Origin of the sequence: Ancylobacter mangrovi (assembly GCF_024752335.1) — a bacterium.
In the GTDB taxonomy this organism is placed as follows: Bacteria; Pseudomonadota; Alphaproteobacteria; order Rhizobiales; family Xanthobacteraceae; genus Ancylobacter; species Ancylobacter mangrovi.
On the sequence record NZ_JANTHY010000005.1, the window covers coordinates 392,093 to 437,474 of the forward strand.

At 69.3% G+C, this 45,382-nt stretch carries 41 protein-coding genes (1 of these 41 only partly in view); 14 read left to right on the forward strand and 27 right to left on the reverse strand.

What is annotated here, in order from left to right:
- The 3 genes from NVS83_RS15225 to NVS83_RS15235 form a co-directional block, all read right to left on the reverse strand.
- On the reverse strand, positions 1-1,283 hold the 5' portion of the coding sequence (locus tag NVS83_RS15225; protein WP_258740072.1) for an ABC transporter ATP-binding protein. It extends 271 nt beyond the left edge of the window; the window shows 1,283 of its 1,554 coding nt (coding positions 1-1,283); the start codon lies at positions 1,281-1,283; the stop codon falls past the left edge of the window.
- 219 nt (positions 1,284-1,502) lie between these two features.
- The gene (locus NVS83_RS15230; RefSeq protein WP_258740073.1) at positions 1,503-2,480 is read right to left on the reverse strand and encodes a quinone oxidoreductase family protein; all 978 of its coding nucleotides are present in this window, start codon (positions 2,478-2,480) and stop codon (positions 1,503-1,505) included.
- A 31-nt stretch (positions 2,481-2,511) separates the two neighbouring features.
- Positions 2,512-3,249 (reverse strand): CDP-alcohol phosphatidyltransferase family protein, encoded by a 738-nt coding sequence (locus tag NVS83_RS15235; protein WP_258733749.1) that lies wholly within the window; start codon positions 3,247-3,249, stop codon positions 2,512-2,514.
- 163 nt (positions 3,250-3,412) lie between these two features.
- Between NVS83_RS15235 and NVS83_RS15240 the strand changes: the two genes are divergently transcribed.
- A complete protein-coding gene (locus NVS83_RS15240) occupies positions 3,413-4,624 on the forward strand; it encodes a UbiH/UbiF family hydroxylase (RefSeq protein WP_258740074.1) in 1,212 nt (403 codons plus the stop codon).
- A gap of 400 nt (positions 4,625-5,024) precedes the next feature.
- Positions 5,025-5,357 (forward strand): heat shock protein HspQ, encoded by a 333-nt coding sequence (hspQ, locus tag NVS83_RS15245; protein WP_258733874.1) that lies wholly within the window; start codon positions 5,025-5,027, stop codon positions 5,355-5,357.
- A 95-nt stretch (positions 5,358-5,452) separates the two neighbouring features.
- On the opposite strand, the gene NVS83_RS15250 is transcribed toward hspQ, so the two are convergent.
- Positions 5,453-6,184 carry an invasion associated locus B family protein gene (locus NVS83_RS15250; protein WP_258733751.1) on the reverse strand — a complete coding sequence of 244 codons (732 nt, stop codon included), beginning with the start codon at positions 6,182-6,184 and terminating at the stop codon, positions 5,453-5,455.
- A gap of 326 nt (positions 6,185-6,510) precedes the next feature.
- Here NVS83_RS15250 and NVS83_RS15255 point away from each other — a divergent pair, with 326 nt between their 5' ends.
- A complete protein-coding gene (locus NVS83_RS15255) occupies positions 6,511-8,211 on the forward strand; it encodes an extracellular solute-binding protein (protein WP_258740075.1) in 1,701 nt (566 codons plus the stop codon).
- A 219-nt stretch (positions 8,212-8,430) separates the two neighbouring features.
- A complete protein-coding gene (locus NVS83_RS15260; protein ID WP_258740076.1) occupies positions 8,431-8,751 on the forward strand; it encodes a hypothetical protein in 321 nt (106 codons plus the stop codon).
- Between the two features lie 100 nt (positions 8,752-8,851).
- On the opposite strand, the gene mfd is transcribed toward NVS83_RS15260, so the two are convergent.
- Positions 8,852-12,367, reverse strand: coding sequence for a transcription-repair coupling factor (gene mfd / locus NVS83_RS15265; RefSeq protein ID WP_258740077.1), 3,516 nt, complete (start codon positions 12,365-12,367; stop codon positions 8,852-8,854).
- Positions 12,364-12,660, reverse strand: coding sequence for an FAD assembly factor SdhE (locus tag NVS83_RS15270; protein WP_258740078.1), 297 nt, complete (start codon positions 12,658-12,660; stop codon positions 12,364-12,366). Before NVS83_RS15270 ends, mfd begins: the two co-directional genes overlap by 4 nt.
- Before the next feature lie 148 nt (positions 12,661-12,808).
- Between NVS83_RS15270 and recG the strand changes: the two genes are divergently transcribed.
- From recG to mobA, 3 genes are all read left to right on the forward strand, one after another.
- The gene (gene recG, locus NVS83_RS15275) at positions 12,809-14,890 is read left to right on the forward strand and encodes an ATP-dependent DNA helicase RecG (protein WP_258740079.1); all 2,082 of its coding nucleotides are present in this window, start codon (positions 12,809-12,811) and stop codon (positions 14,888-14,890) included.
- Between the two features lie 103 nt (positions 14,891-14,993).
- The gene (locus NVS83_RS15280; RefSeq protein ID WP_258740126.1) at positions 14,994-15,335 is read left to right on the forward strand and encodes a YbaN family protein; all 342 of its coding nucleotides are present in this window, start codon (positions 14,994-14,996) and stop codon (positions 15,333-15,335) included.
- Positions 15,332-15,943 (forward strand): molybdenum cofactor guanylyltransferase MobA, encoded by a 612-nt coding sequence (gene mobA / locus NVS83_RS15285; RefSeq protein ID WP_258740081.1) that lies wholly within the window; start codon positions 15,332-15,334, stop codon positions 15,941-15,943. The genes NVS83_RS15280 and mobA overlap by 4 nt, the downstream gene beginning before the upstream one ends.
- Here the strand turns inward: mobA and mobB are convergent.
- On the reverse strand, positions 15,928-16,467 hold the full coding sequence (mobB, locus tag NVS83_RS15290) for a molybdopterin-guanine dinucleotide biosynthesis protein B (RefSeq protein ID WP_258740127.1): 540 nt from the start codon (positions 16,465-16,467) through the stop codon (positions 15,928-15,930). The two genes, mobA and mobB, sit on opposite strands and share 16 nt — an antisense overlap.
- Positions 16,468-16,663: 196 nt before the next feature.
- Between mobB and NVS83_RS15295 the strand changes: the two genes are divergently transcribed.
- Positions 16,664-16,924, forward strand: a complete 261-nt coding sequence (locus NVS83_RS15295; RefSeq protein WP_258740082.1) for a sulfurtransferase TusA family protein — start codon at positions 16,664-16,666, stop codon at positions 16,922-16,924.
- Positions 16,925-16,928: 4 nt separating this feature from the next.
- Here NVS83_RS15295 and NVS83_RS15300 read toward each other — a convergent pair whose 3' ends face one another.
- Positions 16,929-17,225 (reverse strand): DUF2218 domain-containing protein, encoded by a 297-nt coding sequence (locus tag NVS83_RS15300; protein WP_258740083.1) that lies wholly within the window; start codon positions 17,223-17,225, stop codon positions 16,929-16,931.
- Between the two features lie 93 nt (positions 17,226-17,318).
- Between NVS83_RS15300 and NVS83_RS15305 the strand changes: the two genes are divergently transcribed.
- Positions 17,319-17,984, forward strand: a complete 666-nt coding sequence (locus NVS83_RS15305) for an alpha/beta hydrolase family protein (protein WP_258740084.1) — start codon at positions 17,319-17,321, stop codon at positions 17,982-17,984.
- Between the two features lie 45 nt (positions 17,985-18,029).
- Complete coding sequence (locus NVS83_RS15310; RefSeq protein ID WP_258740085.1) at positions 18,030-19,556, forward strand: MFS transporter; 1,527 nt, start codon at positions 18,030-18,032, stop codon at positions 19,554-19,556.
- On the opposite strand, the gene NVS83_RS15315 is transcribed toward NVS83_RS15310, so the two are convergent.
- Both NVS83_RS15315 and NVS83_RS15320 read right to left on the reverse strand, forming a co-directional pair.
- Complete coding sequence (locus tag NVS83_RS15315; protein ID WP_258740086.1) at positions 19,525-20,103, reverse strand: cytochrome b; 579 nt, start codon at positions 20,101-20,103, stop codon at positions 19,525-19,527. The genes NVS83_RS15310 and NVS83_RS15315 overlap by 32 nt on opposite strands.
- Entirely contained in the window at positions 20,100-21,215 is a 1,116-nt protein-coding gene (locus NVS83_RS15320) for a catalase family peroxidase (protein ID WP_258740087.1), read from the reverse strand. The genes NVS83_RS15315 and NVS83_RS15320 overlap by 4 nt, the downstream gene beginning before the upstream one ends.
- Positions 21,216-21,584: 369 nt before the next feature.
- Here NVS83_RS15320 and NVS83_RS15325 point away from each other — a divergent pair, with 369 nt between their 5' ends.
- Both NVS83_RS15325 and bhcC read left to right on the forward strand, forming a co-directional pair.
- Positions 21,585-21,737 (forward strand): hypothetical protein, encoded by a 153-nt coding sequence (locus NVS83_RS15325; protein WP_258740088.1) that lies wholly within the window; start codon positions 21,585-21,587, stop codon positions 21,735-21,737.
- A gap of 115 nt (positions 21,738-21,852) precedes the next feature.
- Complete coding sequence (gene bhcC / locus NVS83_RS15330; protein ID WP_258740089.1) at positions 21,853-23,016, forward strand: 3-hydroxy-D-aspartate aldolase BhcC; 1,164 nt, start codon at positions 21,853-21,855, stop codon at positions 23,014-23,016.
- Positions 23,017-23,047: 31 nt separating this feature from the next.
- Here the strand turns inward: bhcC and NVS83_RS15335 are convergent, their stop codons facing one another.
- The 17 genes from NVS83_RS15335 to NVS83_RS15415 all read right to left on the reverse strand — a co-directional run bounded on the left by NVS83_RS15335 (position 23,048) and on the right by NVS83_RS15415 (position 42,168).
- The gene (locus NVS83_RS15335) at positions 23,048-24,097 is read right to left on the reverse strand and encodes an FAD-binding oxidoreductase (protein ID WP_258740090.1); all 1,050 of its coding nucleotides are present in this window, start codon (positions 24,095-24,097) and stop codon (positions 23,048-23,050) included.
- The gene (locus tag NVS83_RS15340; protein WP_258740091.1) at positions 24,097-25,338 is read right to left on the reverse strand and encodes an aromatic ring-hydroxylating oxygenase subunit alpha; all 1,242 of its coding nucleotides are present in this window, start codon (positions 25,336-25,338) and stop codon (positions 24,097-24,099) included. Before NVS83_RS15340 ends, NVS83_RS15335 begins: the two co-directional genes overlap by 1 nt.
- Before the next feature lie 37 nt (positions 25,339-25,375).
- Positions 25,376-26,416, reverse strand: a complete 1,041-nt coding sequence (locus NVS83_RS15345) for a GlxA family transcriptional regulator (RefSeq protein WP_258740092.1) — start codon at positions 26,414-26,416, stop codon at positions 25,376-25,378.
- A gap of 93 nt (positions 26,417-26,509) precedes the next feature.
- Positions 26,510-27,688, reverse strand: coding sequence for an NAD(P)/FAD-dependent oxidoreductase (locus tag NVS83_RS15350; RefSeq protein ID WP_258740093.1), 1,179 nt, complete (start codon positions 27,686-27,688; stop codon positions 26,510-26,512).
- Positions 27,675-29,264: an FAD/NAD(P)-dependent oxidoreductase gene (locus NVS83_RS15355; protein WP_258740094.1), complete on the reverse strand. Its 1,590-nt coding sequence runs from the start codon at positions 29,262-29,264 to the stop codon at positions 27,675-27,677. Before NVS83_RS15355 ends, NVS83_RS15350 begins: the two co-directional genes overlap by 14 nt.
- Positions 29,261-30,598 (reverse strand): MmgE/PrpD family protein, encoded by a 1,338-nt coding sequence (locus NVS83_RS15360; RefSeq protein WP_258740095.1) that lies wholly within the window; start codon positions 30,596-30,598, stop codon positions 29,261-29,263. Before NVS83_RS15360 ends, NVS83_RS15355 begins: the two co-directional genes overlap by 4 nt.
- A 206-nt stretch (positions 30,599-30,804) precedes the next feature.
- Complete coding sequence (locus tag NVS83_RS15365; protein ID WP_258740096.1) at positions 30,805-31,359, reverse strand: DUF1993 domain-containing protein; 555 nt, start codon at positions 31,357-31,359, stop codon at positions 30,805-30,807.
- 99 nt (positions 31,360-31,458) lie between these two features.
- Complete coding sequence (locus tag NVS83_RS15370) at positions 31,459-32,250, reverse strand: nitrilase-related carbon-nitrogen hydrolase (protein WP_258740097.1); 792 nt, start codon at positions 32,248-32,250, stop codon at positions 31,459-31,461.
- Positions 32,251-32,334: 84 nt separating this feature from the next.
- A complete protein-coding gene (locus NVS83_RS15375; protein WP_258740098.1) occupies positions 32,335-33,246 on the reverse strand; it encodes an ABC transporter substrate-binding protein in 912 nt (303 codons plus the stop codon).
- Positions 33,243-35,303 (reverse strand): CocE/NonD family hydrolase, encoded by a 2,061-nt coding sequence (locus NVS83_RS15380; RefSeq protein ID WP_258740099.1) that lies wholly within the window; start codon positions 35,301-35,303, stop codon positions 33,243-33,245. Before NVS83_RS15380 ends, NVS83_RS15375 begins: the two co-directional genes overlap by 4 nt.
- Positions 35,304-35,314: 11 nt before the next feature.
- Complete coding sequence (locus tag NVS83_RS15385) at positions 35,315-36,244, reverse strand: ABC transporter ATP-binding protein (RefSeq protein ID WP_258740100.1); 930 nt, start codon at positions 36,242-36,244, stop codon at positions 35,315-35,317.
- A gap of 11 nt (positions 36,245-36,255) precedes the next feature.
- Positions 36,256-36,885 (reverse strand): ABC transporter permease, encoded by a 630-nt coding sequence (locus tag NVS83_RS15390; protein WP_258740101.1) that lies wholly within the window; start codon positions 36,883-36,885, stop codon positions 36,256-36,258.
- Positions 36,882-37,523, reverse strand: a complete 642-nt coding sequence (locus NVS83_RS15395; RefSeq protein WP_258740102.1) for an ABC transporter permease — start codon at positions 37,521-37,523, stop codon at positions 36,882-36,884. Before NVS83_RS15395 ends, NVS83_RS15390 begins: the two co-directional genes overlap by 4 nt.
- Positions 37,523-39,511 carry a CocE/NonD family hydrolase gene (locus NVS83_RS15400; protein WP_258740103.1) on the reverse strand — a complete coding sequence of 663 codons (1,989 nt, stop codon included), beginning with the start codon at positions 39,509-39,511 and terminating at the stop codon, positions 37,523-37,525. Before NVS83_RS15400 ends, NVS83_RS15395 begins: the two co-directional genes overlap by 1 nt.
- Before the next feature lie 347 nt (positions 39,512-39,858).
- The gene (locus NVS83_RS15405; RefSeq protein ID WP_258740104.1) at positions 39,859-40,779 is read right to left on the reverse strand and encodes an SRPBCC family protein; all 921 of its coding nucleotides are present in this window, start codon (positions 40,777-40,779) and stop codon (positions 39,859-39,861) included.
- Positions 40,776-41,117 (reverse strand): ArsR/SmtB family transcription factor, encoded by a 342-nt coding sequence (locus NVS83_RS15410; RefSeq protein ID WP_258740105.1) that lies wholly within the window; start codon positions 41,115-41,117, stop codon positions 40,776-40,778. Before NVS83_RS15410 ends, NVS83_RS15405 begins: the two co-directional genes overlap by 4 nt.
- A 124-nt stretch (positions 41,118-41,241) precedes the next feature.
- Positions 41,242-42,168, reverse strand: a complete 927-nt coding sequence (locus NVS83_RS15415; RefSeq protein ID WP_258740106.1) for an AraC family transcriptional regulator — start codon at positions 42,166-42,168, stop codon at positions 41,242-41,244.
- Between the two features lie 75 nt (positions 42,169-42,243).
- Between NVS83_RS15415 and NVS83_RS15420 the strand changes: the two genes are divergently transcribed.
- Both NVS83_RS15420 and NVS83_RS15425 read left to right on the forward strand, forming a co-directional pair.
- Positions 42,244-43,071, forward strand: coding sequence for an oxidoreductase (locus NVS83_RS15420; protein WP_258740107.1), 828 nt, complete (start codon positions 42,244-42,246; stop codon positions 43,069-43,071).
- A gap of 515 nt (positions 43,072-43,586) precedes the next feature.
- Positions 43,587-45,086: an ATP-dependent nuclease gene (locus NVS83_RS15425; RefSeq protein WP_258740108.1), complete on the forward strand. Its 1,500-nt coding sequence runs from the start codon at positions 43,587-43,589 to the stop codon at positions 45,084-45,086.
- Positions 45,087-45,382 lie beyond the last annotated feature (296 nt).

Below are 45,382 nucleotides of genomic sequence, written 5' to 3' on the forward strand. Positions count from 1 at the left end.
ACGGGATCGCGCAGCACCTCGCGGCCGATGACGAATTTCTGCAGATTGCCGCCCGACAGGCGCCGCGCCTTGGGGTCGCGTCCGCCGAAGCGCACGTCGAAGCGCTTCACGATCTCCTGGAAACGCGCGTTCAGCACCGAATGGCGCACCACGCCGAGCTTGACGATGGCGCCGTCGCTATGGGTGGTCAGCAGCACGTTATCGGAGAGCCGCATGTCGGGCGCGGCGGCGTGGCCGAGCCGCTCCTCCGGCACGAAGCCGGCGCGCAGCGCCCGCCGCTCGGTCGGGCCGAGCCCGCCGGCCGGCACGCGGTCGATGACGATGGATTCCTGGTCGTCCGCCAGCTTCTCGCCGGACAGCGCCTCGAACAGCGTGGTCTGGCCGTTGCCCGCCACGCCGGCGATGCCGACGATCTCGCCGGCGCGGATCTCCAGATTGACGTCGCGCAGCGCCGAGCCGCGCGAGCCGTCGCCGGGAATGTTGAGGTTGCGGATCAGCAGGCGCGGCTCGCCGAGCTCGTGCTCCAGCACGCGTGGCAGGCGGGGCACCTCGGCGCCGACCATGAGGCGGGCGAGGCTGCCCGCCGTCTCCGCCTTCGGGTCCACCTCGGCGATGAAGCGGCCGCCGCGCAGCACGGTGGCGCGGTGGCACAGGCGCCGCACCTCGTCGAGCTTGTGCGAGATGAACAGCACCGCCCGGCCCTCGTCGGTCAGCAGGTCGACGGTGCGGAACAGGTTTTCCGATTCGTCCGGCGTCAGCACCGAGGTCGGCTCGTCGAGGATGAGCACGCGCGGGTCGCCGAGCAGGCAGCGCACGATCTCCACGCGCTGGCGCTCGCCCACCGAGAGCTCGCCCACACGTCGCCAGGGCTCGACCGCGAGCCCATAGCGGTGCACGCAGTCGTCGATGCGCGCGGCGAGCGCGGCGAGCGGCTCGTGCCCCGGCAGGCCGAGCGCGACGTTCTCCACCACCGTGAGCGCATCGAACAGCGCGAAATGCTGGAACACCACGCCCACGCCCCTGGCGCGGGAGGAAGCCGGGTCGGGGAAGACGATCGGCTCGCCGTCATAGAGCAACTCGCCCGAGTCGGGCTGCAGCAGCCCGCACATCATCTTCACCAGGGTCGACTTGCCGGCGCCGTTCTCGCCGAGCAGTGCGTGCGTCTCGCCGGCCCGGATGGCGAGGCTGACATGGTCGTTGGCGACGAGCGCGCCGAAGCGCTTGGTCAGGGCAACGGCTTCGAGGAGCGAGGCGGGCAGCGCATTCGGCGGATTTTCCGTCATGCGCCGCCCTTCGCGACGGCGCGGCCCGGCACGTCAGCGGGCCGGCATGCGGCGGACGGCGCATGCTGGCGTAAGCGGGGCTCGGGCTGGGTCTCGCGTTTCATTCGCTCTTTGAATACCGGCGATCCTCTCCGCAGCATGGCATGCTCCCCCCCGTGGGCAAGCCTAAAGTCTGGTCCGTCCGGTCCGAAAACTGACGCGTTTCGCGCCAGTCCGCGGTCAGGGCAAAAGCACCGTGGAACCCGTGGTCTGGCGCGATTCGAGGTCGCGATGGGCCTCGGCGGCGTCCTTCAGCTTGTAGCGCTGATTGACCGGAATCTTGACGGCACCCGAGGCGACGACGGCCATCAGGTCCGCCGCATTGGCCTCCAGCGCCTCGCGCGTGGCGACATGGGTGAAGAGCGTCGGGCGCGTCGCATAGAGCGAGCCCTTCTGCGACAGGGAGAGCAGCGAGAAGTTCTGGATCGGCCCCGACGCGTTGCCGAAGCTGGCGAACAGCCCGCGCGGGCGGATGCAGTCGAGCGAGGCGGGATAGGTCGCCTGCCCCACCCCGTCATAGACCACGTCGCACAGCGCGCCCTCGGTGATCTCCTTCACCCGGGCGGCGAAGTCCTCCTCGCGGTAGTTGATCACATAGGCGGCGCCCGCCTCCCGGGCCATCTCGCACTTCTCCGGCGAGCCGGCGGTGCCGATCACGGTGGCGCCGAGATGGTGGCCCCACTGGCACAGCAGCAGCCCGACGCCGCCCGCCGCCGCGTGCACCAAGATCGTGTCGCCCGCCTTCACCGGATAGGTCTGGCGCAGCAGGTAGCGCGCGGTCATGCCCTTCAGCATCATCGCCGCCGCCGTCTCGTCGGAAATCGCGTCGGGCAGCTTCACCAGCAGGGCGGCCGGCATCACGCGCTCGGTGCAGTAGGCGCCGAGCGAGGAGCCATAGGCGACGCGGTCGCCGCGCCTCAGGCCCGTGACGCCCTCGCCCACCGCCTCGACCACGCCCGCCGCCTCGTTGCCGGGAATGAGCGGCAGGCCGTTGGGCGCGGGGTACAGCCCGCTGCGGAAATAGGTGTCGATGAAGTTCAGGCCGATCGCCGTGTGCCGCAGCTTCACCTCGCCCGGGCCGGGCTCGCCGACGGTGATGTCCTCGTAGGTCAGGACGTCCGGGCCGCCCAGTTCATGGATGCGTATTGCTGCTGGCATGATGCGCACTCTTTCGGTCGGCTTTGGGAAATCAGTCGTCGTGACCCATCCGCAGGCGGCGCCACGGGATGAGGCCGAAGAGGAGGAAATAGACCGCGCACACGCACAGGCCGGCGACGATCCAGCCCGGCGGGCGCAGCCCGTCGATCACGGCGGCGGCGGCCAGCACGGCCCACAGCGCCAGCAGCGCGATGGTGAGCAGGCGCAGGCGCACCACCCGGAACGGGTGCACGAACTTGATCGGCAGGAAGGTGGCGACCGACAGCAGCGCGACGGTTCCGCCCACCACCCAGCTGTTGAGCGGCAGCAGGAAGAAATAGAACACGACGAGGTTCCAGACCGCCGGGAACCCCTGGAAATACAGGTCGTCGGTCTTCATCGCGGTGTCGGCGAAATAGAGCGCGCTGGTGAGCAGGATCGCCGCGCTCGCCGGTACCGCCATCCAGAACGGCATCAGCCCGCCTGTCGCCACCGCGAAGGCCGGCACCAGCACATAGGTCAGGTAGTCGACCACGAGGTCGAGCGTCTCGCCGGACCAGCGCGGCAGCACCTCGCCGACCCGCGCGCGCCGCGCCATGGTGCCGTCGACGCCGTCGACGAACAGCGCCGCGCCGAGCCAAGCGAACATCAGCGCCCAATGCCCCTCGACCGCCGCCATCAGCGCCATCAGGCCGCAGACGGCGCCCGAGGCGGTGAACAGATGGACCGCGAACGCCAGCGCATGCCGACGGGTCGGACGCTCGCCGAGCGACTTGGTCGTAACCGCCACCGATTTTCCTCCCGCAGCCGCAGGAACGTCGCGGCCGCCGTCTTCTTCGACGTCACGCATATAGCATGTGTCCGTTCTGGTCCGCATTGCCAGAGCGCGCCGCTCCGCTTATCCCACACTCCGGCGCATGCTTACAGCCCCGCCGGCCCGCAGGGAGATCGGTATGACATCGCATGGGGATATAGGGCAGAAAATCGCCGTCGTCGGCGGTGGCGCCAGCGGCCTCATCGCGGCCCTCGCCTTCGCCTCGGCCGGGTTTCCCGTCCGGCTCGTCGCGCCCGACCGCGCGCCGGACCCGCGCGCCACCGCGCTGATGGACGGCTCGGTCCGGGCGCTGCGCGCGCTCGGCCTGTGGGACGCCCTCGCCCCCTCCGCCTCGCCGCTGCGCATCATGCGGGTGATCGACGGCACGAAGCGCCTGCTGCGCGCGCCGCAGGTCGATTTCCGCGCCGACGAGCTGGGGCTCGAGGCCTTCGCCTGGAACATCGAGAACGAGCCGCTGCTCGCCGCGCTGGAGACGGCGGTGACGGAGAATGCGGGAATCGAGCGGGTGGCGGGCCGGGTCAGCCGGCTTGAGAAGGAGCCCGGCGGCATCCGCATTCGGCTCGAGGATGGCGGGCAGGTCGACGCCGCGCTCGTCGCCGCGGCGGACGGGCGGCACTCGCCCTGCCGCACCGCGATGGGCATCGGCATGCGGGTCCACGACTACCCGCAGGTGGCGGTGACCGCGACCCTCGCCCATGACCGCCCGCATGGCGACGTCTCGACCGAGTTCCACACCGAGACCGGCCCGTTCACGCTGGTGCCGCTGCCCGGCCAGCGCTCGAGCGTGGTCTGCGTGGTCAGCGCCCGCGAGGCCGAGGCGCTGGTTGCCATGACGCCCGACGCCTTCGCCCGCGCGATCGAGCGGCGCGCCCATTCGGTGCTCGGAGCGATGCGGCTCGACTCCCCGCGCGGCAGCTTCCCGCTGAGCGTGCGCACCGCCGACAGCTTCGCGCGTGGCCGCGTCGCGCTGATCGGCGAGGCGGCGCACATCATCCCGCCCATCGGCGCGCAGGGGCTCAATCTGGGCATCCGCGACGGCGCCACCCTCGCAGAGCTCGTCGCCAATGCCGCCCGTGCCGGCGCCGATATCGGCGGGCCGGAGGTGATGGAAGCCTATGAGCGCCGGCGGCGGGTCGACGTCGATGGCCGCCGCGTCGCGGTCGACCTGCTGAACCGCTCGCTGCTGAGCGACCTGCTTCCCGTCGCCGGGCTGCGCGGCATGGGGCTGTGGCTGCTCGGCCGCTCGCCGATGGTCCGCCGCACCGTGATGCGCGAGGGCGTGGGCCCGAGCCGCGACGTGCCGCGCCTCATCGCCGGCGAGCCGGTTTGATAAAACGCTTTATATTTTTCCTATAATAGTCTGATTTTGCGAATTCTTGATCGCCTCGTCTGGCGCCCGTTCGACGACGTGTCGGGTGCGAGCGGCTCATCCGCCATCGGCATCATGCAAGCCGCCAGCGGGAGGGCCGGCACAAGCGGCGTGACGTAGGCAGTGATGATGCCGGGCCCCGCCGCGTCCGCTCTCCGGCGTAGGCGCTCATCGCCCGCCCTACGCCGACGGACGGCGCAACGGCGGGCCACCCGCGCTTTGCTCACGCGCCTATCATGCGGGCCGCGCATGGAGAGCGGCCCCGGCGGGCATGCCGGTTGCATTGCCGCTTCGGGATGAACCCGATAGAGAGGGGCCGTTGCGGCCCCCGACGGGACCGCAGATCGAGGTCGTGGCAATGATGACGAAGGCGAGGAACGCCAAATACCGCATCGGGCAGGTCGTGCGTCACCGCCACTATTCCTTCCGGGGCGTGGTGTTCGACGTCGACCCGGAATTCGCCAATACCGACGAGTGGTGGGAAGCCATTCCCGAGCATATCCGCCCGACCAAGGACCAGCCCTTCTACCATCTGCTGGCGGAGAATTCGGAGACGGAATACGTCGCCTATGTCTCCGAGCAGAATCTCGAGCCGGACAATTCCGGCGAGCCGGTGCGCCACCCCCAGGTCGAGGAGATGCTGGCGGCCGATGGCGACGGCGGCTGGCGGGTGCGTTCGGAGCGGCTGCAATAGCCGTCCCGCCTTCCGCGTCTTTCCCGCAAGCCCTTAAACGACAACGCCCGGCACGAGGCCGGGCGTTCGATTCACGGTGCGTCTGATCGCGCGGATCACTGCGCGGGCTGGGTGCCCTTCAGCTTCTCGGCGCCGAGCTTCTCCAGACCCTGCTTGGTCTGCTCGTCGCGCTTGGCGGCTTCGCTCTGAAGCTCCTCCTGGCGGGCCTTCACCTTGTCCTGGATCTTCTTCAGCTCGGCGTCGAACACCTTCGGGTCGGTCGGCGGGCCGTCATAGACCTTGGCGAAGTCGCCGAGGCCGATCGGATAGGAAATGACGCGGCCGACCGCGTTGGCGACCTGCAGCGTCAGGCCCGGCGCCTTCTTCATGCGGTCGATGAAGCCCTGGTCGATCTGCACGTCGCCGCGGCAGACCTGGTTGTCGCACATGATGAAGGTGCCGAGGATCGGCTGCTCGTTGGCGAGCGCGACGCGGAAGCCGTTACGCAGCAGCAGGCCGGTCGGGAAGGAGACGATGAACGCCTTCTTCGGATCGTCCTTCACCTCGAAGATGCCGAAGCGCACCAGGAACTGCCCGGTATCGGTGATGATGGTCTGCTCGAGGTTGCAGACCTCCTTGTTGATCGTCGGCTCCTGCTGGCAGTGCTTCACCCACGGAATGGGGAGCGCAGGGATCGGCTGGTTGGTCGGCTGCTGCTGCTGGCCGTTCGCCGGCGGCTTGGGCGCCGGCTTGGCCTGCTGGGCGTTGGCGGTCGCGGCACCGCCGACCAGCGACAGAGCCAATACGGCGCCGGCGAGGTTGCGCGCGAGAAGGGAGCGTTTGGTCATATCAGGTTCCTGTCGTGCGAACCGCGATGGAAACAGAGGACAGCGGACGCCCTTGGCGCCTACTCGGAGGGGGCTGTCTCCCGTCCAAATGAGGCGACAGAGTGACCCTCGGCAATTCCGGTGGCAGTTCATGTTAGACATGAGTGCGGGGATCGCGACTCGAAATGGTGACCGGGAGACAAAGCGTGATCGGTATCACCCGCCGAGCCTTGATGCGCAACGCTCTTCTGGCCGGAAGCGGCACGGTTTGCGCACGTTTCCTGCCTTTCCCGGCTCATGCGGCGGATGAACCCACCCCCGGCGCGGCACCCGCCCACGGCATCGCGATGCACGGGCGCCCGCTCTATCCGCCCGGCTTCTCCCATTACCGCAGCGTCAACCCGGACGCCCCCAAGGGCGGGCAGCTCGTGCAGGGCGCGGTGGGCGCGTTCGACAGCCTGAACCCCTTCGTCGTGCGCGGCACGGCGCCGCCCTTCGTGCGCTGGAACATCGTCGAAAGCCTGATGGCGCGCAGCCCCGACGAGGCGTTCACCTGCTACGGGCTGCTGGCCCACGGCGTGCGCACCGACGCCGCGCGCTCCTTCGTCGCCTTCGAGATCGACCCCGCCGCCCGCTTCTCGGACGGCTCGCAGGTGACGGCCGACGACGTGCTGTTTTCCTTCGAGCTGCTGCGCGCAAGGGGGCGACCGAACCACCGCACCTATTACGGCAAGGTGGCCAATGCCGTGGTCACGGGGCCGCTGGCGATCCGCTTCGAGTTCGGCGTCGTCGACCGCGAGCTGCCGCTGATCCTCGCCCTCATGCCGGTGCTGGCGCGGCACGCGGTCGACGAGGCGCGCTTCGAGGAGACGAGCTTCACCGCCCCGCTCGGCAGCGGCCCCTACGAGGTCGCCGACGTGAAGCCGGGCGACACGGTGGTGATGAAGCGGCGGCCGGACTATTGGGGCCGCGACCTGCCGGTGAACCGCGGCAACTACAATTTCGACGTGCTGCGCTACGACTTCTACCGCGACGTGAACAGCCAGTTCGAGGCGTTCAAGCGCGAGCTCTACGACATCCGCTTCGAGACCGACCCCGGGCGCTGGAAGACCGGCTACGACATTCCCGCCGTGCGGCAGGGCCGCATCATCCGCGAGGAGGTCGAGGACGGCAAGCCGAAGCCCTATTCGGCGCTGGTCTTCAACATGCGCCGCGAGGTGTTCGCCGACGTGCGGGTGCGCCAGGCGATGACGGAGCTGTTCGACTTTCCCTGGGCCAACGAGAATCTCTATTACGGCCTCTACCGGCGCAACGGCAGTTTCTATGACGGCTCCGAGCTCTCCGCCCGCGGCCGCCCGGCCGAGGCGCAAGAGCGCGAGCTGCTGGCGCCCTTCCCCGACGCGGTGCTGCCCGAGGTGATGGACGGCACCTGGGAGCCGCCGACCTCCGACGGCTCGGGCCGCGACCGCCAACGACTGCGTCGCGCGCTCGACCTGTTCCGTGAGGCGGGTTGGGAATTGCAGGGCGGCACCCTCGCCGCGAGCAAGACCGGCAAGCCGTTCGCGCCCGAGCTGATCGTCGGCACCAAGGACCAGGAGCGCCTCGCCCTCGCCTATCAGGCGATGCTCAAGCGCGCCGGCGTGACGCTCTCCATCCGCCTCGTCGACAGCGTCCAGTTCGAGGCCCGCAAGCAGAACTACGAGTACGACATGGTTCCCTACATCTGGGACCAGTCGCTCTCGCCCGGCAACGAGCAGGCGTTCTATTTCGGCTCGGCCGCCGCCGACATGCCCGGCACGCGCAACTTCATGGGGCTGAAGAGCCCGGCGGCGGACGCGATGATCGAAGCGCTGCTCGCCGCCCGCGAGCGGCAGGATTTCGTCTTCGCGGTGCGCGCGCTCGACCGCGTGCTGATCTCGGCGCGGTTCTCGCTGCCGCTGTTCTACACGCCGACGCAGTGGATCGCGCGCTGGCGCCAGATCCAGCGGCCGAAGGAGGTGGCGCTGGCCGGGACGCTGGCGGAAAGCTGGTGGCAGAGCGAGCTGTAACCTGCCCATACGGCAGGCGGGGCGCCGTGCCCGGCGCCCTGACGGTAGGATGTGCCGGCGAGTTTGCTGGGGACCTTGCCGCCACACTCCGAGGAATCATTGACCTTGATGGCACGAAGCGCTGGACAGGCCGGCCGGAAAGCGTTCCTTAAGGGCGGCCGCCCGTGGCGCCTGCAGCGGTGAACGCTGAGCCACACCGACCGTTTCGGAGTTCGATTCATGCGCTACGCCGCGTTTCCCGTGCTTGCCCTGCTGATGACGGCGCCCGTCGCGGCACTCGCGCAATCGTCGATCACGGTGCATCCCGGCCCCACCGGCCAGCCGCAGCCGGGCGGCGGCGTCGAGATCAACATCCCGACCGTCAACAACCCGAACTATCTCGACTACGGCCCGCTGCCGGACCCGCGCGGCTCCGACAAGTCGATGGACTACATGAACCAGGCCGGCGGCAACGACCCGATCTTCTCCGGCCCCGGCTCGGACAATGATTCCGACATCCTGCCCGACAATGACGGGGCCTACGACGCCCCGATCGAGTGAGCGCGGCTGACGCCACGCCTATTTCGCGCCCCGACCGGCGCCGCCGCCGCCGGCCCCGGCCCGGCCGCTTCGTCGGCCAAAGCGCCCCCTGCACGACGCCCTAGGCTGCTTTGGCGCCCTGCTCGGCGATCTTCGCCAGCTCCTTGAGGATGACGCCGGTGCCGCGCAGCCGCGCGGTCGGGTTCGGCCAGTCCTCGGAGAACACCACCTTGCCGTCGGGGCGCATCTTCGCCACCACATGCGGCTTGCCGACATACTGGATGAAGCCCGCCGGGTTCGGGAACTTGCCTTCGCGGAAGGTGAGCACCATGCCGCGCGGGCCGGCGTCGACCTTCTCCACATTGGCGCGCCGGCACAGCGCCTTGATGGCCACCAGCTTGAGCAGCAGCTCCACCTCCTCCGGCAGCGGGCCGAAGCGGTCGACCAGCTCGGCGCCGATGGCCTCGATCTCCTGATCGGTCTCGAGGTCCGCCAGCCGGCGATAGAGGCCGAGCCGCACGTGCAGGTCCGCGACGTACTCCTCGGGGATCAGCACCGGCATGCCGATGGAGATCTGCGGCGACCACTTGTCCGCCACCGGCGCGGTGATGCCGGCCTTCAGGTGGGCGATCGCCTCCTCCAGCATCTCCTGGTAGAGCTCGTAGCCGACCTCCTTGATGTGGCCGGACTGCTCGTCGCCGAGCAGATTGCCGGCGCCGCGTATGTCGAGGTCGTGGCTGGCGAGCTGGAAGCCGGCGCCGAGCGTGTCGAGCGACTGCAGCACCTTCAGCCGGCGCTCCGCCTGCGCGGTGAGCACCTTGTTGACCGGCAGCGTGAAGATCGCATAGGCGCGGGTCTTGGAGCGGCCCACCCGCCCGCGCAGCTGGTAGAGCTGGGCGAGGCCGAACATGTCGGCGCGGTGGATGATCAGCGTGTTCGCGGTCGGGATATCGAGGCCGGATTCGACGATCGTGGTCGACAGCAGCACGTCGAACTGCCCGTCATAGAAGGCGGACATGATCTCCTCGAGCTGCGTCGCCGCCATCTGCCCGTGGGCGACGGCGACCTTCACCTCCGGCACCTCCTTGTCGAGGAAGTCCTTCACCTCGGCGAGGTCCTCGATGCGCGGGCACACATAGAAGCTCTGCCCGCCGCGATAGCGCTCGCGCAGCAGCGCCTCGCGCACGATCAGCGGATCGAACGGCGTGACGAAGCTGCGCACGGCGAGGCGGTCGACCGGCGGCGAGGCGATGATGGAAAGCTCGCGCACGCCGGTCATGGCGAGCTGCAACGTGCGCGGGATCGGCGTCGCGGTCAGGGTCAGCACGTGCACCTCGGCGCGCATCTGCTTCAGCCGCTCCTTGTGGCCGACGCCGAAATGCTGCTCCTCGTCGACGATGACGAGGCCGAGATCCTTGAAATTAATGGTCTTGCCGAGCAGCGCATGGGTGCCGACGACGATGTCCACCGTGCCGTCGGCGAGCCCCTTCTTGGTCTCGGCGAGCTCCTTGGAGGAGACCAGCCGCGAGGCCTGGCGCACCACCACCGGCAGCCCCTTGAAGCGCTCGGAGAAGGTCTTGAAATGCTGGCGCGCGAGCAGCGTGGTGGGCACCACCACTGCCACCTGCTTGCCGTTCAGCGCCACCGCGAAGGCGGCGCGCAGCGCGACCTCGGTCTTGCCGAAGCCAACATCGCCGCACACCAGCCGGTCCATCGGATGGCCGGAGCCGAGATCGTCGAACACCGATTCGATCGCGGCTTCCTGATCCTCGGTCTCCTCATAGGGGAAGCGGGCGCGGAACTCGTCATAGAGCCCGCTCGCCGGCACCAGGCGCGGCGCGTCGTTGAGCTGGCGCTGCGCGGCGATCTTGATGAGCTCAGCCGCCATCTCGCGGATTCGCGAGCGCATCCGCGCCTTGCGGGCCTGCCATCCGCCCCCGCCGAGCCGGTCGAGCTGGGCCTCGGTGTCTTCCGAGCCGTAGCGCGAGAGGAGTTCGATGTTCTCCACCGGCAGGAACAGCTTGGAGCCTTCCGCATAGTGGATCTCGAGGCAGTCGTGCGGCGCACCCATCGCCTCGATGGTCGTCAGCCCGACGAAGCGGCCGATGCCGTGGTCGACATGCACCACGAGGTCGCCGGCGGTAAGCGAGGTCAGCTCGGCGATCACGTCCTGCGGACGGCGCGCCTTGCGCTTGGGCCGCACCAGCCGGTCGCCGAGGATGTCCTGCTCGCCGATGACGACAAGCCCGTCGGTCTCGAAGCCGGCCTCGATGCCGAGCACCGCGAGCGCGATGATGCCCTTCGGCAGCGCCTCGGCCGCGTCGCGCGTGCCCACCGTCTGCGTGCCCTTGAGGCCGTGATCGGCGAGCACGGTGGAGAGCCGGTCGCGCGAGCCGTCCGACCAGGCGGCGAGGATGGTGCGCTTCTGCTTGGCAAGGTCGCGCAGATAGTCCGCCGCGCTCTGGAAGACGTTGCCCTCCGGGTCCGCACGCTCGGGCGCGAAGGAGCGCGCGGGGCGGCCGGCGAGGTCGACGATGTCCTTCGATTCGGGAAGCGCGAAGGCGGACAGGGCGATGCTCGGCGCCGCCTCGCGCCCGCGCTTCCACTCCTCGGCGGTCAGGTAGAGCGCGTCGGGCGGCAGCGGCTTGTAGGGCGCGCCGGCGCCGCCATGCTCCATGCCCTCGCGGCGGGCGTCGTAATAGTCGGCGATCTGCTCGAGCCGGGAGGCCGCCGCGTCGTCGTCCTGAGCCTCCATCACGATCGGCGCATCGGGCGCGTAGTCGAACAGCGTGTCGAGCCCGTCATGCAGCAGCGGCAGCCAGTGCTCCATGCCCGGATAGCGGCGCCCCTCGCTGATCGCCTCGTACAGCAGGTCGCCGCGCTGGGCGGCGCCGAACTGGGCGACATAGGCCATGCGGAAGCGGCGCATGGTCTCGGTAGTGAGCTGGAACTCGCTCATCGGCACCAGGTCCAGCGCGCGCATCTGCATCGCCGTGCGCTGGGTCTCGGGATCGAAGGAGCGGATCGATTCCAGCGTGTCGCCGAAGAAGTCGAGCCGAACCGGCTGCGGCAGGCCCGGCGGGAACAGGTCGATCAGGCCGCCGCGCACGGCATATTCGCCGGTGTCGCGCACGGTCGAGGTGCGCTGGAAGCCGTTCATCTCGGCCCAGGCGATGACCTCGTCGATCGACAGAGCGTTGCCCGGCGCGGCGGAGAAGGACTGCGTGGCGACCAGCGCGCGTTTCGGCACGCGCTGCAGCGCGGCGTTCACCGTGGTGAGGACAATGCTGCCGCCCTCGCGCCCCTTCACCCGCGACAGGCGGGCGAGCGTGGTCATGCGCCGCGCGACCACCGCGCCGTTGGGCGAGGAGCGGTCATAGGGCAGGCAGTCCCAGGCCGGGAAGGTCAGCACCTCGACGCCGGGGGCGAAGAAGACGAGCGCGCGCTCCATCTCCGCCATGCGCTCGGCGTCGCGGCAGATGACGATCAGGGTCGGCCAGGGGCCGTCGACCTTGGCGGCGAGCGCGCGCGCAAGGTCGGCCACCACCAGCCCTTCCATCCCGGACGGCACGTTGGAAAGCGTCAGCGTGCGCCCCGGCGCGAGACGGGACGCGATGTTCGGCAGCGCAGTCTTCATAGCTCGGGAACGCCCTCGCCCGACAGGTGGAAGTGGCGGAAGCGGTGGAACACCGGCGTGTCGAAGCCTTCCGGCGGCGCGCCGCTCGCCAGCCAGCCGAACAGGTCCGGGTCCTCGACCTCGATGAGGCGCTCGAAGTCGAGCACGTCCGTGTCCGACATCTCGCCGATCAGCGCGTCGGTGAAGCGGCCCATCAGCAGGTCCATCTCGCGCGTGCCGCGATGCCAGGCACGGAAGAGGATGCGGCGGCGGCGGGCGTCGAGCCCGGCACTGGAACGCGTGGTTCCGGACATTTCTGAATCCCTGTCTGCGCAGGTGCAGCGCGAAAGGCGCTGTGTTTAGCGCGCCGCGCGCGACCTGTCAGGACTACATATGGAGCGCGGTGCGTATCTCTGCCCGGCGCGTTGCGCAGGGCGCGCGCTTCGTCCACCTTCCCGCCTCATGCGGCCGGATATCCTCAATCCCTATTTCGCGGCGATCACCGACCTGCCCGGCATCGGGCCGAAGCTCGCCCGCCCGTTCGAGCGGCTGCTCGGCCGCGAGGGCGGCGCGCGGGTGCTCGACCTGCTGCTGCACCTGCCAGCCTCCACCATCGACCGCCGCTCGCGCCCGACCCTGTCGCAGGTGGTGCCGGACACGGTGGTGACGCTCGAAGTGCGGGTCGACCGCCACGCGCCGACCCCGCGCGGCTCGCGCGCGCCCTACCGCATTTACGCCCATGACGAGACCGGCGACATCGTCATCACCTATTTCAAGGGCGACCGGAACTGGCTGGAGCGGCTGCTGCCGGTGGGCGAGACGCGGTGGATCTCGGGCACCGTCACGCTCTATGACGGCATCCCGCAAATGTCACATCCGGACCGGGTGGTGGACGAGGCCGGGCTGGCGAAGCTGCCGCCGATCGAGCCGGTCTACCCGCTGGTCGAAGGGCTCGGCCAGGGCCATCTGCGCCGCGCCATCGAGGCCGCGCTCGCGCGCACCGGCGAGCTGCCGGAATGGCAGGAGGCCGCGCCGGCAACGGGCTTCCATGCGGCGCTGGTCCAGGTGCACCAGCCGCGCGAGACGGCGGATGCGAGCCCGCTCGGCCCGGCCTGGAAGCGCCTCGCCTATGACGAGCTGTTCGCCGGCCAGCTCGCGCTCGCCCTGGTGCGCGGGCGCACGGTGAAGGATGCGGGGCGCCCCAGCACGGGCGACGGGCACGTCGCCCGCCGCATCGAGGCCGCCCTGCCCTTTACGCTCACCCGCTCGCAGGTCACGGCGCTGGAGGCGATCCGAGCCGACCTCGCCTCGCACGACCGGATGCTGCGCCTGCTGCAGGGCGATGTCGGCTCGGGCAAGACGGTGGTGGCGCTGCTCGCCGCCGCGACGGTTGTCGAGGCGGGACGGCAGGTGGCACTGATGGCGCCGACCGAGATCCTCGCCCGCCAGCACCTCAAGACCATCGCCCCGCTCGCGCAGGCCGCCGGGCTGCGCGTCGCCCTGCTGACGGGGCGGGAGAAGGGGCGCGCGCGGGCCGACCTGCTCGCGGCGCTGGAAGCGGGCGAGATCGACCTCGTGGTCGGCACCCATGCCCTGTTTCAGGAGGGCGTCGCCTTCCGAGACCTCGCCCTCGCGATCGTCGACGAGCAACACCGCTTCGGCGTGCACCAGCGCCTCGCCCTCGCCGCCAAGGGCGCGGCGGTCGACGTGCTGGTGATGACGGCGACGCCGATCCCGCGCACGCTGGTGCTCACCTATTTCGGCGACATGGATTCGAGCGAGCTGCGCGAGAAGCCGGCCGGGCGCAAGCCGATCGACACCCGCGCCCTGCCGACCGAGCGCATCGACGAGGTGGTGGCGAGCCTCGGCCGGGCGATGGCCGAGGGCCGGCGCGCCTACTGGATCTGCCCGACGGTGGAGGAATCCGAGAACTCCGACCTCGCCGCAGCCGAGGCCCGCTACGAGGATCTGCGCCAGTATTTCGGCGATCGCGTCGGGCTTGTGCACGGCCGCATGAAGGGCGCGCAGAAGGACGCCGCCATGGCCGCCTTCGCCGCCGGCGAGACCCAGCTTCTGGTGGCGACGACGGTGGTCGAGGTCGGCGTCGACGTTCCGGAGGCGAGCATCATCGTCATCGAGCACGCCGAGCGCTTCGGCCTCGCCCAGCTCCACCAGCTTCGCGGACGCGTTGGGCGCGGCGATGTCGCCTCCACCTGCCTGCTGCTCTATCGCCGCCCGCTCGGCGAGATAGCCCGCCAGCGCATCGAGGCGCTGCGGGCCTCCGAGGACGGCTTCTTCCTCGCCGAGGAGGACCTGCGCCTGCGCGGGGAAGGCGACGTGCTCGGCACCCGCCAGAGCGGGTTTCCCGGCTTCCGGCTCGCCCAGTTGGACATCCATGGCGACCTGCTCGTCGCCGCCCGTGCCGAGGCGCTGGAGATGGTGCGCACCGACCCCGACCTCGCCGGCCCGCGCGGGGCGGCGCTGCGGCTGCTGCTGCATATTTTCGAGCGCGACGTCGCCGTGAAGTTGCTGGGCGCGGGCTGATGACTACATGACCCTGCGGGACCAATCTGGCGCGGTGGCGATGCAACCGGCGGACGACAGGCAGGCGCAGCCCTATTCGACGGCCTCACCCCTGCGCTGGGTGATGTTCGCCGCCGGCTGGCTGTGCGTGGGGATCGGCATCGCCGGCATCATCCTGCCGGGCCTGCCGGGAACGGTGTTCCTGATCCTCGCCGCCTGGCTGTTCTCGCGCTCCTCGCCGCGCTTCGAGGCGTGGCTGCTCGGCCATCCGCGTCTCGGCCCTTCGGTGGTGGCGTGGCGCGAGAAGGGCGCGGTGCCGCGCTGGGCGCAGTTCGTCGCCACCGGCAGCATGGCGGCGAGCTTCGGCGTGCTGGTGCTGCTCGGCTTCTCGCTGCCGATGCTCGGCCTGCTGGGCGCGATCTTCGTCGCCGTCTCGGCCTATCTCCTCACCCGGCCGACCGCATGACGGCACCGGCGGGCCTCATCCTTGCCGGCGGGCTGTCGCGCCGCATGGGCGGCGGCGACAAGGGGCTGCGCGAGATCGCCGGCCGGAACCTGCTGGCGCGCGTCGTCGACCGGATCGGCCCGCAGGTTGCCCCGCTGCTGCTGAACGCCAACGGGCCGGCGGCGCAGCTCGGCCTCGACCTGCCGCTCGTGCCCGACGATCTGCCCGGCCGGCCGGGGCCGCTGGCGGGAATCCTCGCCGGGCTCGACCACGCCGCCCGGCACCTGCCGCAGGCGCGCTGGCTGCTGACCGTGCCGGCCGACTGCCCGTTCCTGCCGCGCGACCTCGCCGCACGGCTTGTCGCCGCCGCCGCTGAGACCGGCGCCGCCTGTGCGGCCTCGGGCGGGCGAGTTCATGGCGTGGTCGGCGTGTGGAGCCCGGCGTCTCGCGAGGCGCTGCGCCGGCTCGTCGTCGAGGAGGAGGTGCGCCGCGTCGACGGCTGGGTCGCGCGCGCCAATGCGGCTACGGTCGAGTGGCCGGTGGCGCCCTACGACCCGTTCTTCAACGTCAACACGCCCGACGACCTCGCCGAGGCGGAGCGCATCCTCGCCGCCTATCCGGCCGCCTGAGGGTCCGGCAGGCGCCAGGGCACGCGCTCGACCGGCACCGCATGGCGCTCGACCGCGTCGGCGATCGCCTCGACATCGTCGAGCCCGATCACCGGCAGGGCCACGTCCGGCAGCGCGCTGTCCGAGGCGATGGCGACGATGTGGGGGTCCTCGGGGTGGAGGAACGGCTTGCCGACCTCGGCGCGGTGGATCTCGATCTTGGGATGGTGGTCGCGCTTGTAGCCCTCGACCAGAACGAGGTCGACCGGCGCCAGATGGGCGAGCAGTTCCAGCAGCTCCGGCTCGGGCGCGCCGCGCAGCTCATGCATCAGCGCCCAGCGATTGGCCGAAGCAACCAGCACCTCGGTGGCGCCGGCCATGCGGTGGGTGTGGGAATCCTTGCCCGGCTTGTCGACGTCGAAATTGTGGTGGGCGTGCTTGAGCGTCGAGACGCTGTGCCCGCGCGCGACCAGCACCGGGATCAGCCGCGCCAGCAGCGTGGTCTTGCCCGCGCCGCTCCAGCCCGCAAAGCCGATGACACGCATCGCCGCCTCCCGCGTCGCCTCAGCCATCCTCGCCTCCCTCGTGACGTTCCGCCAGATCGGCCTCGCGCAGCGCCAAGTCAAGGCGGCGCCGGCCATGGCGTCATCGCCCGTTCCAATCGCCTGCCGGCCCCGCCGGCGCGCGAATTCGCTTGCCGGCGGAACGGGCGCGGTCTAGTGCCGCGCGCGGAGAGGCATGATGGACGACGACGCGAATGGCGGGCCGGTGCGGCTCGATCTGAAGGGGCTGAAATGCCCCCTGCCCGCCCTGCACACGCGCCGCGCGCTGGAGCGGGCGGTGCCGGGCGCCCGGATCATCGTCGAATGCACCGACCCGATGGCGGCGATCGACATCCCCCACCTCGTGAACCAGACCGGCAACGAACTCGAAGACGCGCAGACGGCGGCACTGCCGCTGGTGTTCCGCATCCGCAAGCGGGCGGAGCCGGTGTCCGGCTAGGCGATCAGGCGGCGGCGTCCTGCCAGTCGAAGGGAAGCGGCGCCTCGCGGAAGGCGAAGCGGTCGAGATGGCGCGCGACGACGCCCTTCATGCGTTCGAGAAGCTCCGCGTCGGACGCGTCGATGCGCACGTCCAGCGCCTCGGCGCTGGCCTTCATCTCGGCGAGTGCGCCGTCGGGCAGCTTCACCCGCCCCTCTTCCGGCGTGAACTCGACCTCCAGCTTGTGCGCCCAGTGCTTGCAGAGCTGCTGGAGGTAGCGGCTGCCATGGGCGGTCGGCACGTGTGCGTGGGTGGATACCATCAAACTCTCCTCACCCAGGGTCAAACGAATGGACAAGCCTGTCCCGTGCCGGCCTTATATAGGCGGTGCGCCGATGGCGCGTGGGGGTGTTTCATGAAATTCCGTCGTCTCAACCTCGCCGTGGCGATGCTCGCGGCCTGCGTCCTTGCCGTGACCCTTCTGGCCGGCGCATCCGGCGCCGCCGCGCAGACCTCCCCGCGCCCGCCCTGGGCCTCGCCGCCGGTGACCGCCTCGAAGGGTCAGACCCTGCCCACGCGGGCGCAGACCCATGTCTATCTGCTGCGCGGCCTGTTCGGCGTGTTTTCGACCGGCATGGACAGCCTCGCCAAGGAACTGGTCTCGCGCGGCTATGTCTGCGAGGTCTATGGCTGGGACGAGGCGGAGAAGGTGATCGCCCAGATCGACGCCCGCCACGATGCCGGCCATACCGGGCCGGTGGTGGTGATCGGCCATTCGCTCGGCGCCAATGCGGTGATCCAGGTGGCGACGGCGGTGGACGCGCAGGCGATCCCGGTCGCGCTCGGCGTGACCTTCGACGCCACCGAGCCGGCGCCGGTGCCGGACAATGTCGAGGTCTTCGTCAACTTCTGGGCCAAGGACGGCTTCGGCCGGCCGGTGGTCGCGGTGCCGGGCTATCCCGGGCAGCTCGAGAATTACGACCTGTCGGGCGTTCCGGGCATCGACCACACCAGCATCGACTCCATGGACCAGTTCCACCAGTACATCATCGCCTCGCTCGAGAGCATGACGGGCAACTAGCCGCGTGCGCGTCCCCATTCCTCCCCGCCAAAGGCGGCGCCCGTCATGGAAGTGACAGGCGGAACTGGGGCGGCGGAAGGCCCGCGCGCGAGCCTGCGCGACTGGACGGCGCTCGCCGTCATCGCCGTGCCGTGCCTCGTCTACGCGATGGACCTCACGGTGCTGAACCTCGCCGTGCCGCACCTCGCGCTCGACCTCGCGCCCTCGCCGGCGCAGTTGCTGTGGATCGTCGACATCTACGGCTTCATGGTCGCGGGCACGCTGATGCTCATGGGCACGCTCGGCGACCGCATCGGCCGGCGCCGGCTGCTGATGGCGGGCGCAGCGGCGTTCGGCGCCGCCTCGCTGCTCGCCGCCTTCGCCCGCAGCGCCGAGGAGCTGATCGCGGCGCGGGCGCTGCTCGGCATCGCCGGGGCGACGCTGGCGCCTTCGACCCTCTCCATGGTGCGCAACATCTTCCTCGACGAGCGCGAGCGCAGCTTCGCCATCGGCGTGTGGATCGCCTGCTTCTCCTCCGGCGCCGCCCTCGGCCCGCTCGTGGGCGGGGTGATCCTCACCTATTTTTGGTGGGGCGCGGTGTTCCTCGCCGCCGTGCCGGTGATGATCGCGCTGCTGCTGGTCGCGCCGCTGCTGCTGCCGGAATTCCGCAACCCGAACGCGGGGCGGCTCGACATTCTCAGCGCCGTCCAGTCCATCCTCGCCTCGCTGGCGGTGATCTACGGCATGAAGCGGACGGCCGAGAGCGGGCCTGATCTCGTCGCCGCGCTGGCGATCGTGCTGGGGCTCGCGGTCGGCGCGCTGTTCATCGCCCGCCAGAAGCGGCTCGAGGATCCGATGATCGACCTCGGCCTGTTCCGCCATCCGGGCATCGGCGCCGCGCTCATGCTCAACGTCACGGCGATGCTGGGGGCGATGGGGATCTTCATCTTCATCTCGCAATATCTCCAGCTCGTGCTCGGCATGAGCGCGAAGGAGGCCGGGCTCTGGACGGCGCCGTCCGGCGTGTGCTTCGCCCTCGGCTCGCTCGCCACGCCCTGGCTGGTCCGCCGCTACCGCATCGTCGACGTGCTGAGCCTGACCCTGCTGCCGGCGGCGCTCGGCTTCCTGCTGCTGATGTGGGTCACGCCGCAATCCTCGATGGCGGTGATGACGTCCGCCATCGTCCTGATCAGCCTCGGTCTCGCGCCGGTCGGCATGCTCTCGACGGATCTCGTGATGCGGGTCGCGCCGCTTGAGCGCGCCGGGGCCGCCTCCGGCATCTCGGAGGCGAGCTTCGAGTTCGGCGGCGCGCTCGGCATCGCCGTGCTCGGCAGCCTCGTCACCGCGACCTACCGGGTGGCGATGAATGGGGCGGACCTCTCCGGCCTGCCGCCCGCGGCGGCGGAGCATGGGCGCCGCTCGCTCGACGGGGCGGTGAGCGCGGCCGCCGCCCTGCCGCCGGAAGCCGCGGCGCGGCTGATGGAGGCGGCCGAGGCCGCCTTCTCGCTCGCCTTCGGCCGCGCCGCGCTCGCCTGCGTCGGTGCGACGCTGGTCGGGCTCGCTATCGTCCGCTGGCGCCTGAACCGGCTCTGACCGGGCGCAGCCTCCAGTTCGCCATGGACTGGAACACGCCGTCGCGGAAGGCGATGGCGTGCATCAGCGCCGCGCCGATATGGGCGAGGATCAGCGCGAACAGCGCCAGCGCCAGCACGGTATGCGTGGTCCTGAGGAGGGCGAACACCATGTCGTTCTGCGGCAGGATCGGCGGCAGAACGAGGCTGCCATAGAGGACGACCGGGTAGCGCGCCGCCGACAGCATCGCCCAGCCGACAAGCGGCACGGCGAACATCAGCGCGTAGAGCGCGACATGCGAGGCATGGGCGGCGAAGGCCAGCACGCCGGGCATGCCGGCCGGCAGGGCCGGCGGCGGGCTGACCCGCCGGTTGAGCAGCCGCACCGCCGCCAGCACGAGGATGGCGATGCCGAGCGGACGGTGGACCGACAGCAGCCAGTGATAGTCGGCCAGCGAGGCCTGCATGCCGATGCCGATGAACAGCATGGCGATGATCATCAGCGCCATCAGCCAGTGCAGCAGGCGCGAGAGTGCGGGAAAGGCGGGGCTCATTGGGGCGGGGCTCATTGCGGCGCGCCTCCTTGGGCGGGGAACTGCACCTCGCTCGGCGATTTGGGCTCGCCGGCCCGGCGGGTGAAGGAAACCGAATAGGCGGCGGAGCGGGCGCTGAGCAGCGGATCGTCCGAGGGCTCGATGCCCGCCGGCAGCACCAGCGGATCGAAATTCACATCGCGGCAATTGCCGGCGGCCTCGGCCTCGATGTGGTCGATGGTGAGGGTGCCGAGGTCCACCTTCTGCCGGTCGTCCGGCCAGGGCAGCGTCGCATCGGCGGTCGGGTCGCCCGGCTGGCCGATGGTGGCGACCAGATGCCACTCGACCGGCCCGCGCGCGAGCCGCGCCGCGAGATCGTCGAACAGGTAATCGGGGTCGGGCGTGCCGGGCTGGTCGGCCGGTTCGGCGACATAGGGATCGACCGCCACCATGGCCCAGCGCACCGGCGTCACCGTGCCGTCGGCGGCGACGAAATGGAACGCGTCAAGGCTGTTGTAGCTCGCATTGGCGAAGCCGCTGGCGAAGGGCCGCGCGCTGATCCGCTTGAGCGCCGCCGCCACCTCGGGATGCGCGCCGAAGAAGGCGGAGACCCGTGCCGGGTCCGGCTTACCGGTCGCCGGGTCGGGTGCGGTAGCCGTCATCAGCCCTGTGAAATCCTGCGCCGTGGGCACCGGGAACACCGGGATGTCGTTCATGCCGGTGCGCCATTCCTCGCCGCCGGGAAGCTCGAAGCGCAGCGCGAGGCTGCGCACCTGTGTCTTGTTGTCGGGCACGAAGGGCTTGCCGACCGCGACCGCGAAGCGGCCCGTCACCGGCAGCGTGCCGGGCGCGAAGACGACGGCCTTCGACAGGTGCTGGCCGGCGCCGTTGCTCTCGAAATGGCCGGCGATGCAGGCGCCCTTGGTGTGGTTGCGCCGGAAGCCGGGGTGCACGCCGTTGATCTGCTGGAATGTGTCGACGATCGCGCGCTGCGTCAGCCGGCCCGGCGTAAACAGCCCGCCCGCATAGGCGAGCCCGCCGGCGAGGGCGAGCGCGACAACGGCGGACGCGCCCAGCGCCGCCAGCAGGCGCGGGCCGGGCGGCCAGAGCCGGTAGGTGTCTTTGGAAGGATCGGGTTCGCTCTGCATCGACTGCCCTCTGCCCGTGGACGCTGGCGCGGATGCGTTTATTCCGAGCCTTTTACCACGATGCGGCATCGGACGGACATGGTCGTGTCAATTGCGACGCGATCTGCGCAAACGCACGCCCGCGTCTGCGGGTCGTCTCGCGGGAATCGGAGGCCGCCTCGGCAACACCCTTTGGATTGATGCATCCGCTTGACTCGGCGGCCGGATGCGTGCTCCGGTACCTCACCTAGAGGCAGCCTCGCCATTCGGCTGGATCGCTGCCGGCATCGGTCCCGCAGGCATCCGCAAGGGTGCGGCCGGGAGGTCCCGAAGTGTTTTCGCCGTCCGGCCGTCGTGGGACGCGACCTGTCGAGGAATCGACCTGATCCCTTGCAGTTCGTTCGTCCGCGTCGCCGCGTTTGCGAAATCCTTTTCCGCTTTCCCGAGGCCCGATCTCCCATGCATCCGATCTTCAGCGTCGTCCTGCGCGTAGCGCTCGTCCTGTTCACCATCTGGCTGCTGGTGCGGCTGTTCGCGCACTGAGCCGGCGGCCTTGCCGGCCCGTGGCCGCAGTCCACGCGCGGCTTAGCTCTGGACACGGCGTGCCGGGCGAACGAAAACCCCTGCGGAACTTGGACATCGCAGGGAACCGCCGCGCATGAATGCTGATCCGCGAACCGGCCGCCTCGAGCTCGGCTTCGACGTGCCGGCCCTTCCGGGCATGGACGAGGCCGAGATCCAGACACCCTGCCTGGTGCTCGACCTCGATGCGCTGGAGCGGAACATCCGCAAGCTGGGCGCCTATGCGAAGGCCCACGGCATGCGCCACCGCGCCCATGCCAAGATGCACAAGTCGGTCGACATACTGAAGCTCCAGCAGGAGCTGGGCGGCGCGGCCGGCGCCTGCTGCCAGAAGGTGAGCGAGGCCGAGGTGTTCGCGCGCGGCGGCATCGCCGACATCCTGATCTCGAACCAGATCCGTGATCCGCTGAAGATCGACCGGCTGGCGCGCCTGCCCCTGCTCGGCGCGCGCATCAGCGTCTGCGTCGACGACATCGCCAATGTCGCCGAGCTGTCGGCGGCGGCGCAGCGGCATGGCACGCAGCTCGACTGCCTGGTCGAGGTCGATTGCGGAGCCGGACGCTGCGGTGTCGGTTCGCCCGAGGCCGCCGTCGCCATCGCCCGCGCGATCGACGCCGCGCCGGGGCTGAGCTTCGCCGGCCTGCAGGCCTATCACGGCCCCGGCCAGCATGTTGAGGACTTCGCCGAGCGGCAGGCCCGGATGGACGGCGCAGTCGCCATCGCCCGGGCGACGGTCGACGCGCTGACGGCGGCCGGCCTTGCGCCCGCGATCGTCTCCGGCGGAGGGACCGGCAGCTACACCATCGAATCCTCATCGAGCGTCTTCAACGAGCTGCAATGCGGCTCCTACGCCTTCATGGACGCCTCCTATGGCCGCGTGCGCGCCGCCGACGGAAGCCGCCTCGACAAGGGCGAATGGGAGAACGCCCTGTTCGTGCTGACCTCGATCATGTCGCATGCGCGATCCGGCCGGGCGGTGTGTGACGCCGGGCTGAAGGCGCAATCGCTCGATTCCGGCCTGCCGGCCGTGTTCGAGCGCGACGACGTGACCTTCACCGCCTGCAATGACGAGCACGGCATCATCGCCGACCCCGGCGACGTGCTCGCCATCAACGAGAAGCTCCGCCTCGTGCCGGGCCATTGCGACCCGACCTGCAATCTCCACGACTGGTATGTCGGGGTCCGCAACGGCAAGGTCGAGACGCTCTGGCCGGTCTCGGCGCGCGGGAAGATCTACTGACGCCGGCGACGCGCCGGTGGGCGAGCGCCGGTCAGCGCTTCGTCGTCACCTCGACGTCGCCCTTCAGCTGTGAGCAGCAGGCGAGGATGTAGCCCTGGCGCTCCTCGCGGGCGGTGATGCCGCCCTTGTGGGTCATCTCCACCTCGCCCCCGAGCTTCCTCACCCGGCAGGTGCCGCACATGCCCTCCTGGCAGCCGGTCGGGATCACGATTCCGCCCGACCGCGCGGCGGCGAGGACCGTCATGCCGGCGCTCGCCGCGACGGCGCGGCCGTCGATGGTCAGGGTCGGGCCGGCAGCGCCGGATGGCGCCTCCGCAGTCATGACCGCAGCAACGGTCACACTTTCCGTCGCCCTGCCGGCGCCGAAGCTCTCGGTGTGGAAATGCGCCGTCTCGCCGCCCTCGGCGTCGAAGATGCGGCCGATCGCAGCCATGAAGCCGGCCGGCCCGCAGCAGAACACCTCGCGGCGGGCGAGGTCCGGTACCATCAGCGCCATCATGCGCCGGTCGATCATGCCGCGATAGCCGGCCCAGCTCTGGCCGGACGGCACGTCGGCGACCACGGTCACGATCCGCAGATTGGCCATCTGCCGGTCGAGCGCCGCCAGTTCGTCGGCGAACAGCACGTCCTCGGGCGTGCGCGCCGCGTGCAGGAACACCACGTCGACGCACTCGCCGCGGTCGGCGAGCCAGCGCAACATGGACATCATCGGCGTGATGCCGCTACCGCCGGAAATCAGCGCGAAGGCCGGGGCGTAGTGATGGGCGATCGAAAACTGCCCGACCGGCCCGCGCGCCTCGATCTCGAGGCCGGGCTGCAGCGCCTCGTGCATCCAGCGCGTCGCGTGGCCGTCCGGCGCCGCCTTGATGGTCAGCTCCACCTCGCCCGGCCGGGTTGGCGCGGAGGCGATGGTGAAGGTGCGCCACGCCGCGCCCTCTGGCAGGGGCAGCGCGAGCGTCAGCGCCTGGCCCGGCAGGTGCCTGACGGGGCGGCCTTCGACCTCGCGAAAGGCGAAGGTCACGACGTCGGCGGTCTCCCGGCGGCGCCCGACGCAGGCGAGGCGCAGATCCTGGGGCGACATTACTCGGCCGCCACCCGCAGGCCGGACGCGCCCGGCGGCAGATGCGCGGCCATCGTCGTCGTGTACCAGCGATTGAAGTCGAGGATCATGAACTCGCCAGTCGGCGAATAGGGGCCGGGCTCATAGGCGTCCGACTGCACGCCGAGGAAGTTCTGCTCGGCCAGCACCTGGTCCTGCTGGTTGGTGACCTGCCACACCTCGGCGAGGCGGTTCACGTCGTAGTCCCAGCCCTCGATCGCGTCCTCATGCACCAGCCAGGTCGTGCGCACCTCGGTCTCCATCGGGCCGCGCGGCAGCACGCGGAAATGGATGATGTGGTCGGAGAGGAAATGGTTCCAGTTGTTGGGCACGTGGAACATGCGCACCGAGCCGAGGTCGCGCTCGGTCAGGTCGCCCACCAGCTTCTTGCAGGCGGGCCTGCCGTCCATGGTCATCGAGGTCACGCCCTCGTTGAACGGCAGGCGGATGCAGCGGAACTCGATGCCGCCATTCACCGGCTGGTGCGGCAGGCCGAGCGCGTCCCATTCCTCGCCCTTGCGCTTCATCAGATCGCCGAACCAGTGGGTGCGGGTGTCGTTCGGCAGCGCCGCCTCGACCAGCGAGACTAGCAGCTCGGGATGATTGCCGGCGCAGTGGTAGCACTCGCGGTTGTTCTCGATGACCAGCTTCCAGTTGGCCTTCTCGATCAGCACCGACTCGAACGCGACCTTGGTGCGCGAGGGCTGGTGCGGCGCGATGTAGGGCGTGACGGTGCGCTTGAAATGGTCGAGGTCCGGCGGCACCTCGGCGAGGCAGATGTAGACGAGCCCGGCGACGTTCGCGACATGGACCGGCTTCAGCGAATAGCGCTTCGGGTCGAAGTCGTCGGGCATCTGCGTGGCGGCCAGAAGCTTGCCGTCCAGGTCGTAGGTCCACTGGTGATAGGGGCAGACCAGCCGCCCCACCGTGCCCTTATGCTCCTGGCAGATGCGCGATCCGCGATGCCGGCAGGTGTTGTGCCAGGCCTGCACCTCGCCATTATCGTCGCGCACGATGATGATCGAGTTGCGGCCGATCTCGAGCGTGAGGTAGTCGCCCGGCTCCTTCACCTCGCATTCGTTGCAGGCGAACAGCCACTGGGTGCCGAAGACCGCCTTCATCTCCATCTCGTAGACGTCGGCATCGTAGTAGAGCGGCCCCGGCAGGCTGAGGCCCGCCCGGTACTGCGCCATAAGCTCGGACACTTTCTCAATCGCGCTCATCGTCGGCTCCCGGCATTCGACGCCGGCTATTATCCGACTATCCGCGGCCGGGGTCCGTCCCGAATGCGACAGCGGGCGAAAGGGAGGCGACGTCGCCCTGCCCCGCCTGCCGCCGGCCCGCGCGTTCGCGCAGTTCGCTCGGGCGCATGCCGTAGATGCGCTTGAACCACTGGCCGAGATGCGAGGTCGAGGCGAAGCCGACCGCGACCGCGATCTCGAGGATCGGCTGGCTGGTGTAGATCAGCAGTTCGCGGGCCCGGTCGACCCGCAGCGAGAGGTAGTAGCGCGCCGGCGTCATACCGAGATGCTGGTTGAACAGCCGCTCGAGTTGGCGCGGGCTGAGGCCGGCCGCCTGCGCCAGCTCGCCGACGCTGACCGGCATCTCGAGGTTGCGCTGCATGGTCTGCACCGTGCGCTGGAGCGGCGCCGGCAGGCTGCCCACGCGCCGCAGCCGGCCGCCACGCTGCTCGTCATTGGCGTCGCGGATGCGCTCATGGTGGAACTGGTTGGCCACGCGTTGGGCGAGGTCGGGATCGTAGCGATCGGCGATGACGTGCAGCATCATGTCCATCGCCGCCGTGCCGCCCGAGCAGGTCATCCGGTCGCGGTCGATCTCGTAGATCTTGCCGGTCGCGATCACCTTCGGGAAATCCTCCTCGAAGGCGGCGCCGTTCTCCCAGTGGATGGTGCAGCGATAGCCGTCGAGCAGCCCGGCCCAGGCGAGAAGGTAGCTGCCGGTCGAGAGCGAGCCGACCGCGATGCCGCGCCGTGCCGCGCCGCGCAGCACGGCGAGGTAGCGCTTCACATCCTTCGGCGCGATCCGCATGCCGCCGCACACGAAGATGGCATGCGAGCCCTCCAGAGCCTGGTCTACCGGCACGGCGTCGAGCCGGATGCCGTTGGAGGCCACCACCGGCTCGCCGTCGATGCTGCACAGGCGCCAGCGAAACGCCTCGCGCCCGATCAGCCGGTTGGCCGAGCGCAATGGCTCGATGGCCGAGGACAGGCTCATCATCGAGAGGTTTTCGATCAGCAGGAAGCTGAAGGTCAGCGGCTCGGCGACCGCGTCGTAGAACATGCCGGCACCGGAGATGGAGGCGGTGCGTTTAGAATGGCTCGAAAACGTCACCAAAGCAACGAAACCGACATGATCGCGACGGGTATCTGATCTTCAGGAGGCCATCGACATCGACTGCCAGCCCTGAAGCGCCGCCCAGTCGGGCTCCAGATTGGCGAAGCGGCCGAGGCGGAGCGTCGACAGGTCGGCGAAGGAGCAGGCGCCGTCGGTCACGAACTGCTGGATCGCGTGGCCGCTGGCCGGCGACAGGCCGAAGCCGACGCCCGAGAGCGTGGCCACCGTCAGGTTGTTCCAGCCCTCGGGCCGGTCGATCACGGGCCTGCCGTCGGGCGTGTTCTCGATCAGCCCGGCCCAGCTGCGGATGATCTTCACATGGCCGGCGAGCGGCAGCAGCTCGGCGACGCGCTTGCCGATGTTCTGCATCAGCGGGGTGGTGGGGCGCCGGCGCCCGGGCAGTTCCTCGGCCTCGACCCATTCGTGCGGGCCGCCGCCATAGGCGAGGTTGCCGCGCAGCGTCTGCCGGCCATAGAGGCCGTTGCCGTCGACGCCGCCGATCGGCATCAGCGGCAGCGCATCGGTGACGATCATCTCCGCGCGCGCGACCTTCATCGGGATGTCGACGCCCAGCATGGCGGCAAGCCGGCCGGTCTGCGGGCCGGCGGCGATCACGAGGTGGTCGCAGCCGAAGCGGCCCCGGTCGGTCTCGACCGCGGTCACCCGTCCGCCTTCGGTGACAAAGCCGGTGACGGCGGTGTGCTGCATCACCTTGCCGCCGAGGTCCTGCAGCGCCCAGGCGAAGGCCTGCACGGTGCGGTGCGGGTTGGCGTGGCCGCCGAAATGGTAGTAGTGCCCGGCGAACACGTTGTCGCCGGCCAGCGGCACCAGTTCGCGCACCTGCTTCGCGTCGATCTCGTCGATGCGGAAGCCCTGATGGCGGGCGTTCGCCACCGCGCGGCTGTAGAGCGTGAGCTGCTTCTCGTTGAGCGCGATGCGCACGCGGTTCGGCTGGAACTCGGTCGGGTAGCCGAGCAGCTCGTCCATCAACGGCCACAGCCGCTGTTCTTCGGCGAAGAGCGGGGAATGGTGGTGCGAGCAGCCGCCGCCATTACGGCCCGAGGCCTCCCAGCCGACGATGCCCTTCTCGATCACCAGCACATCCACGCCGCTGCGCGCCAGCCACCAGGCGGCGCTGAGGCCTGTCACCCCGCCGCCGACCACGATCACGGACGCGCCAGTGCCGCCCTCGGCCTCGCTGATCTCATTCGCTGGCATGGGGCTTTTCCACAGCTAGGCTGGCCACGGTGTATTCCTCGTCGACGTCCCAGAACGGCACCCACTGCCGGGGCATGCCGAACCAGGAATCCCACTGCTCGCCGAAGGCCGGGTCTTCCGCATGCGGCGATGCGGCGGCGAGAGGCAGCGGGCGGACCGGCGCGCGGTAGCCGGCCAATGGCACCGCGCCGAGCGGCACGGCGGCCTGCAGGGCGAGCAGGGCCTGCACCTGCTCGCGGCAGCGCCGTCCCTGGCACGGGCCCATGCCGGCGCGGGTCAGGCGCTTGACCTGGTCGGGATTGGGCGGACTCTCGCCGAGGATCGCGGCGAGCGTACGCTCTCGGTTGTCGGCCGCCTGCCAGTCGAGATAGCGCGGCGGGCGGACCTCGAGGATCTCCCGCGCGGTGACCTCCTCGCACTGGCAGACATAGGGCTCGCCCTCGGCCTCAATGATGCTCGCGCGCACCCAGTCCTTGCGGTAGGCGCCGATGTCGTAGGCTGGCGCGCCGGGCTCCGGCGCGAGCGTGGCCTCCTCGCCCGGCCGACCGAGGGAGGCCGCCGCCGCGGCCACCGCGTGGCGCGCCTCGGCCTCGGCGATGGCGGCGTCGCGGCTCTTGGCGGGCCAGATGCCCGCGACGTCGCCCACCGCCTGGATGATGTCGACGCTGGTGCGCGCCTCCGCGTCGAGCACCGGCGTGAAGCCGCCGCGTTCGGGCTGGAAGGCCAGACGGCAGCCGGCGGCGTCGAGCAGGTCGACCATCGGCACCGCGCCGATGCCGAGCACGATGAGATCGCAGGCGAGCGTACCCGCGCGGGTGCGCGCGCCGCGCACGCCATCGAGCCCGGTCTCGACCGCGCGCACCACCTCGCCGCAGCGCAGCTCGATCCCCGCCTCGCGCAGCTTCGCGACCAGATCGGCCGGGCCGACCGGCGCGGACGCCTGCTCGATCACGGCGGCGATCTCCACGCCCCGCTCGTGCAGGCACAGCGCCGCCAGCAGCGCCTCGGCGGTGGTGCCGAGCACGACGGCGCGGCGACCCTCGAGGGCGCCGTAGCGCGTCGCGAGCTGGACCGCCGCGGTCGCGCCCATGACGCCGGGCTGCTCCCATCCGGGAAAGGCGAGACCCATGTCGCGCCGCCCGGTGGCGACGATGGCGCGCTCGAAGCTGACGAGATGCGTGCCGTTCTCCTCGTCGGCGAGGCCGGCGAGCGGCGCCGGCATCCAGCCGAGATTGGCACCGTTGACATAGAGCCCCCAGCAGGCAGTGCCGAGCCGCACGTCGATGTCGAGCTCGAAGGCATCGGCGATGGCGGGCGCGCTCTCCAGCATCGCCTCCATCATGGCGTTGCGGTTGCGCGCGACGCCGCCGACCCGGCCGCCGAAATGCAGCGGCACGCTCTCGCCCATGGTCTCGAACGGCACCGGGTTCTCGTCGACCAGCATCACCGACAGGCCGCGCCGCGCCCCCTCGATCGCCGCGGCGAGGCCAGCCGGACCGGCCCCCACGACCAGAAGCTGGGCGTGGCCCTCGACGGTGAGCGTCTTGCCGGCGACGGAGCGAGGGTCGAGCGTCATGCCGCCTCTCCGATCGGCTCCAGCACCAGCTCGGCGAGGTCCGCGGCCGGCGCGCCGGTGCCCATGCCGGCGACCAGCGTCTCGATCGCCTGCCGCCGGTTGTCGCCGAGCCGGCCAGCGAGCGCCCGGTACTTGGTGGCGATTTCCGCATCCGAGAGCGGATCGGCCGGCCCGCCATGCGCCTCGGTCCATTCCGAGGTGAAGCGGCGCCCGTCGCGCGTCCCGAGCGAGACGACGGCGAAGCGCTCGGCCGGGAAGCGGGCGCAGATCTCCGGCTCCTCGACCAGCCGGATGGAGGCGGAGAGGTTCAGCACCTCCTCGTCCCGCAGCCCGGCGCCGGTAATCTCGTCGGCGCCGATGCGCCCACGCAGGATCATGGCGGCGAGCGGGAACGGCAGGCTGTACTGCGCCTCCTCCGTCGTCGCCGGGCGGGCGGAAGCGAGGCGCACCGCCTCGGCGAAGGTCCTCACCTCGACATCGGCGATGTCGGCGCCGGTGAGGCCGTGCTCGGCCATCAGGCGCCGGGCGGCCTCCACCGCCGGCTGCGCCCAGCGGCACACCGGATAGGGCTTGAAGTACTGCTCGAGGATCATCCAGCGCGAGCCGAGGTCGCCCCATAGCGACTGTTGCCCGGGCGCCTCCATGGTCAGCGCCGGCGCGCCGGTGAAACCGTCGGCGGCGAGATAGGCGGCGGAGACGCCGACCAGCGCACCCCAGCCCGAGCCGTCCTTCAGCATGGTGGGGTAGTCGATGCAGCGCATCATCTGGCTGCGGGGCCCGTGATACTCGGCGGTGCCGAGCGCCTCGCGCGTCTGCGCCGATGAGAGCTTCATCAGCCGGGCGCCGAGCGCGGCGCAGGCGAGCGAGTTCCAGGCGCCGGAGGTGTGATAGTCGCAGGCGCTGGCATGGAGCGCGATGCCGGCGCGCGTCGCAATCTCGTAGCCGATGACGATCGAGGTCAGCACCTCGCGGTCGTCAAGGGCGAGGTTCTCGCCCTCCCAGAAGGCGAGCAGGGCGGGCAGGATGGCGACGCCGGCATGGCCCTTGGTCAGGGCGTGGCCGTCATGGGCGTCGAAGGAATCGATGAGCGAGGCGCCGGCATAGGCGGCCCCCACCGGCGAGACCCGCCGGCCGTCGAAGATCATGCGCGCGCCGCGCCCCTCGCCGGCACCGAAATGGCGCGCCGCGTTGTTGGTGACGATGCGCGCCAGCTCGGTGCGGCGTCCGCTCGCGGCGACGCCGACGAGGTCGAGCAGGCAGCGCCGCGCGAGCGCCGCGACGGGAGCCGGCAGGTCGGAATAGCTCAGCTCATGGATGAAGTTCTGGACGTTCATGATGTCGCCTTTGGACGACCGGCCATCGGCGCATCCGCCCTGGCCCGGCACATCCTCATCCTTGCAACGGACGCGCGCTGCGCCACCCTCGATTTTGCGACGAGCGCAATCAGGAACGCGACATCCGCTCCCGCTCCGTGGCTACGCGCTGTGCTGAATCGCCCCTACCCTTTCGTGAGGCAGGCCATGCCGGACCGAACATCGGCTCAGAACGAAATGGTGCGCAGCCGACCCTCGTAGTCACGCTTGCCGAGCGGCACGCCTCGCATGCGCAGGATGTTGTAGGCGGTGACGGCGTGGAAATGGACGTTCGGCAGGGAGAAGGAAAGGATGAAGGTCTCCGGCGTGAAGGCGAGCCGCCGTGGACCGATCTGGAGGTCCAGATACCTGCCCGCGCAACCGTCGATCTCTTCGGGCACGAACGCCTCCAGCGCCGTTTCCGCCTTGCCGATCATCGCCTGAAGGTCAGCGAAGGGAACGGGTCCGACCAGGGCAGGAGGGGCGAAGGCGCCGGTCCTGAGGGCCTCGACGCCCCACACCGAATGATGCCACGCCGCTTCGATCTGGAAATGGAACGGTGCCATGTCGTCGAAGAGGCGGGTGTTCACGACATCGTCGGGATCGACTCCGGCATCCGCAAAGTGCGTTGCCGCGCGGCCGAGAAAGCCTCCGACGGCTCTTACGGTCTGCAGGAAGGTCGGCACGCTGAGGTCGTAGAGTGATGTCCGCATCGCCTGCCTATCGCGCGCAATGTGGATCATTGTGAGCGGCCAGCGTGACGGCCGCAACTGCATGCGCCGAGAACATCCGGCCGGCGGGCTGTGCGTCTTCGCTGCGCCTGGGCCAGGATGGCGGGATCGTCACCCCAGCCGGTAAAGGTCCGAACGGCGGTCGGCGAGATAGTCGTGGCCGGACCGCCAGGCATCGACGGTGGCGCGCTTCACGGCGGCCTCGACGATGGCCGGCTCCGCGCCGGACGCGGCGGCGAGCACCGAGCCGTCCGGCGCGGTGATCCGGCTCATGCCGATGAAATCGAACGTCGCGTCGGGACCGGCGGCATTGGCGTAGACGACATGGCAGCCGTTCTCGTAGCCGCGTGCGGGCACCAGCGCCTCGGGCACTACGGTGTAGGGATGGCTGGTCGCGCTGATGACGACCAGCGTGTCGGCGCCGCGCAGCGCGAGGTCGCGCGCGGCTTCGGCGAATTCGAGGTCGTAGCAGATCAGCAGGCCGAGCTTCAGCGCGCCCCATTCCATCACGGGTGACGGCCGGCCGGGCGCGAACAGGCCGCGCTCATGCGGCCCCCAGAGATTGACCTTGCGATAATTGCCGCGGATCGCCCCATCGGGCCCGATAGCGAGCGCCGAATTATAGCGCGCCTCCCCGGCCTGCTCGGCATAGCCGGCGATGAAACCCTTCCCCGCCCGGCGGGCGAGGTCGCGGACTTGTCCGATGAAGGGAGAATCCTGCGCGACGGCGAGCCGGCGCACCCGCTCGGCGTCGCCATAGCCGCAGAGGGCGAGCTCGGGCAGCACGATCAGCCCGGCCTCGGGCGCACCGGCGACGGCGCGCTCCAGCATGGCGATGGCCTCGTCATGGCTTTCCGGCGGCGTGCCCATCTGCGCCACCGCGACGCGCAGCTCGTCCGTCATGTTCCGTCCCTCAACGCAAGGGGCCGGGGCCCGTGAGGCCCCGGCCCGATGGATGGCATCACCCGATGCGGCGGGCGCCTTGCCTCACTTCGGAATGAAGCCCTTTTCCTTCAGATAGTCCTCGGCCACCTTCTCGACGTCCACACCGTCTATATCGGCGCGGCCGTTGAGCTTGATCTGGGTGGCGGTGTCGAGCGAGTTGGTGACCGCCTCGATCGCCGGACCGATTTCCGGGTGCTTGGCGAGCACGTCGTCGCGCACCGTGATGGCGGCGTTGTAGGCCGGGAAGAACAGCTTGTCGTCGTCGAGCACGGCGAGGCCGACCTTGCCGATGCGCGCATCGGTGGCGAAGGCGACGATGACGTCGACTGAGCCGCTGTCGATCGCCGTGTACATCAGCCCGATCTCCATCGGCTTGATGGAGCCGAACTTGAAGCCGTAATGCTTGCTCATGCCCGGATAGCCGTCGAGCGGGCGCGCGGCGAACTCGACCGACGAGCCGAGCGTCCACTTGGGCGCGTAGGGCGCAAGATCGGAGATGGTCTTGATCTTGAGCTCCTTGGCCTTGTCCTCCTTCAGCGCCAGCGCATAGGTGTTGTTGAAGCTGGTCGGGGACAGCCAGGTGATCTTGTACGTGTCCTTGTAGGCGTCGCGGACGGTCTCGTACGCCTTCTTCGGATCGGTGATCGGGTCCTTCTTGAGGACGTTGGCGAGCGCGTCGCCGGTGTAGTCCGGCAGCACGTCGATGGCGCCGGAGATGATCGCCTGCTGCGCGATGCCGGTGCCGCCGAGATTGGGGAAGCGTTCGACCGGCAGGCCGAGCTTCTTCTCGATCACCAGCGCCGCCATGATGCCGAGCATGGCCTGCTCGGTGATGTTCGGCCAGCCGATCTTGATGGGTTCCTCCGCCTTCGCCTTGGAGGCGGAGATGGTGGTGAGCGCCAGCGTCGCCGCGGCAGCGGCGCAGACGGCGCGGCGGGTTAAGAGCCGTGTCATGCGTTCTTTTCCTCTGGATGTGAGACGCTGTTGCCCGCGTCGTGATTGAGCCTGCCTTCGCGTGGAATCGTGACCTCCCATGTTCTTGTCTTGGCGAGGCTTTCTCCCTCGAACAGGTCGAGCCTCGCGGTGAGGTGGAAGCTGTCGGCATCGCCGCTCATGCGCGCGAGGCTCTCGGTGCGGACCGACCAGTCGCCGCGCGCCATCGTCATGGTCCAGCCGGTCTCGATGCGCGCGGAAAGCGGATCGCCGGCCTCGACGTCGTAGGTCTCGTCGTTGATGCGGCCGATCACCATGCCGCTGGGCTCGATCCGCTCGTCCCCATAGTCGAGCCGCACATGCATGCGGCGGGTGCCGGAGACGAGCTCGGAGGACAGCTCGCGGCGGAAGCTTCCCGCGCGCGTCGTGGTGCGCGGCTCGGGCGGCGGCGCCTGCGGCGGGTCCATGTCGGGCAGGAACCGCGAGCCGGCGCCGGGCTGCCAGACCGGCAGGCGCAGCGCGCTGGCGCCGGTGAAGAGGCTCAGCGTCGCCGGCTCGGGCGCGGGCCAGGCGGTCGGCCAGTAGGAGGTCGACACGGCGAGGCGGATGCGGTGGCCGACCTTGAAGCGATGGGCGATGTCGTTCAGCCCGATCTCGACCCGGTAGCGCCACCCCGGCTCCAGCGCGACGAAGCGCTCGTGCCCCTCGATGTGGTTGAGGTTGAGAAGCCCGTAACTGACCCGCGACGAGACGCCGTCGGGCGCGACATCGTTCAGCCGCACGGCAACCATGGCGCACGGGCGGTCGACCGAGAGGTCGAGGGCGAGCACCGGCCGGCCGATGACCGCCAGCTCCGCGTCGAGCGGTACGGTGTCGAAGCACAGCGAGCGCCCGTCATCCTCGCGCTGGTCGGTCGGCTGGTCGGCGGCGACGCCATAGGCGCACCACTCCCCCGCGCCGAAGCCGTTGTCGAGCGGGCTCAGATGGCGGAGCTCAGTGGCCGGCGGCGGCATGTCCGCGAGGCCGACCCTGCCGAGGAACAGGCGCCGCTCGGTCGTGTCCGGCGAGGGCCAGGCGTCGAAGCCGACCCAGCGGCCGCGCCGCGACAGATGGGCGGGGTCGGCCGGCAGTTCGTCCTGCAGCCAGACGCGCAGCGCCGGCTCGCCTTCCACCCCGGTATCGACGCCCTTCAGCCAGCGGTCCCACCAGCGCAGCGCCTCGCCGAGGAAGTCGACCTGCGGGCCGGGAACGGCGAGATGGGGATAGTCGTGCCCCCACGGGCCGATCAGCCCCTTGCAGCGGCCGGGAAGGCCGGAAACCAGCCGGAGGACGGCGTTGGTGTAGGAATCCGACCAGCCGCCGACCGCGAGCACCGGCACGTCGATGCGCGCGAAATCCTCGCACACGGAGCCGTGGCGCCAATAGGCGTCGCGCAGCGGGTGGCGGGTCCATTCGGCGATGAAAAGCTGCGCGTTGTCGACCCGCTCCAGCCACATCTGCCGCCAGCGCTCGCCGACCACCTCGGGATCGGGCGGCCGCGAGAGATCGGCGAAGAAGGTCTGCGACCAGGTGAGGTTGGCGCTCAGCGGACAGCCGCCCATGTAGTGCACGTCGTCGGCGTAGCGGTCGTCGGTCGAGCCGACGGTGATGATGGCCTTCAGCGCCGGCGGGCGCAGCGCGGCGACCTGCAGCGCGTTGAAGCCGCCCCACGAGATGCCCATCATGCCGATGCGCCCGTCGCACCAGGGCTGGGCGGCGATCCATTCCAGCGCCGCCAGCGCGTCCGCCTGCTCCTGCGCGGTGTATTCGTCCGTCAGCAGCCCCTCGGAATCGCCCGAGCCCCTTATGTCGATGCGCAGCGCCGCATAGCCGTGCCCGGCGAAGAAGGGATGCACGCGCTGGTCGCGCCCCGACATGGCGTCGGACTTGCGGTAGGGGATGTACTCGACGATCGCCGGCACCGGCCCCTCGTGCCCGGCCGGCAACCAGAGCCGCGCGGCGAGGCGCACGCCGTCCGGCATCGGGATCCAGACATGGCGTCGGCAGTCGACATCGTGGGGAGCCGCGGCCTGTTGCATCCTCGCGGTCCTCAGCCGGTGCTCGCGCGAAGCAGGTCGCGTATGTGCAGGCTGCCGCCGCCCTCGACCGCGAGCGCGTCGTGGCCGGTGTCGAGCATGCGCAGGAAGGCGGCCTCCAGCGTCGCGCCGCCCTCGATGGCCGGTGCTCCCGCGCTGGCGGGCGCGTCGGTCATGGCGGAGGAGACCGGCAGCGTGCTCAGCAGCTTCACCAGCCGGTCATGGCCGATGAGCTCGGCGACGAAGCCGTCCTTCGGGTGGCGCAGGATGTCGACCGGCGTCTCGTGCTGGACCAGCCGGCCCGCGCGCAGCACCGCCACCTTGTCGCCGAGACGGACCGCCTCGTCCATGTCGTGGGTGACGATGACGATGGTCTTGCGCACCTTGCTCTGGATCGCCAGCAGCTCGTCCTGGATGCGCACCCGGGTGATCGGATCGAGCGCACCGAACGGCTCGTCCATCAGCAGCACCGGCGGATCGGCGGCGAGCGCGCGGGCGACGCCGACCCGCTGCTGCTGGCCGCCGGAAAGGCTGCGCGGAAACCGCGCGCGGTGCTCCGCCGGCAGGCCGACCAGCGCCAGCAACTCGTCGATGCGCGCGTCGATGCGGGCCTTGTTCCAGCCGAGCAGCCTCGGCACGATGGCGATGTTCTCGGCCACGCTCATATGCGGGAACAGCCCGACATACTGGATGACGTAGCCGATCATCCGCCGCAGCTCCTTGAGCGGCATGTGAGAGATCGGCCGGTCGCCGAGGAATATCTCGCCGCTCGACGGCTCGATGAGACGGTTGATCATCTTCATCGTCGTCGTCTTGCCGCAGCCGGACGGCCCGACGAGCGCGAGGATGCTGCCCGCCTCGATGGTCAGCGACAGGCGGTCCACCGCCGGCGGGTTGCCGGGGAACTCCTTCGTGACCTCGCGGAATTCGACCTGAAGCGCCATCTGCGCGCCTCCTATGATACGCGCCGGCTGGCGAAACGCTCCAGCCCGAACAGCAGGTAGTTGACGGTGACGGCGAGCAGCGCGGTGAGCCCGGAGCCGATGAGGAGCGGCGTCGTGTCCATGCGGGAAATGCCCTGCAGGATCAACGTGCCGAGGCTGTCGACGCCGATATAGGCGGTGAGCGTCAGCACCGAGACCAGCATCACCGCCGAGACCCGCACGCCGGCGATGACCACCGGCAGCACCGCCGGCGCCTCTACCCGCAGCAGGATCTGCGACGAGGACATGCCCATGCCGCGCGCCGCCTCGATCATGCGCGGATCGATGGAGGCGAGGCCGCTCGCCGTGTTGCGCAGGATCGGCAGCACGCCCTTCACGAACAGCGGGATCAGCGCGCCGGAAATGCCGATGCCGAGGAACGGGATCGACAGCGCCAGCAGCACGATCTCCGGGCACGCCTGCAGGACGTTCACCACCGGCACGATCAGCGCGCCGAGCCAGCGTATGCGGTGGATCAGCGTGCCAAGCGTCACGCCGAGCGCGATCGCCGCCGTCAGCGCGATGGCGAACAGCATCACGTGCTGTTCCAGGAGGTACAGGATGTTGTCGCCGAAGATGTCGATATAGTCCGCGAAGCTCATGGCGCGGTCACCTCCCGCGAGCGGGAGAGGCGCTGCTCGGCGAGCTTCAGCAGCCAGTCGGCGCCGAGCGCCATGGCCAGCACCGGGACGCTGCCGGCGATCACCAGGTTCCACGACATGATGGAGATGCCGCGGAAGATGAAGTCGCCGAGCCCGCCGGCCGCGATCAGCGAGGCGAGCGTGACCATGCCGATCGCGTTGACCACCGCCACCCGCAGTCCCGCGAAGATCACCGGCAGGGCGAGCGGCAGTTCGACCCGCACCAGCCGGGTCAGCCGTCCCATGCCCATGCCGACGGCGACCTCGTTGAGGTTCGGGTCGATATTGGCGAGGCCGGTATAGGTGTTCTGCACCACCGGCAGCAGCGAATAGAGCACCACCGCGACGATCGCCGGGACCACGCCGATGCCGAGCGGCGGGATCATCAGGCCGAACAGCGCCAGCGTCGGCACGGTGTAGATGATGCTCACCGTGTTCAGCACCAGCGTCGCCACCAGCCGGTTCATGTGGCTGAGGATGCCGAGCGGCAGGCCGATGCCGAGCGCCAGCCCGACCGCCATCAGCGACAGCCGCAGGTGCCACCAGGACACGGCGAGGATGTCCTCCCAGCGGCTGGTCAGGAAATCATAGAGGCCCATCAGACCCCGTCCCCCGACATGCCGGCGCGCGGCGTCTCGATCGTCCATTCCCGCGCGAAGATGCGCTCGCCATGGTCGTAGGCGTCGTATTCGGCATGGAGCCGCCAGCCGGTCGCGGTGGCGGTCAGCGTGCTGCGGGTCTCGATGCGGGCCTGCCAGTCGCCGCGGATGAACTCGGCCTTGCGGAAGGCAAAGGACGAGGCTTCGCCCGGATCGTCGCGCACGGTCGAATAGGTCTCGCTACCGAGCGCGCGCAGTTCGAGCCCGGTCTCCCTGATGCGGATGGCGCCGAGATTGCGCACCACCTCGACCGTGGCGCGCCCGGTCGCAACCTCATGGGTGATGGCGAGCCGGCCGCGCGCGGGCGCCTCGATCACGTCCGTCTCCAGCGGCGGCGGCGACCATGGCGCGCCGAGATCGGGCGCCTCGGCCCCCTCCCCGCGCCGCACCGGCAGCGCGAGCGAGCATTGCTCAATGGTCGCAGTCGCCGCGACCGGCAGCGGCATGGTCAGCGGCCAGTACTGCGTCGAGACGGCGAGCCGCAGCCTGTGGCCGGCAGGCACGCGATAGCCGGTCACCTTGAGCGGCACTCTCACCTCGATGTGGCTCCCGGGCACCAGCGGCTTGCCGTGCGCGAAGCCGTCGCGATGCGCGAGATTGATCAGCCCGTAGGTGACGCGGGCGCTGGTGCCGTCCGGCGCAACCGCATTGAGGCGAAGGGCGAGCACCGCCTCGGGCCGGTCGACCGTCAGCACCAGCTTCACCTCGGGCCGGCCGAGGACCTCGACCGGCTCATCAAGCGGCGCGGTGTCGAAGCAGGCCGAGCCGGCATCGTCCTCGCGCTGGTCGCCGGGCATGTCAGGCCCCCAGCCATAGGGGCACCACTCGCCCGAGGCGAGGCCGACCGTCGCCGGCGACTTCACACTCGCAGCGAAAGGCGCGCCGGCCTCGGCCCGCAGGGCGCCGGCGGCGAGATTGAACGTGCGGGTCTCGACATTGGCGCTCGGCCAATGCGCCTCCGCGATCCAGCGGCCGGCCCGCCGCTCATATTGCGGGCGGGGCGGCTCATAGTCCTGCATCCACGCGGTCAGCATCGGCTCGGCCTCGACGCCGTTGTCGACGCCCTTCATCCAGCGGTCGAACCAGCGCACCGCGAGGCCGATGAAATCGAAGCCGGGACCGGGAGTGGCGACATGCGAATAGGCGTGGCCGCCGGGGCCGATCACGCCCTTGCGCGGGCCGGAGAGATGGCTCAGCAGCCGGTGCACCGCGTTGGTGTAGCCGTCCGCCCAGCCGCCGACGGCGAGCACCGGCACCTCGATGCGGGCATAGTCCTCGCATACCGAGCCGCTCTGCCAGTAGGCGTCGCGGTCGGCGTGGCGCATCCAGCGCGCGGCCGGCGGCTCGCTGATCGCATTCATGCGATCGAGCCACATCGCGCGCCAGCGTTCGCCGACGATCTCCGGATCGGGCGGGGGCGCGAGCCAGGTGAACAGGGTCGAGCCGTACTGCAGATTATCGTTCAGCAGCGCGCCGCCCATATAGTGCATGTCGTCGGCGAAGCGGTCGTCGGAGCCGCAGGTGGTGACGATGGCCTTCAGCGCCGGCGGCCGGGTGGCGGCGATCTGTAGCGCGTTGAATGCGCTCCAGGAAAGGCCGATCAGACCGACCGCGCCCGAGCACCAGGGCTGGGCCGCGATCCAGGCGATCACCTCGTTCGCGTCCGCCCGTTCCTGCGGGGTGTATTCGTCGTCCATCGTGCCGTCGGAATCGCCCGAGCCGCGCATGTCGACGCGGATCGCCGCGTAACCGGCGGCGGCGAGGCCCGGATGCAGGATGGCGTCGTCGCCGCGATGACGGTCGCGCCGCCGGTAGGGAAGATACTCGAGCACCGCCGGAACCGGGCCCTCACCCTCCGGCAGCCAGAGGCGCGCGGCCAGGCGGCAGCCATCTTTGAGGACGATCCAGAGGGTCTCTTCGGCGGGCATGGCGTCCTGTCGGGTATCGGTGGCGGCGTTGCCCACTGATACACGCCATACGGCACGCGGGAGCCACGTATCCGACTTAAGACGTCAGATTGACGACAGAGGCATCCCTCCCGCGCCCGGCACATGGGCAGAGTGCGCCGCCGCACAATTTGCGGGCATAGGGTGTGGCGGCGCAGGGTCGGGGACGCGAGACCGGTAACGCTCGCGAGTGCGGGGCCGGCCGTGCCGCGCACATGCAGGACGATCCCGAAGGCCGGTACCTGCCGCGCGTGGGGGGCGATGGAGCAGAGAGGCAGGGACGCGCCGCAGCCCTCCCCGTTCGAAGCCGGCGACCGGCCCTCCGGCGTTCATCGGGTCTCGATGAACCGCTCCAGCTTGCCCAGCGTCTGCTGGCCCAGTTCCACCGCGCCGAATCCCTTCGCCGTCTGAAACTCGGCCTCGGTGCTGAACACCATGCCCAGCGTCACCCTGGTCGCCCCGCCCTCATCCTCGAACGAGGCCCAGGCGTCGGCGTGCTTCGGCCCGTTCTCGCCCCAGAGCAGCGCGTAGCCGATCCTCTCCTCGGGCCGGACCTCGTGGTAGCGATGGTGGTTCGTGAACACCGTACCGTCCGGCCCGATCATGTCGAACACCCATTCGCCGTCTGCCCGCAGGTCGATCCTCTTGGTGCGGCAGGAGAACCCGTCCGGCCCCCACCATCGCGGCAGCGTCTCGGGGTTCATCCACGTGTTCCAGACGATGCTCCGCGGCGCGCGGATCACCCGCTCCAGCACCATGGTCCGCGCCGCCACGCCGGCGAGATTGTCCAGCCCCGCGCCGAACCCCTGCCGGTAGCCGGCCTCCATGTCGGCGGCCAGCGCGGAAAGCTGCACCGTCACGACCAGACGGCTGCGCTCGCCGGCGCCGGAAAAATCGGCCGTCACCAGCGCGGCCGACAGGGTCGCGCCCTCCGACGCGAGCACTTCGTAGTTCACGCTGCGCTGCCCCGGCTGCAATGCGAGCCAGCCGCACTCGCAGCATATGTCCGGCTGACCCTCGACCTTGCACAGCGAGACCTCGCGCCCGCCGACCCGGGTGTCGGCCTCCAGGAACTCCACGGTGACGGAGGGGGTGGGCGCGGACCAGACCGCCCGCGCGGCCGGGGCCGTCCACGCCTGCCACAGCGTCGGCAATGGCGCGGCCACCTCCCGCTCGAAGGTCAGCGTCGCGAAGCGGCCCTCGGCGCCGCGCGCCGCCGGCATTGCGTCCGGATTGAAGTTCGACGTCATTTCGCGCGCTCCTTCGCTGCCTTGATCGCAAAAGCCTCCAGCCGGTCGAGGCGGGATTCCCACACGGCCCGCTGCTCGTCGAGCCATGTCCGCGCCGGCTCCAGCGCCGCCGGCACGATGGCGCAGGTGCGCACCCGCCCGTCCTTGGAGGTGGCGATCAGACCCGCCTCCTCCAGCACCGAGAGATGCCGCATCACCGTGGGCAGCCTCAGGCCGGTGGGCTCCGACAGGTCGGTGACCCGCGCCGGTCCCTCCGCCAGCCGCGCCAGGATGGAGCGGCGGGTGGTGTCGGCCAGGGCATGGAAGAGCAGCGAAAGTTCCGGATGATGCTTAGCCATGTCGCTAACTATCATCCGCCGCATCGCCGGCGCAAGGAAAACTTTGCCGATCGGCTAAGTGTCGGCGGCAAGGCGGGTGGACCATGGACTGGCCGCCATGCCGGGACGCGCATCTCTCACGATTTCAGGGAAGCTCGCCGAGATGCCGGCGCACCCATTCGGCCTCTTCCGAGGCGGTGCGCCGGAAGTGCCGCTTGAAGTCGCGGCTGAACTGGGCCGGGCTGGCATAGCCGACCGATGCGGCGACGTCGGCGATCGTCCTGTCCCGGCGGGCGATGATCAGCCGCGCCTCGTGGAGCCGCATCGCCTTGACGTACTGAATCGGCGTACTGCCCGTCAGGGCCTTGAAGTGGACGTGGTAGGAGGGGACGCTCATGCCCGCCTCGCTCGCCAGCTCCGCGACCGAAATCCCCGCCGCGTGGTGTTCGCGCAGGCGCGCGATGCTTTGCACGATGCGCCCGGAAGGCCCGCGCTGCTGCAGCGCCGCGATCATCGCCCCGCCCTGCGGGCCGACCAGCACCCGGTAATGCAGCTCCCTCAAGAGGCCCGCGCCGAGCACCTCGATCTCGACCGGATCGCGCAGAGCCCGCAGCAGGCGCAGCACCACATCCTCGATTCCCGGCTCCATCCGGCTCGATGTCAGGCTCTTCGCCCGGCCAGCCACTGCCCGCCCGCTGGTCCGGGCGGCGATCTCGGCGGCGAGCCGCATGTCGAAGTCGACATAGACCGCGAGCAGCGGCCGTTCGGGGCTGGCGAGCGATTCCATCCGGAACGGGACCGGCACCGAGACGGCCAGATAGTGCTCCTCGTCATAGCGATAGACCTCGCCTTCGAGCATCCCCCGCTTGCTGCCCTGCAGCACGAAGACCGCCCCCGGCTTGTAGAGCACGGGAACGTCGTGAAGCACCGCCTCGGTCCTGAGAATGCGCACGCCCTGAAGCGACGTCGCATTGTATCCCTCGCGGGAAGCCAGGCGCCCGGCCAGCTCCACCAGCTCGCGGCGCGGCGCCGAGGCCTGCTCCATCTTCATAGGATTCGACAAGACACTCATAGTTTCAGCGGTCGATATGCGCTCCATCGGATATTATTGATCAATGCCAGGCAGCGATCAACAGGAGACGCCAGCATGGCACCCAAGACCTTCTTCATCACCGGCGCGAATTCCGGCTTCGGATTCGCAATCGCGGCCGCGGCCAGCCGCAGCGGCCACACTGTCATCGCCGCCGTCCGCTCGCCGAAATCGCGGGCCGATCTCGCCGAACGCCTACCGGAAGCGCGGCCGGTCCTGTGCGACGTGACGGAATTCGACCGGATCGCGGACATCGTCCGGCAGGCCGAGGAAGATCACGGCCCGGTCGACGTGCTGATCAACAATGCCGGCTACGGCCACGAGGGCATCCTCGAGGAATCGCCCCTTGAGGAGATGCGAAAGCAGTTCGACGTGAACGTCTTCGGCGCCGTCGCCGTCGCCAAGGCGTTCCTGCCGCGGTTCCGCGAGCGGCGCCGCGGATTCATCGTCAACGTGACCTCGATGGGCGGCATGATCACCATGCCCGGCATCGCCTATTACTGCGGCAGCAAGTTCGCCCTTCAGGGCATCTCAGAAGTCATGCGCGCGGAGATGGCGCCGTTCGGCGTCCATGTGACGGCGCTGTGCCCCGGCTCCTTCCGCACCGACTGGGCCGGGCGCTCGATGGTCCGAACCGAGCGGTCCATCGCCGATTACGACCCGCTGTTCGACCCGATCCGGCAGGCGCGCCAGGCCAAGAGCGGCAAGCAGCTCGGCGACCCCGACAAGCTCGCCGCAGCGGTGCTGGATCTGGTCGACTCCGACAACCCGCCGCCCCAGCTCCTGCTCGGCAGCGACGCGCTAAAGCTGGTGTCGGACCGGATCGAACGGCTGAAGCAGGAAATCGCGGCGTGGGAGGCACTCACCGTTTCGACGGACGGCTGAGGGTTTTGCGGAGGGGCGCATGGCCGGCGCCGTCACGCGGTTCATCCCGTCCACGGGTGCGTGGGCGGGAATCGGCGGCTCTGTCGTAGTGGAGAGGGCAATGAGCGGCGAATGGCGGGACGAAGACGAAAAAACGGAGAACTATAAGTACGCCATAGCCCTTCAAAATTGGGGGAAAGATCGAATGACTACAGTGGGGTGGGAAGCGGACTGTCCGGTATTTAGTTTCCGTGCTGAGATAGCGGCCATAGTGAGCCGCTAGGGCTCGCTGCTCCAAAACCGAATAAATTCGCTGCGCATTGACGGCAAACCCTTGATCCAGCTGCCCACCAAAGACGCTAGCCTTAGTTCAAGGAGAACAGCTAAAGCACGAACGAACCGAATAACTGTTACGATTGTAACCTCCGGGTCGGAGGGTCGTCGCCCTATGCGGAGGGCGCAAATCACTCTAGCACTCTTGTCAGACTTGCAGCTATGAATGCTTTTATCGACTTCGAACGTCGTTTGGGGGACGGATGCCTGGCTCGATCGAAATCTGCAATCTGCGCAATATTCAGCGCTTGAAATTCTCCATTCCCGATCGAGGCGTGTGGCTGCTAACCGGAGCCAATGGAGCGGGAAAGACCTCGCTGCTAGCCTGCATTCGGCGATTGGGAAATCGCAATGCTTTTCCCGTACATTTCCCATCGTCCCTGCGTTCAAATCGCCTCGACAACCACGCAACGGGAACTGTGACTTACGAAGTCAATGGATCCACGGTCGAGTACGCCTATCGGGGCGAGCGTTGGACCCCACGGCCCCGCAGCGCGTCGCATATGTTCAATAGCTTCGGGTATTCTTCGGTCACCTACATTGGTGCAACGGCGGATCGCATAACGCCGAGGCCCGAGGACTTCGACACGCGACACATCAAAACCGTCGACAAGCAAATTATCGCCGCGGCCAACCAGATCTTCCAGACCGACAAATTCTCGAATCTGCGCTCGATCAATCTCTCCCGGGGCATCGGCAATGATGCCTTTGTGTTGTCCTTGGGCACGTCACCCCAAACCTATCACTCGGAAAAGCACTTCAGCCTTGGGGAGCTGTGCGTTCTAAAACTGCTGCGTTTGTTGAAGAACGTTGCTAACAACAGCATGATTATCGTGGACGAGCTGGAGATGGCCCTCCACCCGCGCGCGCAGGTGGAACTGCTGCGCTATCTTGAGCAGCAAGCCAAAGCCAAATCGCTGACGGTGATCTTCTCGACCCACTCGGTTACCCTGCTCAAGACGATCGACCGCTCTCGCATCATTTATCTGGAGAAGCAGGACGACGGCGAGATCAGACCGATCGTGGGTTGCTTCCCGACATACGCCATTGGCAACATCGCATCGGACGAGGAGGCCCTTCCCGATATCATGCTATACGTGGAAGATCTCCTCGCCAGAGATTTCTTGAACTCGTTCTACGAGCTTTTCGTAAACGAGAAATACACCGATCCCACTCTTCGTCCATCGGCAAAGATCGTGCCCGTGGGAGGGTTCAACGAAGTGATCGGATTCTTGGACCGCAATCGTTCCGTGCTTCCGGTTTCGGTCAAGCAAATGGCCGTGCTCGACAATGACGTTTCAAGTGAGGTGATTTCGGCTTGGAGAAAAGCGAACAATCATTCCAAGCTGGCCAAATACGATGAGCTGAAGAAGCAGATCGCGTTTCTGCCGTTCACTCCCGAGGTTGGATTGATGGAGTATGCGGCCAGCAATCCTATGGCCTTCGAACAGAAGCTGCGCGAAAGATTTCGAGACAATCTGCTGCAGGTAAGAAACATTATCTTGAAATACGACACAACTTTGACAGCCTCCCTCCAGAGGAGGGCAGCGAAAGCCATTGTCGAGGAGATGACGGAGTATCTGAAGACGCGCACCCAAGGAACCGACGATGTGATCAGAGAGAAACTGTCTGGAGTTTTTGCCACATCGTCTTGGCCCGCGCACAAAGCCACCTTTATGAGTCTGCTCGGCGGTCTCGTGTAAGACCTTGCCGTTGCCCACTTGACCTTGGCATCGACGCCCCTGCACCAAGCGGCGATCGGCAGGCAACGGGTGGGCCGCTTATGGCAGGTCCATTCCAACCAGTCCCGACGAAAGTGCGGTGGCAGCTTTCGGGAAGCCGATCGCTACCTCTGAGTGTCCGGAATTGGGTCGATTCCGTTGAAAAAGTCGATGTTGCTGCGGGCTCGAAGTCCTGATTCAGTTGTCCTCAGGGATGGAGGACAGGCCGATGATGGGCGAGCGAATGGGGGCGCAGGAGGCGCTGTTCTACGAGTTTA

What these genes read in the sequence shown, in the direction of transcription:
- recG (WP_258740079.1), top strand. Translation starts at nt 12,809, where the DNA reads ATGCGGCCGGATATCCTCAATCCCTATTTCGCGGCGATCACCGACCTG.
- NVS83_RS15350 (WP_258740093.1), bottom strand. Translation starts at nt 27,688, where the DNA reads ATGCCAGCGAATGAGATCAGCGAGGCCGAGGGCGGCACTGGCGCGTCC.
- bhcC (WP_258740089.1), top strand. Translation starts at nt 21,853, where the DNA reads ATGAATGCTGATCCGCGAACCGGCCGCCTCGAGCTCGGCTTCGACGTG.
- NVS83_RS15310 (WP_258740085.1), top strand. Translation starts at nt 18,030, where the DNA reads ATGGAAGTGACAGGCGGAACTGGGGCGGCGGAAGGCCCGCGCGCGAGC.
- NVS83_RS15300 (WP_258740083.1), bottom strand. Translation starts at nt 17,225, where the DNA reads ATGGTATCCACCCACGCACACGTGCCGACCGCCCATGGCAGCCGCTAC.
- NVS83_RS15375 (WP_258740098.1), bottom strand. Translation starts at nt 33,246, where the DNA reads ATGACACGGCTCTTAACCCGCCGCGCCGTCTGCGCCGCTGCCGCGGCG.
- NVS83_RS15270 (WP_258740078.1), bottom strand. Translation starts at nt 12,660, where the DNA reads ATGTCCGGAACCACGCGTTCCAGTGCCGGGCTCGACGCCCGCCGCCGC.
- NVS83_RS15340 (WP_258740091.1), bottom strand. Translation starts at nt 25,338, where the DNA reads ATGAGCGCGATTGAGAAAGTGTCCGAGCTTATGGCGCAGTACCGGGCG.
- NVS83_RS15260 (WP_258740076.1), top strand. Translation starts at nt 8,431, where the DNA reads ATGCGCTACGCCGCGTTTCCCGTGCTTGCCCTGCTGATGACGGCGCCC.
- mfd (WP_258740077.1), bottom strand. Translation starts at nt 12,367, where the DNA reads ATGAAGACTGCGCTGCCGAACATCGCGTCCCGTCTCGCGCCGGGGCGC.
- NVS83_RS15400 (WP_258740103.1), bottom strand. Translation starts at nt 39,511, where the DNA reads ATGCCCGCCGAAGAGACCCTCTGGATCGTCCTCAAAGATGGCTGCCGC.
- NVS83_RS15410 (WP_258740105.1), bottom strand. Translation starts at nt 41,117, where the DNA reads ATGGCTAAGCATCATCCGGAACTTTCGCTGCTCTTCCATGCCCTGGCC.
- hspQ (WP_258733874.1), top strand. Translation starts at nt 5,025, where the DNA reads ATGACGAAGGCGAGGAACGCCAAATACCGCATCGGGCAGGTCGTGCGT.
- NVS83_RS15390 (WP_258740101.1), bottom strand. Translation starts at nt 36,885, where the DNA reads ATGAGCTTCGCGGACTATATCGACATCTTCGGCGACAACATCCTGTAC.
- NVS83_RS15415 (WP_258740106.1), bottom strand. Translation starts at nt 42,168, where the DNA reads ATGAGTGTCTTGTCGAATCCTATGAAGATGGAGCAGGCCTCGGCGCCG.
- NVS83_RS15395 (WP_258740102.1), bottom strand. Translation starts at nt 37,523, where the DNA reads ATGGGCCTCTATGATTTCCTGACCAGCCGCTGGGAGGACATCCTCGCC.
- NVS83_RS15380 (WP_258740099.1), bottom strand. Translation starts at nt 35,303, where the DNA reads ATGCAACAGGCCGCGGCTCCCCACGATGTCGACTGCCGACGCCATGTC.
- NVS83_RS15240 (WP_258740074.1), top strand. Translation starts at nt 3,413, where the DNA reads ATGACATCGCATGGGGATATAGGGCAGAAAATCGCCGTCGTCGGCGGT.
- NVS83_RS15420 (WP_258740107.1), top strand. Translation starts at nt 42,244, where the DNA reads ATGGCACCCAAGACCTTCTTCATCACCGGCGCGAATTCCGGCTTCGGA.
- NVS83_RS15365 (WP_258740096.1), bottom strand. Translation starts at nt 31,359, where the DNA reads ATGATCCACATTGCGCGCGATAGGCAGGCGATGCGGACATCACTCTAC.
- NVS83_RS15355 (WP_258740094.1), bottom strand. Translation starts at nt 29,264, where the DNA reads ATGACGCTCGACCCTCGCTCCGTCGCCGGCAAGACGCTCACCGTCGAG.
- NVS83_RS15360 (WP_258740095.1), bottom strand. Translation starts at nt 30,598, where the DNA reads ATGAACGTCCAGAACTTCATCCATGAGCTGAGCTATTCCGACCTGCCG.
- mobA (WP_258740081.1), top strand. Translation starts at nt 15,332, where the DNA reads ATGACGGCACCGGCGGGCCTCATCCTTGCCGGCGGGCTGTCGCGCCGC.
- NVS83_RS15295 (WP_258740082.1), top strand. Translation starts at nt 16,664, where the DNA reads ATGGACGACGACGCGAATGGCGGGCCGGTGCGGCTCGATCTGAAGGGG.
- NVS83_RS15405 (WP_258740104.1), bottom strand. Translation starts at nt 40,779, where the DNA reads ATGACGTCGAACTTCAATCCGGACGCAATGCCGGCGGCGCGCGGCGCC.
- NVS83_RS15425 (WP_258740108.1), top strand. Translation starts at nt 43,587, where the DNA reads ATGCCTGGCTCGATCGAAATCTGCAATCTGCGCAATATTCAGCGCTTG.
- NVS83_RS15305 (WP_258740084.1), top strand. Translation starts at nt 17,319, where the DNA reads ATGAAATTCCGTCGTCTCAACCTCGCCGTGGCGATGCTCGCGGCCTGC.
- NVS83_RS15385 (WP_258740100.1), bottom strand. Translation starts at nt 36,244, where the DNA reads ATGGCGCTTCAGGTCGAATTCCGCGAGGTCACGAAGGAGTTCCCCGGC.
- NVS83_RS15345 (WP_258740092.1), bottom strand. Translation starts at nt 26,416, where the DNA reads ATGTTCTACGACGCGGTCGCCGAGCCGCTGACCTTCAGCTTCCTGCTG.
- NVS83_RS15280 (WP_258740126.1), top strand. Translation starts at nt 14,994, where the DNA reads ATGTTCGCCGCCGGCTGGCTGTGCGTGGGGATCGGCATCGCCGGCATC.
- NVS83_RS15230 (WP_258740073.1), bottom strand. Translation starts at nt 2,480, where the DNA reads ATGCCAGCAGCAATACGCATCCATGAACTGGGCGGCCCGGACGTCCTG.
- NVS83_RS15250 (WP_258733751.1), bottom strand. Translation starts at nt 6,184, where the DNA reads ATGACCAAACGCTCCCTTCTCGCGCGCAACCTCGCCGGCGCCGTATTG.
- NVS83_RS15255 (WP_258740075.1), top strand. Translation starts at nt 6,511, where the DNA reads ATGCACGGGCGCCCGCTCTATCCGCCCGGCTTCTCCCATTACCGCAGC.
- NVS83_RS15335 (WP_258740090.1), bottom strand. Translation starts at nt 24,097, where the DNA reads ATGTCGCCCCAGGATCTGCGCCTCGCCTGCGTCGGGCGCCGCCGGGAG.
- NVS83_RS15370 (WP_258740097.1), bottom strand. Translation starts at nt 32,250, where the DNA reads ATGACGGACGAGCTGCGCGTCGCGGTGGCGCAGATGGGCACGCCGCCG.
- mobB (WP_258740127.1), bottom strand. Translation starts at nt 16,467, where the DNA reads ATGCGTGTCATCGGCTTTGCGGGCTGGAGCGGCGCGGGCAAGACCACG.
- NVS83_RS15315 (WP_258740086.1), bottom strand. Translation starts at nt 20,103, where the DNA reads ATGAGCCCCGCCCCAATGAGCCCCGCCTTTCCCGCACTCTCGCGCCTG.
- NVS83_RS15320 (WP_258740087.1), bottom strand. Translation starts at nt 21,215, where the DNA reads ATGCAGAGCGAACCCGATCCTTCCAAAGACACCTACCGGCTCTGGCCG.